The sequence below is a fragment of the Rummeliibacillus pycnus genome, from assembly GCF_044359855.1.
GTDB classification, from domain to species: Bacteria; Bacillota; Bacilli; order Bacillales_A; family Planococcaceae; genus Rummeliibacillus; species Rummeliibacillus pycnus_A.
This window is the reverse complement of record NZ_CP132291.1, coordinates 3,287,275-3,344,945: the sequence shown is the minus strand read 5'-3', so window position 1 is coordinate 3,344,945 and position 57,671 is coordinate 3,287,275. Positions and strand designations below refer to the sequence as shown.

The window sequence follows — 57,671 nt, the reverse complement described above, 5'->3', positions numbered from 1 at the left end:
TACACTTGATAAAAACTTATTCGAAATGTGCTTAAGTCAAGAGCCCGATATATTAATCGAGTGTATCAAATGGTTACAACTTCAAAATTTAAAAACACAATCCAAATTGCGTGATTTACTTTTGTATGGTAAAAAAGGTGCTCTCTATTCCACTATTATTCGATTAACAAATACTTATGGTATATTACAAGAAAACGGAGATATTGTAATCGATTATCCTTTAACGAATTCTGATTTTGCAAATCTATGCGCTACAAGCCGTGAAGTAATTAATCGAATGCTGAATGAATTAAAAAAGTCAAAGGTATTATCCTTTGAAAAGAGTATTATTACAGTCCATAATGTGAACTATTTAAAAGATGAATGCGAATGTGAAAATTGCCCAGTTAGTGTTTGTCGTATTGATTAATAGTCATCATATATATACCCAACTATAAAATAACTATACAAAAAGCTTGGTACGCTGTTTAATAATGCGCCAAGCTTTTTGTTTTTATGTGAGTAAGTCTTCGATCTATTTAACGCATCTGTTTTGTTGGCTAAATAAAACAAAAAAATCAGTGAAAGCTAGAGAGCTCCACTGATTGAATTTTTATATTATCGAATACCTAATGCCATTTTCGCATAACGAGACATCATATCTTTAGACCAAGGTGGATTCCACACAACATTTACATCGACATCTTTTACTTCTGGAATATCGAATAATGCTGTACGAATTTGATCTACAATAACTGGACCTAATGGACATCCCATTGAAGTAAGTGTCATCGTAACAATACAAGTACCTTCTTCAGATAAATCTATATCATATACTAAACCAAGATTTACAATATCTATTCCTAGTTCAGGGTCAATAACATTTTCTAAGGCACCTAGAATATTTTCTTTTAAATCTGCATCCATGGTGTTTCCCCTTTCTGTACAGTGTTAACTTCATCATAACATTACTATTTGATTATGCCAAATGGTCTGCAAGCCACTGTGTTCCGGCTAACATTGCTGGACGAGATACTTTATGTCCAGCCGTTTTATCAACGATGAAACTTATATTCTCAGGATGCTCTGCATAATCTTGTTGAATACTTTCATAAAATGCATAAGTAGGAGCAAATGGAACCATGTGATCTTTTTTACCATGCCAGAATAATACAGGTCTTCCTGCCATTGTTTCCGGATGCTTACTCATATCAAAATAACTTAATGTTGTTAGCATTTTATCTAATTCAACATCAGTTAGAGGGATTTTAAACCCTTTTTCTTGGATTTCAGCCAATTGCCCTTTTGCCAATTCAACATATGCAGGAGCACCCATCATGACAGCTGAAGTTTTAATCCAAGGATATACCTTTAAGCACCCCATTGTAGTTATAGCACCCATTGAAGTCCCTGACACCCCAATTCTATCTGTTGCAAGTAATCCTTTTTCTTTCAATTTCTCATATAAAAAGTTGACTTCTTCAATCGAAGTAAGGACAACTTCCCAAAAACGTAAACTTAGTTGAATCGAATCTAGACTTTCTTCACGATCGCCATGTAAAAGTGCATCTGGCATTAAAACCCGTACACCTTTGTTCACTAGTTGATACGCATAATGTAGGTTATGCTCTTTTGCACTTTGAAATCCATGCAAAAAGATGACTACTGGCGATTCAGCACTGACAGTTTCTTCATTATATATATGAAGTAAAGGGATATTGCCCCAAGTTTCATGATCCACTTTCATTAAATTCACTCCCTAATTTCTATATTGCAATGTTATCAAAAAATAGGAACTGTTACAAAGCTTTGACTAAAAGCTTATAGAAAGGATAAACTTTATATATATTTTCCTTTAGTCACAATATTTTCACATGTATGGCTATAATAATCATAATAATCGTAAATACACATTAAAGGAAGAAACGAAGGGAGTGTTACGAATGGTACAACCCCATTTGATTGTTTTAGATTTAGATGGTACTCTATTAACCGATGAAAAAGTGATTTCAGATAAAACAAAGCGCACACTATTAAAGGCGAAAGAAGCAGGTCATGAAGTGATGATTGCTACGGGTAGACCTTATCGTGCAAGTAAAATATATTATCATGAACTAGGCTTACATACGCCGATTGTAAATTTTAATGGTGCTTTCGTACACCATCCACTAAATCAGCATTGGCATACTATACACAGTCCTATCAATTTAAAAATTGTACAAGAAGTTGTTGAATCCTTAAATCGTGATCAGTTTGAAAACTTGATTGCAGAGGTAATGGACGATGTATATGTACAATACCATGATGAAAAATTACTCAACATTTTTAGTATGGGAGATCCAAAAGTTACAACCGGGGATCTAAAAAACTATTTAAAAGATAATCCAACTAGCTTATTAATCCAATCAAATGAAAAAAGTGTCCCTATAATCCGTAAATATTTAGCAGATACAAAAGCTGAATTGATTGATCATAGACGTTGGGGGGATCCTTTCCCAGTTATCGAAATCGTGAGACATGGTATGAACAAAGCCGTTGGAATTTCGCATGTTGCAAAGGATTTAAGTATTCCTCGTGACCGTATCATTGCATTTGGCGATGAAGATAACGATTTAGAAATGATTGATTATGCAGGTGTCGGTGTAGCAATGGGTAACGGTATCGGCCAGTTAAAAAATATTGCTAATGAAATTACCAAATCAAATAATGAGGATGGAATCGCAGAAATCCTAATAGATCGTCTTCAATTATAGAAAAAATATAGGGGGGTTCAAAAATGAGAATATACGCAGATAGCGCTTGTGATTTACCAAAATCTTTTTACGAACAAAACAATGTCAAAATAATCCCACTACGCGTTCAACTCAAAGGTCAAGAATATGATGATGTAATTGGTGTCGATTTACAAGATGTATATGGTGCCATCCGTCAAGGCGAACTATTAAAAACATCACAAGCATCACCTGAGCGCTTCTTAGAAGAATTCAGCTTACTTGGTCAATCTAAAGAAGAAGGCATTTACATTGCCTTCTCATCTCAACTTTCAGGTACCTATAGCACTGCCGTAATGATGGCAGAACAAGTGAAAGAACAATATCCTAATTTAAAACTAACAATTATTGATTCAAAATGTGCATCACTTGGTTATGGTCTACTAGTAAAAGAAGCCGTTCGACTACGCGAAGAAGGTTGTACTACTGATGAAGTTGTAGATAAAATCCGCTTCAATGCGCAACATATGGAACATCTATTTACTGTAGAAGATTTAGATTATCTTGCAAAAGGTGGTCGTTTATCTAAAGCAAGTGCCTTTATAGGTGGACTTTTAAGTATAAAACCTGTCCTTGATGTTGAAGATGGGAAACTTATTCCAATCGAAAAATACCGTGGTCGCAAGAAAGTATTTAAACGTATTATCGAATTAATGGAAGAACGTGGCGAATCTCTTTCTGATCAAGTTATTGCCATAACTCATAGTGATGACCTAGTAGCAGCTGAAGAGATGAAGGCTTTAATTATTGAAAACTTTCATCCAAAAGCAGTGGAAATCCATTTAATCGGTTCTGTTATTGCTGCACACACTGGTACAGGAACAATTGCCATTTTCTTCTTAAGCAAACTACCAAAAGATTAATTGTTTCTATTCACCACTATTTTTTAAACCTAGACTAATAGATTATTTTTTAAGAAGCCCCTGATTCCATTTGAAATCAGGGGCTTCTTACGATTATTCTTTTTTATGTTTGCGTCCTCTACGTAATAACGCAACGATAAATCCGATGAAAATCACATAGACAAGACCTAATGCAATCATATAAGGCACATTGATACCTTTATTGTCTGTAACTTGGTAAAGTTCTACAACTTCACGCTCTAAAACTAAGTTATATTTGCCATTATCATTTTGACGGACAATATCACTTTCAAACATACCATGAAGTTCTTTATTTTCCCCAATGATTGATGGATCTAATTTATATCTTTGTGTTTTATCTGTATTGTTGACCATTACAATCCATTTTTCATCATCAGAATAGCGTTCATAAACCATTAAGCCATTTTTATTTTCTAGTAATTTATATTTACCTGTTCGGAGTGTTTCTGATTTGTTTCGGATTGATTGAAGATTACCAATATAGGAAATGATGTCTTCTTTTGTACGGAAGTCCAATGCTGCATGCGTTTCAGGGGCTTTCACACCATTTTGAGCAATTTCAGTACCATAAGTAACAATTGGAACACCAGGCATTGTCATTAAAGCAGCTAGAGCTACTTTAATACGTGTTGGCGGGAACATATTTTCCTCAGCTGATGCATGAGTAAATCGAGCACTATTCAAATCATCAATCATTAAGGCAGCCGGCTTGTCTGTTTCACCATTCGCATATGCTTTATAGGGTTCTTCTACTTTAGATGAATCTTCGTCTACATTTTTGAAGATGGATTGATACGTATCAATTGTTTTAGGGTTATACTCTAAGTCAAAGTCAGCATCGCTTTCTTCATTGGAAATAACAAATAGATTTTTATTTTGTTGCTTTAATGCAGTTATTATTTTATTGATGAATGCTGTATCTGCATTACCCAAATGAGTCAATCGAATGCCATCAACTTCGTACTTCCCAACAAAATCTACAACTGCTTTAATTAATGCTTGTTGCACGTCTGGGTTTTCTGTCTTCCAGTTGATACGATCGCCATTTGCAGTTGTATACCAATCTTTGTGATCTCCTTCTAATGCCCATACATTGTCTTTGCTGACATTATTAATTGGGAAATCAACCATTGCTTTCATGTTATTTTTATGCAAGTCGTTTAATAGTGACTTAAATTCTTTGCTTGTACCAAATTGTCGTTCAATCTTGCTATAATCTACTACTGCACTTCCATCATATGTTTCGGATGAAAAGACGGAACCCATTGAAATCAATGTAAAGTCCAAATCCTGAAGATGATTGATTTTCGTAGCTATACCAGCAAAATCACCACCATGGAATGCTTTCGGATCCTTTGCATTAATATTGTAATCGTTTTCTACACTCTTATCGAAAAAACGATCAACTAATACGTCGTATATACTTTCATCTTTAATTTGATGTGTTTCTCCTTCAGCATGTGCAATCGTCGTTGTACCAATTGTTGAAGCTAGCAACGCCGAAGCTACAGCTGTACTTATCCATTTTGCAACGTTCACTTTTGAAGTCCTCCTCTGCAGAACTGTCCAAAGTAATTTTAACAAACCATTTCAAAACTCTCCATGCTTTCATCCAAAAAGCCCATAAAATAGTGAAAAATTCGACAAAAGTGTGAAAACTAAATGATTTAAGAATCTTTCTATTATTTAAATACAAAGTGAAATGAATCAATTTCATAAATCCATTTTTGTTTTTTAAATACGAACATTTCAACACATTGACTTTTCACTCTTCAGATTTGGATGTTCCGCTACAGACGGCGCTTTCCACGGGCTTGGCTTCAATCTCCTCGGGCAAACACGATGTTGGTCACGAAGCCGTTGCCACAGGACGTGGCGTTTTTAGGCTCTGTTCCTTAAAAGATGTGCTCCTGCATCGCTTCGCTAGCTTCGTCGCAAGAAATTCTTTTTAACAAAAGAATTTCTTCCTGCGGGGCTTTCAGCTCAAGCTTTTCCCTTAGGACTCTGAATAAACCTCACTGAATGAGCTTCGCACGAAGGAAATGCGAATGCATTTTCGAGGACTCGTCGTCTGCAGCGAAGCAATGAATAGAATTAGATCATTAAATGTTCGTATTCTTTTATATGAATTTTGCATTATAAAATTGATTCAAGTAAAAATGCATAAAAAAACACACCCCAACATCATTTGTCAGGATGTGCCAATTCAAAAGAATCTTATTCTACCAAAATTTTAAACCTAATGGTAAGTGGAAGCCCATATAAATAGTAAAGGCTAAGAAAATCAAAAATAGAACCCATAGAGTACCAGTAGATTTGCTTTTTTCTTTACGTACTAATACGATTTCCATCATGATGATTACTAGAAGTCCACCTAGTAATTTTAGACCATATTGCATAGCCATTGCGCCAGCCATTTGTGTACTGAAAATTATTGCACCAGAGATGAGGATTAAAATGTAAAATACTCGTAAAATCATATGTGTTACTTTTTGTCCTTTAGAACCAGCTTGCATTGTTGCTGATACAAAGAATAAAATAATTGCGATTATAATCGCAGTTAAATGCATGTGTATCATTCAAAATCCACCACTTTCTATTTAATTATCACATTTATACTATCAAATCAGTAAGAACTAAACAAATATAACAGACCGATGGAAAACTACTTCCATCGGTCTGTGTCAAATTAGTGAATAACTTAACTAATTTTTACTCGAATCGGTTTACTAATGTTCCGATACCTTCAATTGAAACTTTTACTACGTCGCCCGTCTTAAGGAATTGTGGAGGATTCATACCTTTTCCAACACCAGCTGGAGTTCCTGTTAAGATAACATCTCCTGGTTCTAAAGTTACTAATCTAGAGATTTCAACGATTAGGTCTTCTACTGAGTGCATCATATCGGTAGTTGAACCATTTTGACGAACTTCATCATTTACTTTCGTCACAACTGTTAAATTTTGTGGATTAGGTATTTCATCTTTCGTTACTAAGTATGGTCCCATTGGGCAAGCACCATCTAAGCTTTTACCTAAGAAAAACTGTTTATGTTTTGTTTGTAAATCACGTGCAGTAATATCGTTTGCAATTGTGTAACCAAAAACATAATCATAGGCTAAATTTTTCGGAATGTTCTTCCCTTTTTTAGCAATGACTATAGCCAATTCACCTTCATAATCTAATTGTGAAGTTACATCTGCATGCACGGATAGTGTTTGTTTATCTGCTGCAATTGATGTTGGTGCTTTCGTAAAGACCATGATATCTTCAGGCGCTTGATCGGAGCCCATTTCTTTTGCATGCTCATCATAGTTTTTACCGATACAAATAATATTTTTGGTTGTACGAGGAATTGGTGCTAACCACTCAATTTCACTGAAATCATGTTTGAACTGAGATGGATTCTCTGATTGTTGAGCTGCTCTTACAAGTTTACGAGTTTGCTCTACAAATTCATAACCATATGTCATACCTTCTACTATGGTTGTTGCATAAGAAGGGAGTACTTGAAGCGCTTCTTGAATTGCTAATACATCCCAAACAGCTTCTTCTTTTTTTACTTTTGGACCAAAACTTAAAACATCGTTATAACGAAAAGATAAGATTTTCATGAAAATTAGCACTCCTTCTTTTTTTACCATGATACATCATTTAGTGATTTATTTCCTCTTTTTTCAGCACAGTTTTTCCATAAGTTATTCTCTTCCAAACTGCTTCAATCGGTCCTTGCTTAAATTGCATGAACCAAATCGTTGCAAAGACGAGTTGTATCACGTAAATGCCGACAGCTAACCAAGTTGCTGTATCTACTCCAATTTTACCATAAAGTCCTAAACCATAATGGTAAAAGATGAACGTACCGATAACTGATTGCATGAGATAAATCGTCATCGACATCCTACCAGCTTTTGCAATCGGTGATAATACTTTTGTTGCGTAAGGAATACAACAAACTAAGACAATTAAGCTTGCATAACCTAGCGCCAAAATTGGACCACCAAAATAAGTTTGAATATAATCTAAAAAGACATTACGGTGCAAAGTATATGTCAATGATTTTAAAGAAATACCCAGCGGAATCATAATAATCATTAAGATGCCCCATAAAACCATTTTACTTTTTGCCTTTTCTATCAACTGCCATTTTGAAGCAGCTGCCCCAATTAACATATAGGGTAAAATTGTAAATAAGGCCATACCCCACATATACGGAGAGAATTGTACGGACAAATCTGTTAATCGTTGTGTAAATGCATCAGTCCAGGATCCTGCGCCATATGCTTTTAATGCTCCTTGTACACCTTCAATATCGATAAACTGAGATATATCACTACTTGAAGGATCAACTAGAGTGGAAAATCCTGTTAGCAATGCCATCAAACCATTAATACCCGTGTAGAAGATTAAACCAATTGCTAATAAAAAACCTGGTCTTAACCGAATTAAAGCAATTACTACAAAACCGCAAAAAGCATACGTCATCAAAATATCTCCCCACCATATGAAAAATGCATGAAAAATACCAATGACGAAAAGAACGATCAAACGCTTAATACCAATTTTATAAAATGATTCACCTAAACGAGATGCTTTTGAATATTGCATGGCAAGTCCATAACCAAATAGCATTGAAAAAAGTGGATAAAAACTCCCCTGTACAAAAATATCTAGCCATTTTTGAAATTCCTTATCCGCAGGCACTGTAAACCACGTCTTCAAATCAATATGTGGCAATGGTGTGCTAAATGCGAACATATTAACTAGTAAAATACCTAGCAAACTGACACCACGAAGTATGTCCAAAGTATCTATTCGCTGTTTACTAGTTGTTGGTGTACTATTCACTTTTAACTTTCCTCCTACAATCGAATTGACTGCTTAGCATCAAATGCATAAATTACTTTTTCATGCACGCTGATTTTTAAAATCTCCTCTAACGCTCTCTTATATAATGAAAGTTGAACTTCATATCGATCAACCATTTCTGCTTGCAATCCTTCAATTGTTTTCATCCTTGGCAGAATACGATCTGTTTTATAATCGAGTAAAATCCACTGTCCATTTGAATCCTTTAGTAAACAGTCCACTACCCCTTGTACAATTTGTGTGTCACTCTCGCTGTCCTCAAGACTAATTGTAAATGGCATTTCACGGTGTAATTCTTGCGCATTCATGAATCGATGCCCAATCTCTGTTTCAAAAAATGCTACAACTTTAGATGCTTGTACTGCAGTGCCTTCTTCTTCTGTTAAAAGTTGACGATCCACTAATATTTTCACAAATTGACGTACCGCTTCTTCATCATGCAACCCCTCTTGAGGAATATGTTGCATAACTGTATGCATAGCCGTACCAATTTCTCCGGCTGTTAATGAACGTTGTTGTAAAAATGCAGGTCTTGTTGCTACTCTTTGCTGATTTGATGAGACTTTAGTAAAGTACTCTGGTTCTTCTTGTGATTCTAGATGTTGCAAACGCTTCAACTCACTTACAGATGTTTTGGATCGTTTTGTAATAGCGTGTTCAAAGGCATACGGTGTATCAAATCGATTTTGAATTTCCTTTAAAATTGCTTCATCAACTTGTGGTTCTTCTTGTACAAGTTCTTCCTCTATAGTTATCTCATCATTTATAGATTTGAAATCATCTGTATCAATTACAGTAAGTTTCCAATGGGATAATTCCTTAACACTTTCTCCATTACCCTCAAAATCTGGATGACTTGCAAATGCTGGCCCAATCCAATCCAAATAGTTTTTCGCACTTGCCCGAATATAATCCGGAAGCATTCCATCCGGATGAAGTCGCTTTGCATCAACCCAATTTTTTTGAGTTTTTTCCCAATCTTTCACCGTACCAACTAGATATAGCTTTTCTTTTGCTCGCGTCATCGCAACATACAAAATACGCATTTCTTCCGATTTCATTTCTAGTGTCTTCTTTTCAACCATTGCCAAAAATGGGAAAGACGTATATTGAATCCTCTTTTCCGGGTCTATCATTTTAACCGCCAATCCAAATTCTTGGTCAAATAGATATGGTAAATGGAAGTCCATTTTGTTGAATTCTCTACCCATTCCTGCAACAAATACAAATGGGAATTCTAAACCTTTAGAGGAGTGAATTGTCATTAGACGCACAACATTTTCTTTTTCACTTATTGCACGAGCAGCACCCAAATCATCTCCTCTTAAACGCATCCGCTCTACAAATCTCAAAAAGCGGAATAATCCTCGGAAAGATGTTTTTTCGTAGGCATTTGCTCGATCATGTAAGGCACGTAAATTAGCTTGACGCTGCTTACCATTTATCATGGCACCGACCATTTCATAATAATTTGTGTCCATATATACTCGCCAGACTAAATCAGCCAATGAACCACGTCTAGCTAAATCGCGCCAATCTTCAAGTTGTAACAAGAATCGTTGTAATTTCTCAGCTGTTGCTGATTTTAGTCCTGTTCCTTCGTTTCGAACGAATTGTTTTAATGCATCATAAAAGGCCGCTTTTGGATCTGCTAAACGAATACTTGCTAATTCATTTTCTGTTAAACCTACAAACGGTGCTCTTAATACTGACGCAAATGGAATATCTTGATATGGATTGTCGATGATTTTCAATGTATTTAACATGATCATCACTTCAAGTGCTTCAAAATAACCTTTTGAAATTTCCGCATAAAGTGGAATACCAGCTGTTTTAAACTCTTCCACAATATCAACAGACCAAGTCATGGATCGCATCAAAATGACAAAATCTCGATATTCGACGGATCTTTCTTTTTTCTCCCATGGATCATAAACAACCATATTCGAATCCATTATGTGGCGAATCTCTTTAATAATATATCTGGCTTCTTGTTGCGATTTTTTCAAGTCTTCCTCATCTAATAGTTCAGAATCTGTTTGTTCTTCCTCTTTTTCAGCTGTATGTAATATTGCCAATTCAAGAGGCATCTCTTTTTCATCGTAAGGAGCTTTAGGCTTTAAAGCGGCTGCTTCATCATAAGCAACTTCACCGACTTCTTCTCCCATTACTTGTTGGAAAACATAATTCGTACCATGCAATACTTCCGGTCGACTACGAAAGTTCGCATTTAAGTCGATTCGTAACCCTGTATCAGTTGGATTTTCATTGTACTTTAAATACTTATGCAAAAATAACGTTGGTTCAGCTAAACGGAATCGATAAATAGATTGTTTCACATCCCCAACCATAAACATATTACCGTTTGATGCATTTCCACTTTTCACAAGTTGCAAAATGGTTTCTTGCAAGCGATTCGTATCTTGGTATTCATCGACTAAAACTTCTTTAAAATGTGCACGATAATCAAGTGCTACAGAAGATGGTACAAGCTCACCGTCTATTTCATCCGTTAAAATAGATAAGGCAAAGTGCTCTAAATCTGAAAAATCAACTACCCCTTTTGCACTCTTAGCCTTGCCATATTGCTCACTGAATTGAATAGCTAGTTCTACCAATGTTTCAACCATTGGTTTCATCAAACGAATTTCTTCTAATAGCCTCTCAGGAGTTCGTTTAAAATAAGTTTCGATGGGTTTTTCAAACAGTTCTTTCGCTTGTTTTCGTTTTGCTTTCGCAAGTTCTAGTAACTCTTCATCACAGCTACCCTTTTTCTGCGATTTTGCCCGATCTAATTTCGCAGACTGGAAAAAAGTATAGGCTTCAGCCCAACTACGTTCTGTTATGAATCCTTTTGCTTCTTGGAACAGGATTAGATCTTTCTGCGCAGTTTCTCCATAAGCAAATGGTCCATCAGCTTGTAAAGAAAGTCCACATACCTCTTCAATTAAAGCAATCGCTCCATCAATACTGTGTAAAATAGCCCTCTTAATATGTGTAGTCATTTCTAAATCGTCAATTGTAGTATTTTCATCAATTGAATAATGATCTGGTAAAGAGCGAAGCCATTTTATTGGTTCAGGATTTACTCTAGACATTTCATAAAGCTTATTGAGTAGCACTTCAATCGCTTGGTCATCACGGTCAGAAGTGAAACTATCAACTAAACGATAGATATCTTCTACATTTTCTCCATCGTAAGCTGTCTCTAATACTTCTGCTAATGTATCATCCTTTAATAAAGCAGCTTCTGTTTCATCTGCAATTCTAAAGCCTGGATCGATATCTAATAAGTAAGCAAATTGACGCACAATATTTAAGCAAAATGAATGCAATGTTGATATTTGTGCTTTATTGATCAAGCTAAGCTGTCTACGTAAATGCTTGGATTGCGGATTTTTACTAATTTCTTTTTCTAAAGCATTCGCCATCCGATGGCGCATTTCAGCGGCTGAAGCGTTTGTAAACGTTACAACTAGAAGCTGATCAACATCTATTGGGTCTGTAGTAGAAATGACTTTTTCAATCATTCTATTTATAAGAACAGCTGTTTTCCCTGAACCTGCAGCAGCAGAAACCAATATATCTTTCCCTGATGCCCAGATAGCTTTCCATTGTTCATCTGTCCAAGTCGCATCTTCTGGTTTCTTAGGAATCTGAATCATCTGTGCCAGCCTCCTTACGAATTTTATCGATGATTTCTCCTGATTTTTCTACATGTAGTTGACGATAATGTTGATTGGTATCCGTAGTATCAAATTGACAAACGCTCTTATATGAACAGAATTCACATGCTGTTCGTTGATTCATTTTAAATGGACTAATGTCTGTACATCCCTCTAATATCTCCTCTCCAGCTCTTTTATGCTTATTGCGAACAAAGTTTGTTAAGGACTGCATATCTTTCGGTGCAATAACAGATGATAGATTAGGAGATGTATTCCCGTCCTTCTTCATATAAATTGGAACTACTTGAGAGTAACCTCCACTCTCTGATAATTGGTCATCCATTGCTATAATCGAGTCATAATCATCTAACAATAATCCGCGCATTTTAAAACCTTTCAACCGCTCTTTCTCTGCTTCTTCTATAGACAAACTATTATTTGTACTTAGCATTGGATTATGGACATGGATATAGAGCACACCACCTGCTTCAGCATGAATCGGTAGCCATTCTTCAGAATTTGTTATAGCAACATCTAAATACGTCAACATTTGTAATGACAATCCATTGTAAACATCATTCAAATCTAATTTATGTGCAGATGATTTATAGTCTACTATACGAATATAGGGTTTACCATTAACCATTGTCGCATCTACTCTGTCGATTCGGCCACGCATTTGCATTTTTTTATGATCTTTTAGTTGGATTACAAGCGGCGGTAATGGATCTCCGGGTCCAAATGCAGCTTCGACAGCAATAGGCTTAAACCCTGAAACCCTCGAATGTTGACTTAGTGATTGCAGTGTACGTTGCACAATATAAGTAAGTTTGCGTTGAATATAACGGTAACGTGCTGTACTCAAAAGGATTTGATGGTATAGAAGTGGCGATATCGCTTCCACTGCTTGCTTTGCTAATAATGTACACTGTTCATTTGATAGCTGTGCCCATGTGATTTTCAAACGATCTGTCTCTTCCCCAATCCATTTTAAAGCCGCATGGAATAAATCTCCTATTGTTGGAGTTTCCAATCGATATTCTGGTCTTTCTTCTAAATGCAAACCATATGAAGAAAAATGAGCAAATGGGCAACGATAGAATTTTTCGATACGAGAAACGCTAGAAGTCATCGTAGATCCATATAATGCTTCTGTAATTTCAGGTGTTAGATTTTCTGCTTTATTATGCGTTTTCAACGGTCGCATTAAACGCTCTAAAACAGTATTCCAATATGGATCGTCTTCATAATAACGTTTTAAAGCAAGCCACTCTTCCCCTAGTTCATGGTCTTCCTGATGTAAACGAAGTTGCTTCATTAAATAAGCTAAAGAAGTTCTAGGATGAACAATGTAAGGAAGTGCACTTTGCTCATTTGTCGATTCACTAGGATCGACTAAAGCAACCGTTTTCTTAATATTTTTTAATTGATCTTCCAAACGTTTTATATATAACGAAGGTAATAGAGCTTTACTTTCTTCATCAGCAATCGCATACGACACGATTAGTCGATCAGATTGCATTGTAAAAGCATGGTATGTGATGAATTCTTCTTCTAATAATCGTGTTTTTGAAGTAGGTGCGATTTCATAACCAATTTGCGTAAACCATTCACGTTCGTTGTCTCCTAATAACCCCTCATAATCAATACGTTTCGGATAGACACCTTCATTTACGCCGATTACGAATACTGCTTTTGACTTAGTTAGACGTGCAATATCCGATGTTGCAACGGTTACTTGGTCAAGTGAAGGAGGGATTCGAGAAAATTCCAATGTATCAAAGCCCTCATCTAAAATTTCGAACGCTTCCTCTACTGTCATTTTTTGATCGCCGAATAGCATGACAAACTGATCTAATATTTCTACCCACTTGTTCCAAGCTTGCTCATGCTCACTTGCTTCTAGCAGACGACCTTTCTCAATTTCACGATCTTTCAATGCTTGTAGCTTATCAAAAACTTCCAACTTTTCTATAAAAGAATATAAAGCTGTGGCAATATCTACACCAGTTGAAGCACCTTTTAATTGATCTTCGAAAGCTTTTAAGGGTTCTCTTATTTGCGCTCGTACTGCTTCAATTTCTTTTTGGTAAGCTCTCTCTTCATCTGTTTGATTCTTTGAATATAATTCTAAACCTCGATATTTTTTATATAACCAGCGATTTTCTTCAAACCAACGTTTTCCATATATTCCTTGAGCTAATACGAAGTTTTCAAGTATATCTGCTCTTTCCCTCCAAATTTGAATATCTGAAGTTATTGGGAAGAATAAGTCAGTTTTAATTGCACGAAAAATAGGTTCATACTTCCAATCAGATTGAATTATTTCTAATGCTGAACGGCTTAACTCAATAAGTGGATGATGAAGCATTGTTTTTTTCTGACTGACGAAGAAGGGAATATCATATTGTGGGAAAGTTGTTGAAATCAGTGGATCATAAACATCTGCCTGACGATATAAAATGGCAATATCACGATAACGCAGCTGATCATTACGGGTTAATTCTTTAATTTTTCTTGCAATAGCATGAATTTCTGAACGTCGATTGGCTGCTTCAATAATTTCTACACTGCCATCACTTTCTTGTTGAATTGGCGAGAATACTTCAAACTGACTTTCAATATAGCGTAAATCAGCTGTATTAAATCGATGTTGCTGTGTGCAATGAGCTATTGGTTCGACTTCAATGCCATTCTCAAATGCTAACTCTTTTAATCTTGCGCATGTTCGTGCTGATTGATAAAACAAAGATTGTTCATCATCTGCATCCGCTTCTGCTTCCATTGGTAAAACAACGGTAACACGATTTGCTACCTTTAATAGTTCTTGAACTAACTCAAATTCCCTAGTCGTAAAAGCTGTAAATCCATCTATATAAATATCTGCTTTTCGAATTATTTTAGAATTTACTAACTGTGTAGTTAGTAGAGGATAATATCCTTCACTATCTACATATGTAGTTCCCAAGGATTCTTCGATTACTTGAACAAGGAGATGCAAGTCATGGACTTTATCTCGTAAAGTTTGAGGAGCTTCAACTTGTTCTAAATTTTCTTCTAGATTCATTAGTGCTGCACTATCTAAACTATATCTGCTGAATTCTTTTAATAATGATTCCATTTCAGCTGTGAATCCACGCTTATCCGCAGCTTTTCGAAACAAAGTAAATTCTTCTTTATGGTGATCTAGTAGCTTCCTAATAAGCATTCGATAACCAAAACCATTCACTTCTTTACGACTAATTCCACCTGTTTCTTGCAAAACACGCCACGCTAAACGCTTAAAAGTAGTGACTTGTGCTCGTATTAATCCTTTTACGTTGTAATCATGCGTCATATCATATTCCACAGAAAATGACATTTGATCTGGAACGATTAAAAAAATAGGCGAACCAATCGTTCTCTTTTGAACCTCAGCAGCGATTTCTTGCTGTATAAGTGTTGATTTCCCCGTCCCTGAACGTCCTGTTACAATACGTAGCGACATCTTTAATCCTCCTCACTTACATTTATGTGTTCTATTGAACTTTTTTATTTTTCGAAAATTCTCTCATATCTCGTTCTACTTTTTCATTCATTTTAGCTTCCACTTGCTTTCCTCCCCACCATAACAAGATCAGAATGATAATGATCAGGCATGTCCTAATTGGATTCGTAACCAAAGCTCGTAAATCAGAGCCAATCCAACTGATGATAAAAATCATCACAAATTTAGCCAACATAATCGTAATGAGGTATCTTTTTTTCTTCAAACTAGATAACCCTGCCACTATATTGACAAGTGCTGAAGGGGTAAACGGGAAACATAATAAGATGAATAATGGGGTAAACCCTTGATATTCAACCCAATGGATTAATTTTTTCACTGTATTTCTTTCTGTAACGAAACGTAAAATTCTACTTTTACCAAATTTACGTATAATTAAAAATACACAATACGAACCTAATACGGCACCGACCCATGAGAATAGGAAACCCCACCACAAACCATAAGCACTGGCATTAGCTACTACAAATGCTGCTAATGGCAAAAATGGCAAAAACGATTCCAAAATTGGTAATGCAATGGCCAATAGAGTACCAATTAAGCGGTATTGATGTGCTAGTGACTGAAAATTTTCAATGGATAACCAATCTGGCACTCCAATTGCCTCCTTTTAATCTTTCCTTTTTTAACTTTTCCGATTATATTTCTCTTCAGTTAATAGGAGCGATTCAAACACCTATAAGTTGCGCAAAAGTACAGCATTCTACATAGTTCAAAAAATAACCACTTTCTATAACATGCTAGTTCTTTCCATACATTATACAATAGTTCCATTATTCTTTAGTGTAGTATGAACTATTTTTCTTCATGATTTTTTATTGATTATTCGTGTGTGAAGAACATGTGACAGATAAAGCTAAAAGTAACATGATCTTACAAAAAAAGCCTGTCACAATTAAGGACAGGCTTCTTCTATTTCAGTTATTATGTCGATTCATCATCTTTGTTGTATACCAGAAACCAATTGTTAGCGAAATTGCATCCACTACATACAATATAGGCGGATGTGTGTAGCCTGCATAAACTGACGCCGCCATTAATGCTACTGAAAGGGCTAAACCCACATAATTTTTAAACGTAATTCGCGTAAATAATATAACCAATAAGCCAGGAAGTATAAGCGCCATTAAAAATTTTATCACCGACATACAATCATTCCCTATCGTACAACAAGTAAGCCGATTCTAAAATGGTCATGACGATAAATGACATGTTGTCTTAGACGAACTTCACCATCTTGATCAAGCACTTCTAGTCGACAATGTGCAGCATTAATTTGCAAAGCCTCATACAGTTCCTCTTCTGTTTTAACAGGAATACCATTTACTTTACGAATACATTCCCCTACTTGAATACCCATTGCTTCTGCTGGTGAATCTGGCAAGACACCTGCTACCATAACTCCTGTATCTTGTGGAGTCACAGCATACTTACCATGTCGTTCACTAATTGAGTAAATAATCGAAATCAATGCCCGTCCAACAATTGCGACACAAACTGCTGCGATCCCCATAATCGGGAAGAAATAAGCAACAATTGCTTCTGCTAATACAAGGAAGCCTAACATTTCTATCGTTTTACCTAATTGTGGATAGAAATGTACTGGAAGCATTTTACGTGAACGTTGTTGAAATCCAATCACAAATGGAACTAGAATCAATGAAAATGAATCACTACCTAGTGGAATCTGTGGCCAATATGGAATATATTCTTGAATCGCTCCAGTTGGTAACACAAAGAATATTGGCAGTAGCCATAAACGTTTTGCAAGATAGATAACAGATGGTAATCCACGCTCAGTTTTTAAAATTTTGGGAGATGCAAGTTTTGCTGCATTTTTTTTAATTAAATAACCTTCTGCAATAAGTAAAAGACCAATCATAACTGGTATCGTTACCAGCATACCTACATGCATTGAAGCACTCGTAACATCCCAATTCAAGAAATGCCATGAACCATCAGTTATATATGTATACCACAAAATGATAAAAGCGATTCCTAAAGGATATGCTGCAGATGCTAGATGATAATAGAATGTTAGTAAGCATAAGACACCTACAGCAGCACTTAAAACGAGAAATTGAATTGGAACAACCAAACCAACTGCAATACTAATAATCGAAATGACTAATCCAAGTAACCAGCCTTCTTTTATCATTAAAATTGTCTCAGACCAGCCCCAGAAAATTCGTATATTAAAAGATTTTCTCTCTCCTTTTACACGACGATAGCCGATTAAGATCGAGAAAATGATAGCAACATATAATAACGGATTTAAAAAGAAACGGCCGATGCCTTTTAAGAGTTCCATGACAATGTCTAAATACATAGTTCGCATCACCTTTCAATTTTTGCTATGAATAGTATTGTCTCTTCATTGTATCAAACAGCCGTTTGAAAACGAAGTCTTTTTCGGCCTATACGCCAAATAGATTTCGCCTATTATTTTAATTGGTGATTGATATAACCGATCGCCATTTGTAGTTGCAAATCATTTTCCTGATTCTCTCTAAACTTCACCATTTCTTCGTGTAATGCAAAAAGGAATTTTTCATCCATTTTATTTCCATTAGTGAGCATATGTTTTTTACTATATTCTTCTACTGCCTTTGCCGTTGTTCTGTCAAAATAGCCATCCACTCTACTAATTGAAAACCCTTGAGCTTTTAGAACTTCCTGAACGGATTGAATACTTTCCGAAAAATCTCCTTCTTTAAAATTCCCCGTCATTGGTGGAAATTTCATATTGAATAATGGGTTTTGTTCTACTTCTAATGTTGCTTTGATTCCCTTGCCATGAATCCATTCACGTTTTGGAGTTAACCATTTATGTGTTGAAAGTTTAAGCTCACCACCGTTAGATAGTGGCCATGTTTCTTGAACCGTTCCTTTTCCAAAGCTTTTCACACCAATAATAGAAGCACGGTTTAAATCTTTTAATGCTGCACTTAAAACTTCGCTCGCAGAAGCACTACCTTCATCTTGTAATAATACAACAGGTAGCGTCTTTAATCTTTCATCATACTTAAATGCCATTCTTTTTTTCGTTACTTGTAAAGGTTGCTGGTTTCCTACTGCATTTTCCATATAAGCATAGGTTGTATTGGGTTGTACCAAACTTCCAATCACTTGCTCCACGCTTTTCAAATAACCACCCGGATTACTACGAACGTCTATTATTAAGGCAGAAATTTGTTGTTTCAAAAGCTCTTCGGTATTCTTATACCACTCTTCTGCTGTCTTCTCTCCGAATACTGTCATCGAAATATAACCGATTTTTTTGCTGTCTGAAACCAATATTTTACTCTTAACCGACGTCTGGGTGATTGCAGCCCTCGTCATATTTAACTCCACATGACGATTTTCTGAAGGTCTATAAACTGTCATCTTTAGGTTTGTACCTGCTTCCCCTCTAATAAGGGCTAATAATTCTGTTAATGTTTTACCATCGGTACGTTCACCGTTCACTTGTACAATTTCATCATATGGTTTTAACCCTGCCTTTTCAGCTGGAGAATCTTTCACCGGTGATACGATGATAAAACGTCCTTGACTTACAGTAATCTCTGCGCCAATTCCTACCCTTTCATCTGACAATTGTTCCCTATGCAACTTTGCCTCTTCCTTCGTATAGTACGTACTATACGGATCTTTTAGTGCACCAGCCATCCCATTGATAGCTCCTTCTACAAGCTGTTTTTCTGTCGTTTCATGGACAGACTCTTTGCGAATTAGCTCGTAAGCTTCTCCTACAGATTTCAATACTCCTCGTTCTTCTTTTACTACCGCGTCTGTTTTCTGGTACTTCACAAAAGCGAATGCCCCTACACATAATACAAAAACCATACATAAATAAAGCCACCATTTTCGCATTTATCTCGTCCCTCCCATATCCATCTAATATATGAATAGGAAACGAAATTTAAAACCCGAAAATGGTGGACAGAACATTATTATTTTAAGGTAGCGATAGTTTGAGACATCATATCTTGATCCATTGGTCCAACAACCTTTTTTTGAATCCTACCATTTTTATCGATAAAGAATGTTGTAGGAATTGTGACAATTTCATATTGTTTTTGTTGCTTCCCATCTTCATCCAATAAAACTGGATATGTTATTTCATATGATTTCACAAAGTCTCGAATATAATCTTCATCTTTATCCGATTTTGTTAAATTTACAGCAAGAATTTCCACACCATCATCTTTTGCCTGTTTTTTATAATATTTTTCCATATGAGGAATTTCCGCTTTACAAGGCGGACACCAAGTTGCCCAGAAATTTAGAATAACCTTTTTTCCTCGATAATCTGAGAGTTGTACTTCTTTACCATCTAATGTTTTCAGTTTAAAATTCGGCGCTGTTTGGTTTATTGCTAAACCGCTATTTTTCTCGACTTTAGCTGAGACTTGAGTAGATGATGTATCGACTTTTTGGCCTTCTTCTACCTTTGATTTCACAAAATTCGTTAGTGCAATAGCGATTAATGCTACGATTAGTAGCAAACCAAATATTTTCTTTTTCAACTTTGTAGCCTCCTAGATTGCAATATACAGACAATGAAATTTCAAACAGAGGGTCGTCCTTCTCCCCGATGTTTGTTAGTTGAATCAATTGGACTTCTGTGAGACAGTTGTATTCCACCTAAGTTTTATCTATCTTAAATTACTTAGTTTTAGGGAATTTACTGCTTATTAAAGTGAGATTAAATAAGCCGAGCATTGTTGTCACCAGTACAGACAATTGCCAAATGCCTAATGGCTGTAATGTAGCAACAAATGCATGTGTACAAAGAAATAGAAGTAACAATTGCTTATGCCAAGTAAAATCAGCTTTTCTTTTCCATAATGCTAGCATAATCCAACATGTAAAGCTCGTGATTGTAAGTACTCTTTGCCATAGTGCAGCATCATTTAGAAAAGTCATCAATATTTGATACATACTGGAACAAAGAATACTTGTGACAAATACCGCTTGTAAATATTCGACTTTAAAACTACTTTGGCGTAATTTATACCAAAGTTTAATGCATATAAACAATATACCTAGTACAAATCCAATCATACCACCATTAAAATATAATATTGTCAGTGGATGCTTAATAACCATTGAAAAGTCTGTGACAATGACACTAAATTTCCATATTAATATGAGTTGCAAAGCTACATCAGAAAAAATAGATGCAATCTCTTTACTATATAATATCCATAATAATAGTCCCATTAGAACAAAACTTATGAATAGAGCAACCCATGAAGATGACATCGTAAGTGCTCTGATGCTATACCATTCAGTTACTTGCATTTATTTCCACCTCCATGTTCGAATTGCACATACCCTATACCGTATATTAAATTAGAAGGTCATACAAAACAAGCTTTTAGCTAGATATCTTCCTATCCTGCTGCCCACAAATGATTTTATGGTGAATTAGGTACCTTCCCTTTATAAAATATCGAGTTCGCAAATGCAATTTAAAGTCATGAATAAATACAATAAAATCACTCTAATCAACATTGCAAACAATTTGACGTTTCTCTATTTCTCATTTCATAAAAAAAAGCTACTGAAGAATAATCTTCAATAGCTCAAACTAACTACTATAAGGAAATATATCTTAATGGATTAATAGCTCCTACACTTTGGCCCTTCCATGCTGTTGTATGAATTTCAAAGTGCAGATGACTGCCATATGCCCGACCAGTTTGGCCCATATAACCAATAACTTGTCCTTTTTTCACAGATTGTCCTACAGTAGATTTATATCCACTTAAATGTGCATAGACTGTCGTAAATGTATGTCCGTTAATAGAATGTGTGATCATGATAACATTTCCATATGTAGATAATGGGCTAGCACGGAACACTACTCCATCAGCTGCTGCTACAATCGGTGTGCCCTGCTTATTGGCTAAATCAACTCCATAGTGGAATTCAGGTCCGAAGCCAATATTACGCCATCCAAAACCAGATGTTAGGGTCCCGTTTGTAGGTTTTGTCCAAGTACCACTTGCTACTTCTGGAATATCCCCTGTTTCACCTTCGTTTGATACTGTTGTTACGTTAGAGCTTTTTGCCGCAGCTTCTGCTTGCTGACGAGCAATTTTAGCTAAACGTTCTTGTTCTTTTGCAATATCTTTTTCGACTTCTTTGCTAATATTAATTGCTTCTGAGTATTCTTTTTCTAATAACTTCTTCTCTGATTTTAATTTACTTTGTTCAGCTTCTAATTTATCGATTAATTGATCTTTATCCTTTTTCTTTGCGTCTAATGATCTGCGTAATGAAGTGAGTTTATCACGATCGATTTCTTGTTTATGTAACTTTTCATCTAACGTTACCTTTTGTTCTTCTAGCTTTTTCTTGTCATTACTTTGCTCTTGGATAATCAGGCGATCTGCTTCCAATAATGTATTAACTGCTGAAATACGATCAATAAAATCAGTAAAACTATTTGCTTTCAGTAGCACATCTACATATCCTACTGAACCACCATTCTCTTGAATTGCTCTAGCACGATCTTGTAGTAGATCATCACGTTCATTAATTTTCTTTTCTAAGTCAGCAATAGATGCTTTCAAAGCATTAATTTCTGACGTTGTATGATCAATTTTCTCTAAAGCGACTGTAATTTCTTTATCTGTTTTCAGGATTTTTTTATCAAGCTTTGATATTTGCTCCATAATGCCATCCATATTTGATTGATTATTGTTAATCTTTGTTGATTTTTTCTGAATATCAGAATTTAATTCAGACGTTTTTTGATTTAATTTTTGTTGTTTATCTTTTAAATGATTGATAGATTCGGCACTAACATTTACAGACGGCATGAACAATGTAAGTGCTAGTGTTGTGGCAATTGCGCTCGTTAAACTTTTTGCTTTCTTGTTCAACTGGTGAACCCCCTTATCTCTATCGAATATTATATTTTCAAGAATTTTCGTACTGACATAAAACTTCCCCAAATACCTATAACGACACCCATCAATAATATTAATAAATCTACTTCAAAGATGAATGGTGTTACATCTAGCAATTGGAAGATTTCTCCTTTCATTTTCGGAGCAATTACACTATAAAGTTGTGAATATAAAATAGTGACAACCGCAATTGGTATAATAGCCCCTAATAATCCTAGCCACATACCTTCTAAAACAAATGGAATACGTACAAACCAGTTTGTTGCCCCTACTAATTTCATAATCTCAATTTCTTTTCTTCTTGCTGTAATCGTAATTTTAATTGTATTGGAGATTAAGAACATCGCAGTAAGAAGCAATGCGATAATTAATACAATCCCAACATTTCTACTAATATTTAAAAAATTAAATAGCTTTTCAATTTTACCTTTTCCATACAACACTTCATAAGTATTATCTAAAGCATCAATTTTTTTAGCTACTGTCGCTGTTTGTTGAGGATTTTCTGCTTTTACATAAAGAACATTTCTTAATGGATTACTTTGTTTGAATAAGCTTAAATCTTCACCAAAATCTTTGACTAAACCGTTTAATTCTTGTTCTTTCGATGAATATTTCATCGACTCTACACCTGGCATGTCCTTAATTTGCTGTTGCAAGGTTGTTTCAGCTTTTGAGTCAGCTTGTAAATCAATGAGAACTTTGATTTCTACATCATTCTCTACATCAGTAGCAACCTTGTTTAAATTCATCATGATTACCATAAATACGCCAACTAATAATAATGTAACGGTTACTGCACTTACAGATGCGAAAGTCATCCAACCATTTCGCCCAATCGATTTGAAACTTTCTCTTACGTGACGACTTATGGTGCTAGATTTCATAACCGTAGTCACCTCCATGTTCATCACGAACAATTAGACCGCCTTCAATTGCCACAACGCGGCGTCTCATGTTATTTACAATTTCTCTATTATGCGTTGCCATAATAATTGTTGTTCCACGGGCATTTATTTCTTCAAATAAATTCATAATATCCCAAGAAGTATCTGGATCTAAATTCCCTGTCGGTTCATCAGCAATAACCACTTTTGGTACATTAACAATGGAGCGTGCAATTGATACACGTTGTTGTTCGCCCCCTGATAATTCATCAGGAAACATTCTTGCTTTCTTTTTTAAACCAACTAAATCCAACACGTCCAGAACGCGCTTACGAATTTTTGTCGGATTCTCTTCAATCACTTCAAGTGCAAATGCGACATTTTCATACACATTTAATCTCGGTAAAAGTTTGAAATCTTGGAAAACAACACCTATCTGTCTTCTTAAGTAAGGTACTTCCTTATTCTTTAATGACGACAAATTCATTCCATTGACAATAATTTCTCCTGATGTTGCTTTTTCTTCACGATACATCATTTTAATAAATGTCGATTTACCTGCACCACTAGGACCCACGATATAGACAAATTCTCCCTGGTTAATTTTTATATTAAGTCCATTAATCGCAACAATTCCATTTGGGTACTTTTTATAGACATTCTTCATCTCTATCATTTTTTTACCACCTATTTTATAGTAAAACTTAACCAATTTTAGTTAAGACCATTATAACATTGTACTAGTTTTCTATCATTACAGTTTTATTTCAAATCATTAAATATATTTAAATGTGTTTATTTGATGAAAAATAATTGTTTTGCATGAAATTTGTCTGTAATCTATCTAGCTACTCGCACGCCTCTCAATGATTCACATGATAAAAATTCGATAACCGTTGGCACAAGTGGAAGCGGAAATAGGCAATCTTCTACTATTCATCCCAAATTTCGAAAGCTAAAAAAAAAACCGGAGAGAAAATCTCCCCGGTTTTTGTCTAAACTCTTTGATTATAAATTATATCTAACAATAACTGAACCTGTCTTTGTTTCTCCATCAATGACTAAAGTTGATGCATCCTCAATCTTTTTAGAGAACTGAACAGATTTTTGTAAAAATTGACTTTGTTCATTTAAGCGCTGTATATCTGGTAATCGAACATCCATCTTTCCTAGATTAGATGAAACTTCCCCTTGTAAAGAGACTGTACTTGGTATATAGATTTCTACAGTACCCGCTACTGTTTGTGCTTTAATGCTCTTTGCTTCTTGAGAACGAGTTGTAACTACCACATGTCCATTAGCAGATTCTGCTTCGATTTCACTAATAGCACCATCAACATAAATACGACCATTAACTGTTTCTGCTTCTAGTTCATCGCCGGCTACATCACGAACTTCAATCGCACCATTCGCTGTTTCCAAATCCACCCTTCTAAAATTAAAGGATTTACAGTCTATTCTGCCATTCATCGTTTTCACTTTCAATTTTTCAATATTAATATTTCCTGTACTGAACCCACCATTAAATTGATGGATTGTTACCGTATTATAATTTGTTTGAGGAATATATAAAGTAACGTCAACACGGATTTTCTTTGTTGTACTAATCACTCGTAACGTCCCATTGTCATTCTTACAAACAAAATGATCTCGGAATTCTTTTTCTAGATCATCACTTATCTTGACAAACGAAGGTCTCGCTTTATATACAGCTCTTGCCGTACCATCTATTGACGGTTTCACTTCAACATTGCCATTTGGAATGTCTATACTTATATTTGAAAAATCCGTTGTTTCAATTATTTCTTCTTTTTCGAAGACATTAGGATCAATAAATGACTTATCAAAGTCAAATTCTTTTACCTTCGTGACAGCAGTATTCATTAAATCAACAAATTTTGAACTGAATTGTGTAAAATCCCTTTTCAAATCTTCAAAGAATGTTTCATCGATTCCCTTTGAAGATTGATATTGTTTAGATGATTGCCCTTGTTCTTGCCAAGAATATTGTTCATCATTTGTTTGCGAATACGATTGGGATTGTTGATTTGTTTCTTTTGTATTTGATTGGGTTTGTTCATATTTTGATTGCGTATTTGTATTGTCTAAGCTATCTTGATGCTGATTTTCCATTGATTGTGTAGATGATTGTTCCAGTTTTTCTAATAATACTATCGCTTCTTGAGCTGTAATGGTGCCTTTTTCAACTAAATCTAAAATGCGTTTGCGTTCATCTTGCATTTAAATGGCCTCCTTGTTCGTATTACTAATAGTTACGAATTGCCCGAAAAAAAGTTTCATTTTATTCTATTTGAATCAAATCCATTTTTGGTGTTTAACTACGAACTTTTTAACACATTGGCTTCCCACTACTCATGATGTGGAATTAGCTTCGCTTTCCGTGGGCGAGCGTTGAGGCAACTGAAAAAGTGGTGTAACACAAATATTTATAGTATATATCCGCTATTGAATGAAGTGGAATTAGCTCCGCTTTCCGTGGGCGAACTGACGAGCCTCCTCGCTGCGCTGTGGGGTCTCGTCTAGCTCGTTTTCCCACAGGAGTCTCCGCTAATTCCACTTCAACAAAGATAGCTATACTAGATTTTCAATATAAATTTTCATCTATTTTTACTTTTCCGGTGCCTTCACTAAATTCCTGCGGGGCTTTCAGCTCAAGCTTTTCCTGTAGGACTATGAATGTACATCGCACGAAGGAAATGCGAATGCATTTTCGAAGACTCGCCGTCGAAAGCTTTGAATGAACAAAATTGGATATCATTAAATGTAATATGGATTTTGCATTATGAAATTGATCCTATTCCACTTGATTTACTAATTGCTTAAGAGTAACTTCAGTCAATGGAGATGTATTATCAAAGACGATGACAATATTTTGTTCAAATAAATCTGCATCTGTATAAACCGGTAAGCGTTTTGCTACATAACTTTCCCAGTCTTTTTCATATTGGAGATAGGCTTCTGGATGATGAAACATAAATCTTCTTTTTTCTTCTTCTACATTTGGAATCGAAATTTCGACATGATGAATATTGGTGACATTTGGTTCACCAACTTCTACAAAATGTGCATCACTATAATAAGTAGACACTTCAAGAACGACATCTAATCCCAATTCAAGTTGATCTCTTATTAATTGACGTAGTGCTTGAACTTGTAATTCCGTCATTTGACGTACCTTCATCACAGTCGCAAAATCGGTTCCTGAAATATCATATGCATTAATAATTTCTTCCATAAGTACATCTGTTGTTTTGGGACTATCAATAAAGACAGCTCCTAATTCTTTAGCAAGTGCCTTTCCGACAGTTGTTTTCCCGACACTATTGTATCCTGAAACAATAATTAGCTTTGCCACTTGGCATTACATCCCTTTTATATTTCATACTTATACTTACTATCCTGAATTGCTTCAAATGCATTTCGCAGAAATATCAATACATTTGCTCCTGCGCTGCTTTGCTTGCTCGTCGCAGAAATATCAATACTTTGCTCCTGCGCCGCTTTGCTTGCTCGTTGCAGAAAAAATAGTTGCCTTGGCAACTATTTTTTGGCACCTGCAACTGCTTCTTCCATACGATCACGGTCTCGTTGTAATATTCTTTTCAGGTAAAAGCCCGTATAAGAGCAATCTGTTTCAGCTACTTCTTCCGGTGTACCTTTGGCAATGACTGTACCACCTTTGTCGCCACCTTCTGGTCCCATATCAATGATGTAATCTACTGTTTTAATAACATCTAAATTATGTTCAATCACTAATACGGTATCACCATTGTCAACTAAACGTTGTAAAACCTTCAGTAAACGCGAAATGTCTTCTGCATGCAGACCTGTTGTTGGTTCATCTAAAATATAAATAGATTTACCGTTGGAACGTTTATGCAATTCAGATGCTAATTTTACACGTTGTGCTTCCCCACCAGATAAAGTAGTAGCAGGTTGTCCTAATTTTATATACCCCAAACCTACATCGACAATCGTTTGCAATTTCCGTGCAATTTTCGGGATATTTTTGAAAAATTCCAATGCATTCTCAACGGTCATTTCTAATACATCTGAAATGCTCTTTTCTTTATATTTTACTTCTAATGTCTCGCGATTATAACGTTTTCCATGACACACTTCACATGGTACGTAAACGTCAGGTAAAAAATGCATCTCAATTTTAATAATACCGTCACCACGACAAGCTTCGCAGCGACCACCTTTGACATTAAAACTAAACCGTCCTTTTTTATAACCACGTATTTTTGCTTCGTTGGTTACAGCAAAGACATCCCGAATGTCATCAAAAACACCTGTATAAGTGGCTGGATTTGAGCGTGGTGTTCTACCAATCGGCGATTGATCGATATCGATTATCTTTTCTAATTGTTCAATTCCTTCAATTTCTTTCACTTCACCAGGTTTTACTTTTGAACGATTTAACTTTTGCGCTAATGATTTGTAAAGTACTTCGTTTACTAAAGTACTTTTTCCAGATCCTGAAACACCAGTAACTGCAGTGAAGACTCCTAACGGAATATCAACTTTTACATTTTTTAAATTATTTTCTTTCGCACCTTTAATTTTGAGGAAACGGCCATCTGGTTTTCTTCGCTCTATTGGAAGTGGGATAAATTTACGTCCACTTAAATATTGACCTGTCAGCGAATTTTTATTTTTCATTACTTGCTGTGGCGTACCAGCTGCGACAATTTCACCGCCATGTACACCCGCACCAGGACCAACATCAATTAAGTAATCAGCCGCAAGCATCGTGTCTTCATCATGTTCTACGACGATTAGTGTGTTTCCAAGGTCGCGCATACTTTGTAATGTCGCAATCAATCTGTCATTATCACGTTGATGTAGTCCAATTGATGGTTCATCTAAAATATAGAGAACTCCAGTTAAACGCGATCCAATTTGAGTCGCTAAACGAATACGTTGTGCTTCCCCACCTGATAAAGTACCAGCTGCTCGATTTAATGTTAAATAATCGAGGCCAACATTTATTAAAAAGCTAAGTCGCTCTTGTATTTCTCTTAATATAAGACGCGCAATTTGCATATCTTTTTCTGATAGTTTGAGCTCTTGGAAAAATGTGTAGGCTTCTTTAATAGAGAATTTTGTCACTTCGCCAATATGCTTCCCATCAATTTTCACAGCCAATGTTTCTGGCTTTAAACGATGACCATGACAAGATGGACAAGGTTGTTGTGCCATATACTTTTCCATTTGCTCGCGAATATAGTCGGAAGAAGTCTCACGAAAACGGCGTTCTACATTGCTTAATACACCTTCAAATTGAATATCTTGATCGCGAATATTTCCAAAATCATTTTCATAATGGAAATGAATCACTTCATCTCCTGATCCATGTAGAATTTTGTCCATTTGGTCTTTTGGAATATTTTTTACAGATATATTCATATCAATTCCGTAATGGTCACATATAGACTTTAATAATTGTGGATAGAATTGAGAACTAACTGGATTCCATGGTACGATCGCGCCATCATTTAGCGTTACATCCCAATCTGGAATGACCATTGTTTCATCTACTTCAAGTTTTGTACCAAGTCCATCACACTGCGGACAAGCGCCAAAAGGACTGTTGAAAGAAAACATGCGAGGTTCTAATTCTTCAATCGAAAATCCACAAATAGGACAAGCATGATGTTCACTGAATAACAATTCTTCATGTCCCATCACATCAACCATCACACGGCCTTCTGCTAATCTTAAAGCTGTTTCTAATGAGTCACTTAAACGTGACTCTACTCCTTCTTTTAAAACAACACGGTCAATGACCACTTCAATATTATGTTTTTTATTTTTTTCTAATTCGATATTATCATCTAAATCACGCAGCTCTCCATCAATTCGTGCACGGACATAGCCTTGTTTCTTCAAGTCTTCTAACAATTTTACATGAGTACCTTTTCGTCCCGATACCATCGGCGCTAACAACTGTAGCTTTGTACGTTCAGGATATTGCACAATTCGGTCGACCATTTGTTCAACAGTTTGAGACGTAATTTCAATGCCATGATTAGGGCAAATTGGTTTTCCAATACGCGCATAAAGTAAACGTAAATAATCATAGATTTCTGTCACAGTACCAACTGTTGAACGAGGGTTACGACTTGTTGTTTTTTGGTCAATTGAAATTGCTGGTGATAGTCCTTCAATGGCATCTACATCTGGTTTATCCATCTGTCCTAAAAATTGTCTTGCATAGGCAGAAAGTGATTCCACATAGCGTCTTTGCCCTTCCGCATAAATCGTATCAAATGCAAGTGACGATTTACCAGAACCTGAAAGCCCAGTCATGACAACTAATTGATCTCGCGGAATTTTTACATTAATATTTTTTAAATTATTAGCACGTGCTCCTTGTACAACGATTTCTTGATTTTTCAAACTGCTCATCCTTCCGCTTTCAATTCCAAAATAGTATCTCGAAGTTCAGCCGCACGTTCGAAATCAAGCGCTTTTGCTGCATCCTTCATTTCTTTCTCTAGTGATTCTAGTAATGTTGTCTTTTCTACCTTCGTTAATTTCTTACCATTCGTCACTTTTGTTAGATAAGATTCTGGTTCTTCTGCTGCTTGTGTTGCACGTATAACGTCACGAATTTCTTTTTGAATCGTTTTTGGTGTAATACCATGTTCTTTATTGTAAGCCATTTGTATTTCTCGACGACGGTTTGTTTCCTCAATTGCCTTCGTCATGGAATCCGTCATACGATCTGCGTACATAATGACATGTCCATTGGCATTACGAGCCGCACGTCCAATTGTTTGGATTAGTGAACGTTCAGATCGTAAAAAGCCTTCCTTATCTGCATCTAAAATTGTCACTAGCGAAACCTCCGGAATATCTAATCCCTCACGCAATAAATTGATACCGATTAAGACATCATACGTACCTATTCGTAATTCCCGAATGATTTCGATACGTTCTAACGTTTTAACTTCAGAGTGTAAATACTGAACTTTAATGCCTATTTCTTTTAAGTAATCGGTTAAATCCTCTGACATTTTCTTCGTTAAAGTCGTTACTAGTACACGTTCATTACGTTCTACGCGTAATTGAATTTCATCAATTAAGTTATCAATTTGACCTTCAATTGGACGCACTTCAATTTTAGGATCCAATAAACCTGTTGGACGAATGATTTGTTCAACCATTTCAGGAGTATGTTCCAATTCATAAGGTCCTGGTGTTGCCGAGACATAAATGGCGTTATGAATATGTTTCTCAAATTCTTCAAATTTTAACGGTCTATTATCAAGTGCAGATGGTAAACGGAAACCATGTTCTACTAAGACATTTTTTCGCGCTTGGTCCCCATTATACATACCTCGGATTTGTGGTAATGTAACATGACTTTCATCGACTATTAATAAAAAATCTTCCGGGAAATAGTCTAGTAATGTGTATGGTGTTACCCCTGCTGGTCTTAACGTTAAGGGACGTGAATAGTTTTCGATTCCTGAGCAGAAGCCCATTTCACGCATCATTTCTAAATCATAATTCGTTCTTTGTTCTAATCGTTGTGCTTCTAACAATTTATCTTCTGAGCGAAATTTTTTTAGTTGATCTTGTAATTCATCTTCTATATTATCGATCGCTTTCAACATTTTTTCTTCGCGTGTTACGAAGTGGGAAGCTGGGAAAATTGCTATATGCTCACGGTCACCCAATACCTCACCTGTAATTGCATCTACTTCACGAATGCGATCCACTTCATCACCAAAGAACTCAATACGAATACAGCGTTCATCACGAGATGCTGGGAAGATTTCAACCACATCTCCACGCACTCTAAACTTACCACGAGTAAAATTAATGTCGTTTCGTTCATATTGGATATCTACTAATTTTCGCAATAGCTGATTACGTTCAATTTCCATACCTGCTCGAATGGATACAACCATTTCTCGATATTCCTCTGGATTACCTAAACCATAAATACAAGAAACAGATGCGATGATAATTACATCATCTCGTTCAAACAAAGCAGATGTTGCAGAGTGTCGTAGCTTATCAATCTCGTCATTAATGCTGGAGTCTTTTTCAATATAGGTATCTGTTTGTGGCACATATGCTTCCGGCTGATAATAATCATAGTAACTTACAAAATACTCAACTGCATTATTTGGGAAAAATTCTTTGAATTCACTGTATAGTTGTCCTGCAAGCGTCTTATTATGAGCAATTACAAGTGTTGGCTTTTTTACTTCTTTAATCACATTAGAAACGGTAAATGTTTTTCCTGTTCCTGTTGCCCCAAGTAATGTTTGATGTTGCTTACCTTGTTTTACACCTTCAACAAGTTCTTGAATAGCGGTTGGTTGGTCTCCGCTGGGCTTGTAGGGTGAATGCAAATCAAATTCCTGCTCCATTATTTTGTCCTCCTCGTTCGTCGCAATCTAGTAGCTATATTTTAACATAGCTGTTAGAAAATATCGAGAAAAACGCGAACGTACGTTTTAGATAGTTATATAAAAAAAACCGCTCTGATTGAACGGTATTTAATCTTCCGAATGAGTATAGTCCTCTACAATTTCTGTTAGCAATTTCTTGACTTGTACTCTTTTCAATATAAGTCATTTTAGTTGCTAGTCCTTGGGAGATTTTGCGAAAAAGATAAATTAAAAAAACAGTTGATTAAAAATTTTTTGGTCCAACCAAACTGCTCGTTTAGTCCAAGCAAACGATTAATTTTGCCAACGAAATGATCATTTTTGTCATTTTTCTATTCTAAATACTTTTTGATAGTATAGAAAAAACATCATGAATATGCAAATTTTTTACTTTCTCATAACATTTCAGGAAAGAAAGCGGGTGTTGTTATACACAATTTACACATTAATTTTCCACTATTGTTATCGTCATTCAAAACAATGCTTTAATCACAAAGGAGGAACTAAAATGAACTACAGAATGGTTAGTCTTTATGATTTTTGTTTAACACCCAATATTTGTATGTTGAAACCTGTGATAATCGATGGACATAATTACTCGTTAGTCTTGGAATTAGAAAAAAAATATGTAGTGCCATGCACAGTAACACGTTTAATGAATCGCATTTGCGCATCATTAGGAACTACATTAGACGCTACTTTAAATTATTCCAATAGTATTTTTAGAGAGGTAAATGTAAATTCAAGTAAGGAAGAAAATATGATTAAACTTCCCATTGTTTTGTCTGTTATTAATAAGCCATATATTTTCTTTCCAACTGCAGCTCCTAAAAAGAATCATAATACGTGGATTCTTTGGCAAAACTTTAGGGGGCATTCATTAATTGGTAAACAAGGTATAGGACTACATTTTAAAAAAGATGTGTATACAGAAGAACAGATTAGTTTCACAACCCTTTCAAGGCAGCAATACTATGCATCCATTTTATACTTCCGTCATATGGATGATATGCTACAGCAACAATATGCTGAAAGTGTACTCGCTACTGTTCGCAATGAGTTATTTCTTGTGCCTTAGCTAAATAATAAGACAATAAATCTTCTACATGGTTCCGTAGCCGAATATTAGAGTATCGCCGACAATCTTGTGCACGTTGACGTACGAAAATGTATTCCGAAAATAAATCGTCTCGTTCACCACGAAATACCTGTAACTGATTTTTACGTAAATAGCGTTTAGCCCCTGCTAACTCTTTTTGAACAAATGATATAGTCTGTTCGACTAATTTAATATACGGTTGTTTTAGTTTAAAAGTGCCTTGTTCAAACGCCTGACAGTCTCTTTGTAGAATTTGTAAAACCATTGGTAAGTAAATGACCTGTTCTAGCATTTGGATCGCTTCCTTTGATAAATTTAACATCATTCCACCTCCAAATTAAGAACAAATGTTCTATTTTCATTTTACAATGGGTATAAGATTTTGACAAGTAAATGGACGATGTAAAATTTGGCAAGTAAACTTTCGTTTTGCTTTCTTTATCGCCTACTTATAAAATGTTAAATATTGTAAATGCAGTTTGTGTCTGTGCATTTTCTAACTAAGAATCTGTTTAGTTAGTTTTGCAATTGTGCCAGCATGCTAAACCTGCGAGAAAACGAGCCATATGAGACCACATAGTGAACGAAGTAATCGAGAAGGCTCATCGGTTCGTCTGCGGAAAGCGAAGCTGATTCCAATTCAAATCATAGCCAATTTGAAATAAAAAAACTGCGGAAGAACATTTTCATTCTTCCACAGTTTTTGGTTGATTATAATTGTGAACGCAAGTAAGCATTGATAAATTGATCAATATCACCATCAATAACAGCTTGTACATTCCCTGTCTCTGTATTTGTACGATGGTCTTTTACCATTGAATACGGATGGAATACATAAGAGCGAATTTGGCTACTCCAACCAATTTCCTTTTGCTCGCCTCGGATATCATCTAATTGAGATTGTTGTTCTTCTACTTTAAGTTGATACAATTTCGCTTGTAACATACTCATTGCTTTTTCACGGTTTTTAATTTGTGAACGTTCAGCTTGGCATGCTACAACAACGCCTGTTGGTAAATGGGTAATACGGACAGCAGATTCTGTTTTGTTAATATGCTGACCACCTGCACCTGATGCACGATACGTATCTACTTTTAAATCTTCTGAACGAATTTCAACGGCGATTTCGTCATCGAATTCTGGCATAACATCACAAGAAACAAAGGATGTATGACGACGACCAGCTGAATCAAATGGAGAAATACGAACTAAGCGGTGAACGCCTTTTTCAGCTTTTAAATAGCCGTATGCATTATGACCTCTAATTGCAAGTGTAACGGATTTTAGCCCTGCTTCGTCACCTGGTAAATAATCCAATGTCTCAACCTTAAAATCATGTTTCTCAGCCCAGCGTGTATACATACGTAAAAGCATAGAGCCCCAGTCTTGTGATTCAGTACCACCTGCACCTGGATGCAATTCTATAATTGCATTATTTTGATCGTATTCGCCGCTTAAAAGCAATTGTAATTCGAACTCTGAAGTACGATTTGAGAATTCCTTCATTTCGTCGCCAAGCTCTTGTTGCAATTCTTCATCAGGTTCTTCTTTTAATAATTCTAAAGTCATTTCAAGATTTTCCTGTGTTTCGACTAGTACATAAAATTCATTGACAATATCTTTTAAGCCTTTTGATTCATTGATGATTTTTTGAGCATTGTTTTGATCATCCCAAAAGGAAGGTTCAAGCATCATCTCATCTAATTCTTGAATACGAGCCTCTTTGTTTTCTAAGTCAAAGAGACCCCCTAAAGTCCGCTAATTTCTTAGCGGTATTATCTAACTCATTTCGAACATCTGATAATTCGATCATTTCCATTCCTCCAAAGTTGTTACTATCTAAAAATACAGGTTCTGTGTCAAATATTATCGAAAGAATTCAAAGTATCTAACTAACCCGTTCCGGTGCCTGCCTCTCCCTTTCCGCCGACTGACTGCCGAGCCTCCTCATTCGCTAACGCTTGCTCCTGCGATTACTCGTCGCAAAAATCCTTTCACTGCGGGGTCTCAGCTGCCAGTTTTTCGGCAGGAGTGTCGAAGCATTCACCTCCACTTTTCTATTACATTTACCATAGTATAGAACCATGTTTTAATATTTCCGCTACAAAGACGCTTTCCCGCAGGAGTCTTCATCTTCGCTTAAGTCACCAAATTTCTTAAAACAGAGCCTTCTAAAAAGGCATAAAGGAGTTGTCCAAAAGCTACTTTTGGACAGCCCCTTTGCCAATATCACTCTGTGGTTACAAGAACTCAAGAAGAGTGTACTATATGAATCTGAAAGGGCTAGATTAAACAGCACCATGACAGTTTTTATATTTTTTACCGCTACCACAAGGACATAGATCGTTACGACCAACCTCTTGTTGTTTGCGAACTGGTTTACGTTTAGCAGGTCCGTTTTCTTCTGTTTTCGGATTAACCGCTTCACCTTTAGCCACTTCTTCACGTTCTAGGTTACTACGTATTTCAGCTTTCATCGCATATTTTGCGACATCTGAACGAATTGCATCAACCATTGTTTCGAACATCGCAAAACCTTCTGATTGATATTCACGAAGTGGATCTGTTTGAGCGTACGCACGTAGGTGGATACCTTGACGTAATTGATCCATTGCATCAATATGATCAATCCACTTAGAGTCAATTCCACGAAGTAAGATAACTTTTTCAAACTCACGCATACGTTCTGGTGAAAGTTCTTCTTCTTTGCGATCGTATTCTTCTTTTACTTCCGCACGAAGGAATTCGATGATTTCTTCTGAAGATTTGCCATGCAGATTTTCTTCTGTTGCAACACCCTCAGGAAGTAAATTAGCACCTACAAAGCTTGCTAATCCTGATAAATTCCAGTCATTTGCATTTTCTTCAGCTGTATAAGAATGTACTACATTGACTAGTTCTTCATCCACCATCGATTCAACTAATCCACGCATATTTTCAGTTTCTAATACTTCATAACGTTCTTTGTAGATAATTTCACGTTGTTGACGTAATACGTCATCATATTGTAATAAACGCTTACGAGCATCAAAGTTGTTACCTTCAACACGTTTTTGTGCTGATTCAACAGCTTTTGATACCATTTTAGATTGGATAGGTTGAGAATCATCCATACCTAATTTAGTCATCATGGCTTTCATACTTTCAGAACCGAAACGCTTCATCAATTCATCTTCAAGTGAAAGATAGAATTGAGTAACACCAGCGTCCCCTTGACGACCCGCACGACCACGTAATTGGTTATCAATACGACGTGATTCGTGACGTTCTGTACCAACTACCGCTAAGCCACCTACTTCAAGGACACCTTCACCAAGTTTAATATCGGTACCACGTCCAGCCATGTTTGTAGCAATTGTAACAGCGCCTTTGTGACCTGCTTCTGCTACGATTTCAGCTTCACGTTCATGGTTTTTCGCGTTCAATACGTTATGTGGAATACCACGTTTAGATAATAAATGTGAAATCAGTTCGGAAGTTTCAATAGCAACAGTACCAACAAGAACTGGTTGACCATTCTTATGGCGTTCAGCGATATCATTGGCAACTGCTTCGAATTTACCTTGCATTGATGCATAGATTAAATCAGGACGGTCATCACGAGCAATCGGCTTGTTAGTAGGAATAACAACTACATACATATTATAAATGTTGCGGAATTCTTCTTCTTCTGTTTTTGCAGTACCTGTCATACCAGATAGTTTTTCATACATACGGAAGTAGTTTTGGAATGTAATAGTTGCCATAGTCATGGATTCGTTTTGAATTTCCACGCCTTCTTTTGCTTCAATTGCTTGGTGAAGTCCATCTGAATAACGACGACCTTGCATGATACGACCAGTAAATGAGTCAACGATTAAAATTTCGCCATCTTGCACTACATAATCCACATCTAAATTCATACTTACATGTGCTTTTAAAGATTGGTTAATCGCATGGTTTAATCCAACATGAGTTAAATCGAATAGGTTATCAATATTGAATGCTTTTTCAGCTTTTTCAATCCCTTGTTCAGTTAAAGTAACGCCCTTCGTTTCAACCTCGTAGTTAAAATCTTCATCTTTTTTCAACATGCGTACAAATGCATTTGATTGTTTATATAGTGCAGCAGATTTATTGGCTTGTCCGGAAATAATCAATGGCGTACGCGCTTCATCGATTAAGATGGAGTCAACTTCATCGATTACTGCATAGTAAAGAGGACGTTGAACACGTTCTTCTTTGTAAAGAACCATATTATCACGTAAATAGTCGAAACCTAATTCGTTGTTTGTGCTATATGTGATATCACATGCATATGCTTCACGTTTTTCGTCTTTTGACATGTTATTTAAATTCAAACCAACTGTTAAGCCTAAAAATTCATATAAAGGACGCATTGTTTCAGCATCACGGCCCGCTAAGTATTCGTTGACAGTAACAACGTGAACACCCTTATGAGTAAGTGCGTTTAAGTAAACAGGTAAAGTAGATGTTAATGTTTTACCTTCACCAGTTTTCATTTCTGCGATGTTACCTTCATGAAGAGTAGCACCACCCATGATTTGTACAGGGTATGGGTACATGCCTAATACGCGTTTTGATGCTTCACGAACAACAGCAAAAGCTTCCGGGCGAATGCTATCTAAACTTTCACCTTCAGAAAAGCGTTTGTAAAATTCATCCGTTTTTGCTTGTAGTTGTTCATCAGAAAGTTGTTCCATATCTTTAGCAAATGCTTCAACGGCACTTGCAACTTTTTCTAAGTGTTTAATTTCTTTTTTATTTGGATCAAAAATTTTATTCAATATGCTGGGCATTCATTTTCACATCCTATATAGTCTCAACCTTTATTTTAACACTGTATAAGTAATTAGTGCAAATGTACGATAAGTCTTATCCTATTAATTTTTCTAATTATTAAACAGTTAAAAAAGCTATTAAATGCATAATATAAAACAGGAGATTATGAATAAATAAACGAATATATTGGACATCATCGTAATAATACAATTTAGAAGATATTAAATCACGAGATTCCCTATCCATTCAGAAAAATACTCTATTTGGAGGTTATACAATTGAAAATAAGTAGATTAATGAAATGGTGTTTGGGCATCATAATCCTTGTTATCATTAGTATAGGCGGTTTCGCCTATACTGTTTATTATAATGCTACTTCAACATTTGAGAAAATTTATACACCTATTGAACATACTCCAACTGAGCAGCGCACTCAACCAGTAACATTACAAGAAAAGCAACCATTTTCAATGTTACTCCTCGGTGTAGATGAACGAGAACATGATAAAGGGCGCTCGGATACGATCATTGTCCTATCAGTTAATCCACAAACGAAAAACACATTAATGGTAAGTATCCCGCGTGATACTTATACAACCATTGTTGGTAAAAACACGAAAGACAAAATCAATCACGCATATGCATTTGGCGGTATCGAAATGTCAATGAACTCCGTAGAAAAACTTTTGGACATCCCAATAGACTATGTGGCTAAAGTCAATATGAAAGGATTTGAACAAGTCATTAATACAATTGGTAATATACAAGTCCAGAATGAGATAGCTTTCCAACAAGGAAGCCATCATTTTAAAAAAGGTATGGTCACTTTAGATGGAGAGGCTGCATTAGATTATGTTCGAATGCGTAAAGAAGATCCACAAGGTGACTTTGGAAGACAAAATCGTCAAAAGCAAGTCATTCAATCTATTATAGAAAAGGGTACATCATTAAAAACACTAATGAAATATCAAGATATTTTCAATATTCTTGGCAAGAACGTCTCAACGAACTTAACATTTAACCAAATAAAAGAATTACAACAAAATTATCGACAATCGTTAAGCGATATCAAACAAATTCACTTTGAAAAAGGGCAAGGTAAGATTATTAATGGCATTTGGTATTACATCATGGATAAAAAAGAGTTATCTCAAGCTTCTAGTACTTTACAAAAGCATTTAGAAGTTTCTTCAACGAAAAAAGTAAAATAATATGTAATGTAATCCTACTGACTAATGCTAAGTAAAGCAGAATGATTGTAGTTAAATTTCTAGTAAAATCTGTATGAATAGTTGCCAGAAGAAAACCCAGCTGATTGTCAGCTGGGTTTATTATAAGTAACCTATATAGGTTACACATAAGCTTAGTTTGTTTCGATTAAACCATACTTACCATCTCTACGTTTATACACGATATTCGTAGCATCAGATTCAGAATCTGTGAAAATGTAGAAATCATGTCCAAGAAGGTTCATTTGTAAAATGGCTTCCTCTTGATCCATTGGTTTTAAAGCAAATTGTTTTGTACGAACAACCGATAAATCTTCTTCAGCATCCGCTACAGCAGTCGCAGAGTTTTCAGCCTGAACATTTGCGAAATATAAACCGACACCTTCACGATCACGGAATTTTCGATTCACTTTTGTTTTATGTTTACGAATTTGACGTTCTAATTTAGCAGTGATTAAGTCAACTGCTGCATACATATCTCCATTACGTTCTTCTGCACGTAATGTTAAGCTTTTCATAGGAATAGTTACTTCCACTTTCGTATTCTTGTCATTGTACACCTTTAAATTCACGTTAGCAGTTGCATTTAGATCATTGTTGAAATAACGTTCTAATTTTTGAATTTTTGACTCAACATACTCGCGAATTGCTGGAGTTACCTCAATGTTTTCACCACGAATGTTAAATGTTAGCATGTAAACTCCTCCTTTTTTCAACCATACTTACTTATTCTACATTTCCCCAAAAACTCCTTCTTAAAACCGAAAAAAAAATTTATTTTTTACGCTTTTTTGAACAAATAAAATCACGAATTTTGTCTTTTATCCTCAAAAACTTCTTTCCTTCGTCGTAGTTTCAACTCAGAAATGATTAATTCTTGATGTTCATCCACTGTATTCAAATAAACGCCATATTGATAACCACCACCAATGGCCTTCTTCCAACGAACATCGCCTCTTACATTAATTGATTTCGAATATAACTTAAATGACAAGTCCAATTCGATTTCTTCTTTTTCACAAGGCAAGCTTTCCTCAGTAAAAAGCTTTAAACCACTTGGACTAATCTCAACAATGTTACCTTTCAGATACGGCTTCATTCTATCCCCTTGGCTATTGTAGGTTACTGGTACTTCATGAACCAAAACATGCCGAAATGCTTCCTGACGTCGATATTCCATCTATTCCACCTTCTTACTTTATATGTATGTTACAACCTCTTACTCTAATATCGAATACAAAAAGTAAATTTTTAGAAAATTTATAAAAAAGTGAATCGATTATAGGATTTTAGGGAATAAGTGGATTTATAGTTTGAAGAATATCCACATTAATAAAATTGAACCTTATATAAATTTTGTATTATGAAGTTAATTCACTTATTAAAACTATATTCAATAAAAAAAACTTCCCTCTCTGGATTAAAGTGAGGGAAGTAAGAATTATCATGCTATTGATTTTTGAATGCTTTTTATAATTGTTCGATGACATCATATATTGCACGGAAATATTGATAACGTGCTAATATTGTTCGATCAATTAATGTCGCTAATTTAATTTCTGCACCATCAACGATTCTTGGTGTATTTAGTTGATCGAATAGATTTTTTAAATACACCATTTTATTAGTAATTAAAGTGCTACAAGCACCAGTCGAAGAAGGACTCGTAGTCGTATCCGTACATGTACCAATGATATTTCCACTTCCATCTTTTTGGATTTCAGAAGTCCATTGATCAACTTGTTGAACACCTTTTTCAAAGTCAGATAAATCTTTAATAGCCTTTGCTGTTTGAGATTTTGTTTCATAACCATCAAGTGTTGCAGCATTAAGTAGGTACACTCTTTGCTCTTTTGGCATTACTTCTAATGTTTTTTGCGCATCGACAATTCCTTTTACATAGTTTGAAGATTTAGGTTTAATCGCTGCAATTTTTTTGTCTAATGCTTGGGCAGCCTTGATATTATTTGTTTCATCTAAGAAATTTTGTTTCCCTAACACAGTCAACTTATTTTTAGCAATATCTTTTTGATCTGAACCAAGTTTGTTAAATAGTTGGATTGCATTTAAGACGTCGGAACCTACATCTTTTTTCGAATTTTTGTTCTTGTAATACCCGATAGATTCTGAATCAGTAAGCGTAGTACTATCAACAAAACCAGGTATAATACCTGATAAAGTCTCAACAATCGTTACAATGGGTGCGTATTTGTTGTAAATTTTCATTACATCGCTATCCACTAATGATTTTGCTTTAGTACTTAATAGTTTATACGTACTAACAGCTGTTTCAATTTCACTATAAGGAACTGTATCTCGATTAAGCCAAGCGTTCGGATCATTTTCGTTATTTTTATCCCCTACAATTAACTTTTCAAAAGCTTCCGCTGCTTGTTTTGGTGTTTTATAAACAGCCGCATCAACTGCTTTGGAAATATCGGAAGTTACATATTTTTGAGCAGTTTCACCTGAAAGTCCTTTTAACTTTAACCTTTTCAAATTTTCAAAGTCAGTATTAACTTTTTTTAAATTCGATACATATTTGTCATCCGTTTTATCTAAAGCTTTGAATGCTTTGTCAACTTTTTGAGCTGCCTTAATTTCTGTTTCATGTAATAGATATTTATACTTTGGATCGTTGTCTATAAGCTTTGTAACAACAATTGCTTTTGGATCTTTTGTTAGCTTTTTGTAAATCGCAATCGCCTTTAGCATGGCATCAATGTCAGCGTCACTGTATTTGCTTCCACTAACTGGTGTTAATTTTTGAATATCCGCAATAGGTGCATACGCATTGTATTTTGTTAAAACACCTTGCTCAAGGACTAATAATTGTGCTTCGTTGAAGTTATTATATTGATCAACAACACCATCAACACCGTTTACAATGTCAGTAATCTTACTATCATTTGATAATAATTTTACATCTGCCACAAACTTATCTACAGCTTTAATTAATTTGTCTAATTTATTTTCCGTTCCTTGTCCAAATCCGTCTCTGAAATTATTCAAATCCTTCTCATGAATAACATACAACTGAACAGGTCTTCCAGCTTTTTTAAACTTATAATACAAAGCAATTGCATCTTGAATATACGTTTTACTTGATGGTTTTAGTGCTTCGTATTCTTTATCAATTTCTTGTGCCTTTAGGAAGTTTTTAATTTCCCCATCACTCATTGGGATAGATGGGTGAACATCTCCTTCTTCCGTATTAGGTTCACTGTTACCACCATATCGATCTTTATAATATGTGTCTGTTAGTGACGATGGTGCTTTCTTCAAAATGGAAATTTGTGGCGTATCTAATTGTTTAAAATAATCGATTGCTTTATAAATCAGTTTAATATCATTCGGATTTGAGATTTTAATAGGATTTCCATCTTTTTTCCCAGAATCAGTAAATCCTTTTTTAGCATTTTCATAATAGTCACTAGGATGACAACGACTTGGATCCTTAGTCGGAGCATCATTACAATAAAAATTATCTTTTACTTTGTCAAATTCCACATTTTCATCATTGAATAATTTTCCATATGAAACATATATATTTTTTGCAATATCTTGAATTTTTAAAACTAATGAATATTTACGATACTCTTCCAATATTCCTGGATCAATCAATGTTGATAATGGAATATTATATTTTGCATTTATTATATTATACTTCACATTATCATCATAATATTTTTCAAGACTTCGAACCGTTTTGATGGTTGGTGTATAACCAGACTCACTAATATGCGACATTTGTCTTACTTTTGTTTCAAATTCTCTCGCAATTGTTAATTGAGGTTCATAGCGTTTACCGATTTTATCGAGCTCTGCTTTATTTGCCACATATTTTTGTACAATTGCAGGCGCACGATCATACATTTTGTAATAGACATCTAATATTTCTAATTCATATTTAGCATCTGTCGGTTTCACCTTTTCGTACGCCTTATCAATTGCTGCAGCTTCTGTTATATATTTCCCATCATATAAGAATGGGAATTTGGAGCGATCTGCATCATCTATAATCATTTTCGGCTCTGGCTTCAATGCATTATAAGCTATTGTTGCTTGTTGAATATACTTCACATCAGTAGGCGTAACAGATGGCGAGTTGACATTCGATTCTTTAATAAGGCTTAGTAGTTTAACAACTTTAGAAACTGGTGCATAGTCATTGTATTTTTTCATAACCGCTTTATCAACTAAATCACTGGCATTAGGATTTGAATCAATAGAATCATTATAATACTTTACTGCTTTTTCTACGTCTGCAATTGTACTATTTCTATTTAATGGATTGACCAATTCCGCAAAGCGATTTGCAATATCTTGTGGCTTCTCAAACGCTGTTTTGAGTTTACCAATATTTTGTCCATTCACTACATACTTTTTAACGTTATCTGAAGCGTCATCATATGAATAATATACTGCTTTAGCATCTTTAGGGTATGACTTACTTGATTTCTTTAATTTTAAATATGCACTATCGATTTTCTGTGCCGCTGAGATGTTTGATTCATCTGATACAATATCTGCAAAAGTAGGATACTTTGAATCCACAATTTGTTTTTGGGGGGTTCCTAATTTTTTGTATGCTTTAATAGCTGACGTAATATTGGTAATTTGGTTTGCTGTATAAGGATTAGGAACAGAAGATGGAACTTTAGCAACTAATTTTAAAACATCTGGTACTTGTGCATAGTCGTTATACGTTTTTAATACGTTTTTGTCGACAAGCCCTAACCATGATGGTTTAGATGAAATTTTATTATACTCAGTAGTTGCTGAACTAATTTTACTGATAGCATCGTCAGCTGTCGTAGCAGCTGGTATTGCATTTACTGCAGTAGTAAATGCTTTTACCCCATCTTGAGCATCTTTATATTCTTGAAGATATGGTATATCACTAATCTTCACTGCATTCACCACGAAGCGTTTTATCTCTGGCGTAGCAGTATCATATGTGCTATTTACTTTCAGTAAATCTGCAAAATAACTTGGCTTCGCTTTATTTTTTAAAGCTGCTGCATAGCTTTTATCAATCGCTTGTGCACTAGTAAGATTTTTTCCTTCTGATAGATAGTCTTTAGCATTATTTGATGCAAGAACATTTTGCACAATTGTTTTTTGATTTGAACCTAGTTTATTGTATTGCGGTAGTAATTCAGCTAATTTGGCAATTTGAGCAGATGGTAGTAAAGACTTAGGTGATGCTTCTCCAGATCCTGCCCAAGTTACTTGACTCAATAGTGGCAGACTAGCATTCGTAAATCCATCAGCAATATCTGGTACTGGTTCATATTTTTTATAAGTTGTAACAGCTTTCTTGTCAGCTAAATCAATTGGTGCTACTTTTGGATAATTCAAAGTTGCTTTTGTAATAGAAGGTGCTTTATATGCAGGAAGCTTATTCTTAATAGTGTCATAAGCATTCGTTAGCATCCCAGCCTCAAACTGATTGATAAAATCATTAAATTCTTTTGCCTTACTAATTTCATTGGCATAGGCATCTCCAATTCCACTAATTTCAGCAGCATGAGGTACAAAACTACTTGTAATATAGTTTGTTCCATTGTAATTCGTTGAATTATCTTTTACAGCAATGTAGTTATTGTACAAGTTTACTAAATCTTGAGCGTAGGTTTTACTTGTTGATTTTAGTGCTGCATATTTCTTTTCAACGTCAGCAGCGTCTTTAACAATATCTTCAAGGGCTAAATATTTATCGAGGTTTGCTTTTGCTTCAGGATCATTACTAATCAGATCTTTTAATAATGATTGTTGTGCACCAGATAATTTTTTGTAAGAATTAATGATATTTAAAATAGATGTTCCATCATGCTGAGTACCTACAGACATTAACATCAATTTTTGTGTGCCGACGACGTCTGAATAATAGCTTAGTTTTTTTAGGGTTGTGCTTGGGACAGCTGCTTTGGTGATGCTGTCTAAGCTATTATATTGTTTTTCTAGATCTACTGATTTCGTTGTGAAATTTTTGTTGTTTAATGTAGAAACACTCTTGTTTAATGCAGCAACTTTTTTTAGGTACGGCTGAATTTTAGTCCAATGTTTTTTGAGTGTTGAATAGTTTGTGACTTTCTTTTTATCTGTTTTAGATAATTTGCTATAGGCACTCATCGCTGATTTCGTTTTTGCAATGTAATCCGAATTTTTCGGATTGATTGCTTTAATCTGTGCAATTACTGACTTCGCCTTTAAATTAGCATAATAGTTTAACTTTGTAACAATTGTTTTTGGGACAGCTGCTTTCTCAATTCTGTTTAGACTGTCGTATTGTTTTTTTAATGTTGCAATTTTTGTTGCATAGTTTTTGCTATTTAAGGTAGCTACCTTTTTGTTCAGATAATTAATCTTCTTTAAGGATGGTTGAATTTTACTCCAATGCTTTTTGAGTGCTGCGTAGTTAGAGACCATGCTTTTATCTTTACTAGATAACTTTTTATAAGCACTAACGGCCGATTTAGTTTTTGCAATATAGTTGGACTTTTTTGGGTTAATCTCATTTATTTTTGCAATTACTGACTTTGCTTTTGAACTAATTTTTTTAGATGAAGTTGTTTTTGCATGTGCCAGCTCTGGATTCGCTGCTGTTATAAGTGTCGGTACGATTAACATAGCGGCTACTCCCATTGAAACGAATGATTTAATACGCACTAGAATCCTCCCTTTTCCAGATCTATTATTTTAGCAATCTCTTTCTTACCTATTGCTAATATGAATTGGTATTTTTGAATCTATTTAATATATATAAACTTATAACCTTCATATCGGCTTTAGCTAAAAAATTTAAAGAGCATTAGTAAATTCACGATATTGCAATGAAAACTTATCATTATTAATAACCTTTAAATCTAAAGATAGCAGATTTAAAGAATCCTTTTAATACGATTAAACTTCACAAAATCGCATAAAAAATTCTCGTACAGATGCATTCACCTTATACGAGAATTTTTTTAAGTTATAGATTTAGCTTTTTTTCATTTACTTCTTGGCGGCGACGCAATTTCAACTCAGAAATAATGAGCGCTTCCATGACCTCGTCTGTATCTAGATCAATACCATATAGAAACTCACCGTTTTTTGGTCGCTTCCATTTTACTTCTCCCTGCACAGAAATTGGTTTAGCATAAAGCACAAAATTCAATTCCATTCTAATCAACTGAGTCTCTGTTGGTAAGCTTTGAGACATTTCTATTTTTGTACCACTAGGACTTAAATCAATTAAATGACAAAAAGCATCTTGCGTAAATGTTTCTTTCCCTGCTTCTCCCATCACCAATTTATATTGAGCATCTACTCTTCTTTCAAACTCATGACGAAATGACTCTTTACGATTATATTTCATAAAACACGTCACTTTCTCTATTAGATAGTTTAGTTTTTATTATATAGAATTTGTTAATAGGAGGAAAGGGGGTGAGGAGAAAGACTTAACAGATAGAACAAAGAGGGAGTTATTGAAAATAGCAGGTAAGGAAAGAAAAAATTCTGGTAGAAACAGAGTAGTTTTACCAGAATTTTTGGGTTAAAAACAGAGAATAATTCTCTTATTATTTTCGTCCATCAAAATAAGTACCATCCATCACACGAACACTTGAATAAGGATCAACGTATCGGCGCTCAGATGTTTTTGATTTTTGTAGATTTTTTATATCTTCTGCAATCTCTTTTTTTGCTTTTTGCAAGCGGTCACGTATACCTTTATCAAGCTCACGAAGTTGCTTTTCAAAAGGATGCCCAGGTAATGGATTCACTTCGAGTTGTTGTAATTGCTCAATAATTGTCCCACGCTTGTCCAAATAGTCATCGATTTTCTTGATATAGTCATCACGTTCTTTATCTGAAGGGAGCATTGTTAAGTGCTTGAATAGTTGAGCGGATACTTGTAATAACTCTTGGAGTAGCTCCATTAGAATTGATCTCCGACATACTGTTTTTGGCGATTAATCTTAATAACTTCTTTCCAAGTATCTCGGAATTCAGTTACAAGCCCTTCTACTTCATCCAAAATAGCAGAATCATTTTTTATATTGGCTTGTGTTAAACAGTGATACATATATTCATATAAATTGAACATTTCTTTTGAAATTGGTATATCCATATTCAACGTAACCATTAATTCCGAAATAATCGCTTGTGCTTTTTGAATATTTTTGTTTCGATTTTGAATATCTTTGGCCTCTATCGCTTTCTTCCCTTGATGGATAAATTTGATACAGCCATTGTAAAGCATTAATGTCAGTTCACCTGGGGACGCGGTTGTAACACTGTTTTGTTTGTAAGCATTGTATGCATTTTGTACTGACACATTTAGCAACTCCTTTAAAACTACTAATAATTATTGACCAAAAATTGATGATTGTTTATTTGCTTTTTGGATTGCATTCTCCATTGCAGAGAATTGGTTCCAGTAACGTTCTTCAATGGTTTTTAAACGAGCTTTCCAATCTGATATCTTATCTCCTAATGAATTAATTGTTTTTCCAAGAGAATATTGATTAGAAGCTTGGCTATCTTTTCCTGCTGTTTTTTCAATATTTTTTATTGTATTTTTAGCAGCCGTACGTAATTGACCAACCATTCCTGGATCATCTGTTGTACCAACAAAAATGCGAGATAATACATCCGGGTCTTTATCAAGAGCTTCTCTTAATTTATTTTCATCTACTACTAACTTACCATTATCCGACCAAGTAGATGATGTAGTAATGCCAATGTTGTAAAGTGTTTCTGAGCCTTTACCACCGTTTAAAATGGTACGCATTTGAGAAAGTACCGAATTTATATTACTATCACCTTTAATAATACCGGCTTTGGCCATTTCTTCCCATTTAGTAATTTGATCTGTTGTCATTTCTGCTTTTTGTGCATCTGTTAACGGATCATAATTCACATTTCTCTTTTCCGATGTTTTTGAATTCAATGATTTAATCAAATCATTATACATATTAACAAATTCTTTAACTTTACCAATTGTACTATCAACATCTGTTGTTGATGAGATAGATACTTTATCTGATTCTAAAATATCTTCTTTTAATTGAACAGTATACCCTGCAATACTGAATGTATTGGAAGCTCCTTTATACTCAACACCATTCACTTTAAGGGTTGCAGAAGAACCACCTTCCGCTAATGTAATTTCACCGTCACTATTAGCAGTTTGTTTAACACCTAATTTAGTAAATAAATCTACAGCTTTATCATTATCCTTTTTGCTACCATCTACAATATTGTAATTTAACAAGCTCACTTCTGCTTTGCCAACTGCTTCAGCACCTGTATCATCTGCTACAGCACCTGTATTATTAGCAGAAATACTCATTTGACCATTGTTAAAAATAGCTGTAGCACCAGCTCCAGAATTATTGATCTTAGACATTAACGCATTAATAGTATCTGTACTATTGTATTTAATTTCGGTATCCTTCATTTTACCATCTGCCTGAATTGCGCGAATAGTAAATGTTCCCGAATCGCCAAATCCTAATTCTTTTAAAAATGTTGTCCCTTGAATTGTATTAGGAGATGTAGTATCCGTTGTTTTTTCAAATAAGCGAGAACTTGTTTGCACTTTATTCGTAAATCCAAGTTGATTTTTAATATCTGATTCGTCTAATGAAACAGTTCCTGCTGTTGAAGTAATAGAAATTTGACCAGAAGAATTAATACTTGCCTTTAATTGTGGATCATCTTCTCCTGTACTGGTAGCATTGATTTTAGCAAATAATTTTTCAACAGTATCGTCTTCTGCTGAATATGAAACTGTTTTTGTTTTATCGCCAATTTTAAAAGATAATGTACCCGATGGAGCTAAACCTAAATCTGATAACTTTGTATTTTTATTAGCAGCAACCTTATTTCCATCTACATCAGTTATTTTTAGTTCATTTCCTAATGCAGTTGTATTATTACGCATTCCTAATGCATCTAAATTTTTCAATGTATCACTATCTGTTGTAGTAATTGTACCTAATGAAGATGAAATAGATAGTTTTCCATCTTGTAATGAGGCCTTAAATACATTTTTCTCAACCCCATCAATTGTTAGCTTAGTGTTATTTAATTTATTTACTAAATCACCTAACGTATCAGTTGATGCTACAGAAACAGTTGCCTTCTGACCAGCAACGTCAAAAACTAATGAATTTCCACTTAAATCTAATCCTTCAATATTAGATAGTTTTGTATCAGCATTTACTCGTTGCTGAACAATTGCATCTGTCTTAGCAGCACCAATTGTTTCTGAAGTCGAAGCTGCTGCTTTTGCCGCAGTTGCACTTTGAATATTCAAAGTACCATTTGCTGCACCTCCGGCTGTAACAGAAACCTTTGAAGAGTTTGAATTATTTACAGTTTTACTAATCCAAGAATTAGAAAGACCATACTTATCAAATAAATCTTGTTGGAATGTATTTAATGATGTATTTACTCCTCGATATGCATCACGTTTCCATTCATACTTTTGTTTTTGTTGCTGAAGCTTTTCCATTTGTGAGCTTTCAGCTTTCATAAGTTTTTCCATGATAGAATCGATATCCATTCCAGATACGAGACCACCAACTTTATTTTTATATTGTAAGTAAGAATACGCTACTTGTGTGTTATTATTTACTGAAGCCATATTTTTCCTCCTCGCTAAGCTTTTTTATCAAACAATTTCCCTACTAATTTTTGCATTTCAAAATATGCATCAAGTAATTCTTTTGGCGGGATTTCCTTTATTACTTCCTCTGTTTGTGCATCGACAACTTGAACATAATAACGATTTAAATCTTGATGAAATACAAACTTAGAGTTTTTTTGATGGTACTCCATAAATTCATTTAACTTATTTACTGCTGTTTGAAATGCTTGATCTGTAGGATGACCACTTTCATCTGTCATCTCTGAAATAAGAGAGGATGGAATGTTATATTCTCCTGAATATTGTTTGCTAAGAACTTTATTAGTTGGTATTTCAAGAGTCTTTATATCTGCAGAATTATCTAAAGAGACTTTCATTAATATCCCTCCTTTTAATTTAGTATCGGTTTAAAAGAAAAAAAATCAATAAAGAAAGAAGAAGATTCCTCTCTTTATTGATTCATGTTAAATTTTCAAAAATTTCTTCAATATTTGCCTTCGTCATCTAGGATATAATGCCAATGATAATGCATTCTCATACCTACATAGGTTTTCAAAGCATATAATAAAAAAACCAACCATTACTGGTTGGTTTTTTAATAATTTCACAATTATCGTAATAATTGTAGAACGCCTTGTGGTTGTTGGTTAGCTTGAGCTAACATTGATTGTGCAGCTTGAGTTAAGATGTTGTTTTTAGTGAAGTTCATCATTTCTTTCGCCATATCTGTATCACGGATACGAGATTCAGCAGCTGTTAAGTTTTCAGAAGTTGCACCAAGGTTGTTAATAGTGTGTTCTAGACGGTTTTGAACAGCACCAAGAGTTGCACGATTAGTAGAAACTGTTTGAATTGCATCATCAAATGATTTAATAGCCGCTTCTGCATCAGTTTGTGTATCAACTTTTGAAGCATTAGTTGCTAAAGTAGTTGTATCAGCTTTAGTAATTTTTAAAGAAGTTACTTGGTCTTTATTTGCTCCAATGTGGAATTTACCATCAAAAGTACCATCTAATAATTTTTTAGTGTTGAATTCAGTATCTCCTGAAATACGATCGATTTCTGAATTAAGCTGAGTGATTTCAGCTTGTAATTGTTTACGATCATCATCGGTATTTGTATCATTTGATGCTTGTACTGCTAACTCACGTTGGCGTTGTAGAATTGAGTGAGTTTCATTTAAAGCACCTTCAGCAGTTTGGATTAAAGAGATACCATCTTGCGCATTTTTAGATGCCATGTTTAAACCAGAAATTTGACCACGCATTTTTTCAGAAATTGCAAGACCTGCAGCGTCATCACCAGCACGGTTAATTTTATAACCAGATGATAATTTTTCTAAGTTTTTAGAAGACGCTTCAGTGTTTGCTGCTAAGTTACGGTGTGTGTTTAATGCTGCGATATTGTGTTGAATTCTCATTGTGAGATTCCTCCTTGAAATGTTTTTATTTCCACGTCCCTGTGGAGTTGTTTGGCTTATTTGCCTTACATTATATATATCGTAGGCTATTATTTTTTGTTTAGTATTTTTGAAAAAAATTTTTTAATTTTTTTACCAATTATAAAACTCATGGAATTTAACACTTAAATAAGTTAAAGTGTTGAGATAAAAAAGACCATCCATCCTGGATAGTCTCTTAATCCTTATTCCAATCCGCCAACAAATCTATAGAAGAATTCAATGCTGCTTTATTCTCATCTTGAATCGCTTTATAGATTTCTGAACGATACACTTTTACTGAACGAGGTGCATCAACCCCTATTTTTACTTGGTCTCCGTCTACAGAAATGATTTTCAATTCGATATTATCGCCAATCATGATTGATTCCCCAGTTTTACGTGTTAGGACAAGCATTATTTTACACCTTCTTTGACTGGATGTAAGGGATAATGCAGTAATTCTTGGTTGTTTGCATTTAATACGATTTGTCGTCCTTGGTTTGTTTTCGTATTGATAACTATTGGAGCTAGTAAATTGATCGTTGATTTTGGTAATGTGTCTTTTAAAGTGACGATAGCGTATGTAAGTATATCTTCTTGTTTTTCGATTTTAAGTGCTTCTACGTCTTGTTTTGATAGGTCAAATGTATAGTCCACTTTAAATGTGTATGGGAACGCTAGGACAAAGCTAACTTGTGTGACTTTCGTTGATTGTAAAATCATAAATGGCGTGTCTTTACCAAATGGGATGAGTGCAAAATGTTTCTCTTCTGGGAAGCCCGGTATGCCTTCTTCAAAAGAATATAGTTGTTCTGGTGTTACTACTACTTGTCCTAAGAATTTCGTATCAATTTTCATGGGTTTCATCCCTCTTTCCACTTCTTTTCTACCGTTATTTTAGCATACTAGAATTTATTTTTTTGCTAGATTCAATCTTTTATAAGGAAAGATAAATCCATACATTTATTCACTTGCGTGCGTTTACTTAAAGCTTTAAGGAGCTTATTTCGTGTTATTGTGAAACAAAAAAGAAGTGTACGCTAGACTAGCATACACTTTATTCATTTGCTTTTAAAACTGTAATTTCTACTGATGGATATTGTTCCATTACTCCTTCAACACGGCCAGGTGTATAATCATGAACAACTTTTCCAACTTGGACATCGATTTTCGGCTTATTTTGTTGAATATTTATATCAAGACTACCTGCTTCATAATTAATTTTTACAGCCCCTACTGATGGTTTCCATGTAATCGCCATTTGAGGTGGGGGCGAAAGTGCTGTACTTTCTGCAATATTTTGAATAGCATTTTCAGAGCTTATTGATATATCCATCATTTGATCGCCTTCACTTACACGTCGAGCGATTCCCTCCATCACATCTTCTTTTCCTTTTTGCGCACTATATTCTACTGCTTCCTTTGCTGTAAGTAATCCTAAATCACGATATGCTTGAGAGGAATCTATCAATAATTTAGAAGGTGTTGAATGCATCTCAAGTGTTGCAGCTGGTTGTTCGATAGATTGTTGTGCTCGTGGTTGTTCAATTTGCTGAACAGGTTTGCTTATGTTCAATGCTAATTTTGCATTGGTTGTATGAATCTGAATTTGATCTATCCTCATTATTGTCACATCCTCGAAGCAAAGTTCACCTTAATTTTTGATAAAAGATTACAATAAGCATTATCTAATGAAATCTACTAATGTTGGTTGAATGATTTTACCACCTACTGATAGTGCTGCACGATGGATGGAATCTTCAGTAATTAGATTTGTGATAGATTCCTCATAATCTACATCTTCGTTATTAGACATTTGTTTTGTAACACTGATTTTTTGAGAGCTTAAACGATCTGTCATCATATCTACACGATTTTGTTTTGCACCAACTGTAGCACGAACTGTTAAAACATCCTCTTGTCCTTTTGAAATATCACCAAGTAAATTCCCAATGACAGTACCTGATGTAGTTCCTGCATTTAATGCATCTGTATCTTGTAAAGCTGATTGCACTTTTTCCATTAAATTATCGATCTTGGAGAAAAGTGTTTTTCCATCCACATTTACGTCAAGAGTGACTCCATCATAAACTTCTACTGATACACTTTTTGAATTTCCATTTAACGTGATATTTGTATCTCCTGCGGAACTATTAGCAGATGAACTTGTAAATAACGGATCCAACGTCTTTGTTCCACTAAATATATACTTATCACCAATTTGGGTATTTGCCACATCACGTAATTGTTGACGTATTTGGTCGATTTCTGCTTTTATTTTTTCTCGATCTTCATCCGTATTCGTATCATTAGCAGCTTGCGTTACAATTTCTTGTACACGTTTTAATGCGCCCCCTACTTGTCCCATAGCGTCATCAGATGCATCTAACCAACTATTCACTTCATTCATATTACGAGTGAATTGGCTATTTTTGTCTAAAGTTGTTCGATAACCCATGCCCTTAACTGTAGCAACCGGATCATCTGAAGGGCGAGTTAGTTTGGAGCCGGATGAAAGCTGTTCTTGTAATTTGCCCATTTTGCTATTACTTGTGTTTAAGTTACGAAGCAGGTTGTTTGAAAGCATTGATTGAGTTACACGCATTATTAGTTACCTCCTATAAACCTACACGGCCCATGCCGTTGATGATTTTGTCTAGTGTTTCGTCTACTACTGTGATCATACGAGCAGAAGCATTGTATGCTTGCTGGAATGTAATCATATTCGTCATTTCTTCATCTAACGATACAGAGCTGACTGATGCACGTCTATTGCTAATATTTAACTGAGTCGTTGTTGAAGAGTATGTCATAGTTGATGCTTCTTCGCCTAAGACCCCTAAGTTACCGATGACCCCTTGATAATAAGTTTGTGCTGATGCATTATTTAAACCTTTAATTGTTGTTGTTTTTAAATTAGATAAAGCAATGGCGTTTTTACCGTTTCCTTCTTCACCTGGCTCTGTGGAAGCTGCAATTTTATTTAAATCTTTTAAAATATCAGCATTCACTTTAATATTGGCTGCAGTAATGGTTGCATCATTCTTACTGCCATTACCATCCGTAAAGAAATTTTCCCCACTTTCAGATGGTGTGCCATCTTTTGCCAATGTAAAGCCTGCCTTATGAATATTGTTAAATTCCTTCGCAAACTCTCTTGCCAATAGATTCAATTCTTCCAATTTATCTGGGTATACTCCATCCGATAACACATTTCCCCCTGCAGTAACATCAACAGTATCTTTCCATGCTTTTGCACCAGAATCCCATGTGTCAGTTGTTTGAGTTGCATAACCGTAAGAATTAATCACAGAAGCCATTTTACCTGAGCCAATGTTATCAAATTGATCATAAGTAATGGTAGAAGTAGTACCTCCCATTTCAATAGTAAAATCCGTAAAGGCAGTATAGGTATCCGATTTGTCAAAAGAGCCATGAGTATATGAAGTAATTTCTTTCGTTGTAGGATCTACTACTGGGTTATATCCATTCGCAGTAAGTGTAGCTCCTTGGTTTTTGTTTACTATTTGTACTTTAGAGCCATCATCTAGTTTGATGTAGACATTCATAGAGCCTTCTGCAATATCAAGTGCATTACCACCTGAAGGTGTGTAATCAACAGTAACATTGAAATATTCAGAAAGCTGATCTAGAAGATTACCACGTGCATCATACAAGTCGTTTGGTAGATAACCGTTTGGCTCGACGTTACCTATTTGTTGGTTTAATGCAGCGATTTGTTGAATAATTGAGTTTACTTTATTGGACTCTACACTTATTTCATTTTTGAGATTCCCTTGGATTTGTGTTAGTTGTTTACTAAGGTAGTTAAACGAATCTGCTAAGTGTTCACCACGTTGTGCTACTACTGCTCGAGATGCTGGATTCTTTGGGTCTGGACTTAAGTCTTGTAATGATTTATAGAAATTATCGAATGCAGTGTTCAAACCGTATGCGGAAGGTTCTGATAAAATATCTTCCATTTGAGATACGGCATCTGATTTTGCTGACCAGTAACCTAGTTTTGTTGTTTCTTGACGGTATTGATTATCGACAAATTGATCACGGATACGCTGAACCGATCCTGCTTGAACACCCGTACCTAAAAAACCTGGAATTTTAGGTGCGTTCATTCCAACACCTGGAAATCCCATAGTTGCTTCCATGTTGACACGTTGTCTTGAATAACCTAGTGTGTTTGCATTTGCAATATTATGCCCTACAGTATAAAGAGCGCTTTGCTGAGTAGTAAGGCCACGCTTACTTGTTTCCAGTCCCATAAATGTGGAGCCCATTCTTTTACCTCCTATGTATAGCTGCGATGTGCAGTTGTCTATTAAATTCGTTTTATATATATTTTAATCGGATGTTATTGGTAATTTTGAAGAAGGAATCTACAATTAATCAACAATCCTATATTTATTCAGAAAAAAAGCACCATTAATAAGGTGCTTCAGATTGTCGACAATAGGCATTCAGAATGGTCTCATTCTGAATACCTTTTGGACCTTTTATAGATTTTTAGGTGTTCTATCGACTAATTGATAGATAGAACACTCTTTTAGTTCTTTTACGCATTTGACCAAGCGAAAAAAAGAAATTTCGTTAATTTTTTGGATATGCGAAATTTTTTTGAGAGGAAGGGGAACCCTTCCTCTCAAAAATAATAATTTCTTCAATCAAATATTTCTCAAAACCTCTTGACTGGAGCCAAAACGGAAATCAACTTACTCTATACCAAAGATATTAATAATATTTTAATAAAAAAAGACCGTAGACAAACTCGAAATTTCGAGTTTGTCTACGGTCAGGTATAAGGATGTACTTAATACCTTTTTTGATTTGTTTTTAGATATGAATAAAACTTGTAATTTGCGAAAGAATAGAAGATGTATCTTTTTGTAAAATTGTGCTTATTTGAGTTTTATATTCAGAATTGTGGACTAATTTTTTTGAAAAACTTTGAATACAATATAATACTAAATCTAGATTAAATTCACCTTGCGATTTACCATACCCCAGAATAAATAGTCTAATTAAAGTGAAGTTTACGCAAATAGAAGTAAACTTATCTAAAAGATATTTATTGTCCGGCATTTTAATTTGCTCATATATAGAATTTACTAAGTAGTTTTCTAGAATATAACCATATGTATCGGAGAAATTTTTATAATGTTTGTTGAGTGTTTCTTTGTAAATATTAACCGATTCTTCAGATAAGGAATTGTCTTTTATTTCAAAAGATTCTTTGATAGCTTGGACTAAATTGTTGTATCTACTAGATGTTGTTTCATAATTAAGTAATGGTAATGCGAATAGTAATTGAGTAGAATGTAGGACTTTAATATTCGAGAAAGCTTTCTCGAGTGAATTATCTTTTAAATAATTACTATATCTAGAGATTAATGTGTCCACATTTGATGTATTGATCTGTTCCAATTCTGAGTATTTTTGAATAAACATCGAAATAAGTAATAATCTGGTTTCTAAAGAATAATTACGATTTTGCAAAGTATCAATCATAAAAATTCGTATTTTCCAAAATATTTCATTTTCTTCAGGGGTATGCATAATCTTTTGATTCGGTTTAATTGATTCAATTGCTTCTTCTTCAACAAAATCTATCCCATTGGGGCGATTCAACATTACCCGTGCTGCCTCTGGACAAGAAAGTGTTAAAGATTTTTCAACTACGCTATTAACTTCATGGATTAATCTTGGATAAATTTTGCAAGTATTACATAAAGCTTGTTCGCCTAGTTCTTTTTGTACCCCACATAGTCCTTCTTCAGTTAACATTGAACATTTATTTTCTTCATCAAGTTTAAAGTAACCGTAGTTAGCTTCAATAGCATCCTGTTTTTTATTTCGAAGAATACTTTTTTGTAAGTCATTTTTTATAGCTGAGCTTCTTTCGTTTTTATATGACTTAAATGATTTTTTATCAATATCAATTCTCCAACCACCACAACATGTATCTTCACATGAACCACCGATACATTTAAATTCATTATAATAAGTAGGAATTAAATGATGTTTTAATTTTTGTGTCATTTAAAAAGACTCCTTTCATTAAGAATATTGTATCATATAATCTATTATTAATTACGGTACAAAAACACTATTATGTATAGTGTTTTATTACAAAAGGTACAGTCAATAATTACAATTGGGTGAATTATGATATTCTTAAAAATTAATATTTGAAATAATATTTGTTTAATTACAGTTGACTTTTAAAATTTGATGCCTATCTATTCGGTAGAATTTTTTTCTAAAATAATAGACAAAGTCGAAAAAATTGACTTTGTCTACAGTCTGAAACACCTTTAAATAGAAGGTACTTTTAAGCTTGTGAGTCAAAATGCGTTTGCTGCATTTTACTGCCACGCGCTTCTGTTTTGGAGTAATTAATCTGATCAGGTTGTGGTCTTAGTAAATCTAATGTCATATTCACGAATTGTAGTGATTGGAAAATCATTTTTTGATTTAAATCGTTTTGTTTTTT

Annotated in this window: 45 protein-coding genes (2 of these 45 only partly in view); 5 read left to right on the top strand and 40 right to left on the bottom strand. The window is 34.8% G+C overall.

Annotation, left to right across the window (positions count from 1 at the left end):
• Positions 1-409, top strand: partial view of a Crp/Fnr family transcriptional regulator gene (locus tag Q8X41_RS16245; protein ID WP_397537283.1) — the 3' portion only. Its footprint begins 314 nt before the window's first position; only the last 409 of its 723 coding nucleotides appear in the window; the start codon falls outside the window, past its left edge; the stop codon is at positions 407-409.
• 188 nt (positions 410-597) lie between these two features.
• On the opposite strand, the gene Q8X41_RS16240 is transcribed toward Q8X41_RS16245, so the two are convergent.
• Positions 598-906: a metal-sulfur cluster assembly factor gene (locus Q8X41_RS16240; RefSeq protein ID WP_397537282.1), complete on the bottom strand. Its 309-nt coding sequence runs from the start codon at positions 904-906 to the stop codon at positions 598-600.
• Between the two features lie 52 nt (positions 907-958).
• Entirely contained in the window at positions 959-1,726 is a 768-nt protein-coding gene (locus Q8X41_RS16235; protein WP_397537281.1) for a prolyl oligopeptidase family serine peptidase, read from the bottom strand.
• A 196-nt stretch (positions 1,727-1,922) separates the two neighbouring features.
• Here Q8X41_RS16235 and Q8X41_RS16230 point away from each other — a divergent pair, with 196 nt between their 5' ends.
• Positions 1,923-2,732: a Cof-type HAD-IIB family hydrolase gene (locus Q8X41_RS16230; RefSeq protein WP_397537280.1), complete on the top strand. Its 810-nt coding sequence runs from the start codon at positions 1,923-1,925 to the stop codon at positions 2,730-2,732.
• 23 nt (positions 2,733-2,755) lie between these two features.
• Positions 2,756-3,613, top strand: coding sequence for a DegV family protein (locus tag Q8X41_RS16225; protein WP_397537279.1), 858 nt, complete (start codon positions 2,756-2,758; stop codon positions 3,611-3,613).
• Between the two features lie 93 nt (positions 3,614-3,706).
• Here the strand turns inward: Q8X41_RS16225 and Q8X41_RS16220 are convergent, their stop codons facing one another.
• The 19 genes from Q8X41_RS16220 to uvrB form a co-directional block, all read right to left on the bottom strand.
• Positions 3,707-5,173: an alpha-amylase family glycosyl hydrolase gene (locus Q8X41_RS16220; RefSeq protein ID WP_397537278.1), complete on the bottom strand. Its 1,467-nt coding sequence runs from the start codon at positions 5,171-5,173 to the stop codon at positions 3,707-3,709.
• Positions 5,174-5,856: 683 nt separating this feature from the next.
• Complete coding sequence (locus Q8X41_RS16215) at positions 5,857-6,213, bottom strand: DUF1516 family protein (RefSeq protein WP_397537277.1); 357 nt, start codon at positions 6,211-6,213, stop codon at positions 5,857-5,859.
• 133 nt (positions 6,214-6,346) lie between these two features.
• The gene (locus tag Q8X41_RS16210; protein WP_397537276.1) at positions 6,347-7,249 is read right to left on the bottom strand and encodes a fumarylacetoacetate hydrolase family protein; all 903 of its coding nucleotides are present in this window, start codon (positions 7,247-7,249) and stop codon (positions 6,347-6,349) included.
• Between the two features lie 40 nt (positions 7,250-7,289).
• Positions 7,290-8,483, bottom strand: coding sequence for a DUF418 domain-containing protein (locus Q8X41_RS16205; RefSeq protein ID WP_397537275.1), 1,194 nt, complete (start codon positions 8,481-8,483; stop codon positions 7,290-7,292).
• A 14-nt stretch (positions 8,484-8,497) separates the two neighbouring features.
• Complete coding sequence (gene addA / locus Q8X41_RS16200; protein ID WP_397537274.1) at positions 8,498-12,169, bottom strand: helicase-exonuclease AddAB subunit AddA; 3,672 nt, start codon at positions 12,167-12,169, stop codon at positions 8,498-8,500.
• Positions 12,153-15,659 (bottom strand): helicase-exonuclease AddAB subunit AddB, encoded by a 3,507-nt coding sequence (gene addB / locus Q8X41_RS16195; protein ID WP_397537273.1) that lies wholly within the window; start codon positions 15,657-15,659, stop codon positions 12,153-12,155. Before addB ends, addA begins: the two co-directional genes overlap by 17 nt.
• Before the next feature lie 31 nt (positions 15,660-15,690).
• Positions 15,691-16,314: a TVP38/TMEM64 family protein gene (locus tag Q8X41_RS16190; protein WP_397537272.1), complete on the bottom strand. Its 624-nt coding sequence runs from the start codon at positions 16,312-16,314 to the stop codon at positions 15,691-15,693.
• A 322-nt stretch (positions 16,315-16,636) separates the two neighbouring features.
• Positions 16,637-16,867 carry a CsbA family protein gene (locus Q8X41_RS16185; RefSeq protein WP_397537271.1) on the bottom strand — a complete coding sequence of 77 codons (231 nt, stop codon included), beginning with the start codon at positions 16,865-16,867 and terminating at the stop codon, positions 16,637-16,639.
• An 11-nt stretch (positions 16,868-16,878) separates the two neighbouring features.
• The gene (locus Q8X41_RS16180; RefSeq protein ID WP_397537270.1) at positions 16,879-18,048 is read right to left on the bottom strand and encodes a PDZ domain-containing protein; all 1,170 of its coding nucleotides are present in this window, start codon (positions 18,046-18,048) and stop codon (positions 16,879-16,881) included.
• A gap of 113 nt (positions 18,049-18,161) precedes the next feature.
• The gene (locus Q8X41_RS16175) at positions 18,162-19,592 is read right to left on the bottom strand and encodes a S41 family peptidase (RefSeq protein ID WP_397537269.1); all 1,431 of its coding nucleotides are present in this window, start codon (positions 19,590-19,592) and stop codon (positions 18,162-18,164) included.
• A gap of 80 nt (positions 19,593-19,672) precedes the next feature.
• The gene (locus Q8X41_RS16170) at positions 19,673-20,248 is read right to left on the bottom strand and encodes a TlpA disulfide reductase family protein (RefSeq protein WP_397537268.1); all 576 of its coding nucleotides are present in this window, start codon (positions 20,246-20,248) and stop codon (positions 19,673-19,675) included.
• Positions 20,249-20,387: 139 nt separating this feature from the next.
• Positions 20,388-21,026, bottom strand: coding sequence for a hypothetical protein (locus Q8X41_RS16165; protein WP_397537267.1), 639 nt, complete (start codon positions 21,024-21,026; stop codon positions 20,388-20,390).
• 296 nt (positions 21,027-21,322) lie between these two features.
• Positions 21,323-22,615, bottom strand: a complete 1,293-nt coding sequence (locus tag Q8X41_RS16160; RefSeq protein ID WP_397537266.1) for a murein hydrolase activator EnvC family protein — start codon at positions 22,613-22,615, stop codon at positions 21,323-21,325.
• Positions 22,616-22,644: 29 nt separating this feature from the next.
• The gene (gene ftsX, locus Q8X41_RS16155; protein WP_397537265.1) at positions 22,645-23,529 is read right to left on the bottom strand and encodes a permease-like cell division protein FtsX; all 885 of its coding nucleotides are present in this window, start codon (positions 23,527-23,529) and stop codon (positions 22,645-22,647) included.
• Positions 23,519-24,205, bottom strand: coding sequence for a cell division ATP-binding protein FtsE (gene ftsE / locus Q8X41_RS16150; protein ID WP_397537264.1), 687 nt, complete (start codon positions 24,203-24,205; stop codon positions 23,519-23,521). Before ftsE ends, ftsX begins: the two co-directional genes overlap by 11 nt.
• Positions 24,206-24,537: 332 nt before the next feature.
• Complete coding sequence (locus Q8X41_RS16145; protein ID WP_397537263.1) at positions 24,538-25,770, bottom strand: DUF4097 family beta strand repeat-containing protein; 1,233 nt, start codon at positions 25,768-25,770, stop codon at positions 24,538-24,540.
• A gap of 574 nt (positions 25,771-26,344) precedes the next feature.
• Positions 26,345-26,905, bottom strand: a complete 561-nt coding sequence (locus tag Q8X41_RS16140; RefSeq protein WP_397537262.1) for an AAA family ATPase — start codon at positions 26,903-26,905, stop codon at positions 26,345-26,347.
• A 185-nt stretch (positions 26,906-27,090) separates the two neighbouring features.
• Positions 27,091-29,964 (bottom strand): excinuclease ABC subunit UvrA, encoded by a 2,874-nt coding sequence (gene uvrA / locus Q8X41_RS16135; protein ID WP_397537261.1) that lies wholly within the window; start codon positions 29,962-29,964, stop codon positions 27,091-27,093.
• Positions 29,961-31,943 carry an excinuclease ABC subunit UvrB gene (gene uvrB / locus Q8X41_RS16130; protein ID WP_397537260.1) on the bottom strand — a complete coding sequence of 661 codons (1,983 nt, stop codon included), beginning with the start codon at positions 31,941-31,943 and terminating at the stop codon, positions 29,961-29,963. Before uvrB ends, uvrA begins: the two co-directional genes overlap by 4 nt.
• Before the next feature lie 529 nt (positions 31,944-32,472).
• On the opposite strand from uvrB, the gene Q8X41_RS16125 reads away from it, so the two are divergent.
• Complete coding sequence (locus Q8X41_RS16125; protein ID WP_397537259.1) at positions 32,473-33,042, top strand: competence protein ComK; 570 nt, start codon at positions 32,473-32,475, stop codon at positions 33,040-33,042.
• Here the strand turns inward: Q8X41_RS16125 and Q8X41_RS16120 are convergent.
• The 3 genes from Q8X41_RS16120 to secA form a co-directional block, all read right to left on the bottom strand.
• Positions 33,008-33,355 carry a hypothetical protein gene (locus Q8X41_RS16120; RefSeq protein ID WP_397537258.1) on the bottom strand — a complete coding sequence of 116 codons (348 nt, stop codon included), beginning with the start codon at positions 33,353-33,355 and terminating at the stop codon, positions 33,008-33,010. The two genes, Q8X41_RS16125 and Q8X41_RS16120, sit on opposite strands and share 35 nt — an antisense overlap.
• Before the next feature lie 419 nt (positions 33,356-33,774).
• Positions 33,775-34,873, bottom strand: a protein-coding gene (prfB, locus tag Q8X41_RS16115; protein ID WP_397540290.1) for a peptide chain release factor 2 whose coding sequence is annotated in 2 segments (ribosomal slippage) — positions 33,775-34,800 and positions 34,802-34,873 — 1,098 coding nt in all. Because the reading frame shifts where the segments join, the coding sequence is not laid out codon by codon here.
• A gap of 478 nt (positions 34,874-35,351) precedes the next feature.
• Entirely contained in the window at positions 35,352-37,862 is a 2,511-nt protein-coding gene (gene secA, locus Q8X41_RS16110; RefSeq protein ID WP_397537257.1) for a preprotein translocase subunit SecA, read from the bottom strand.
• A 261-nt stretch (positions 37,863-38,123) separates the two neighbouring features.
• Between secA and Q8X41_RS16105 the strand changes: the two genes are divergently transcribed.
• The gene (locus Q8X41_RS16105; RefSeq protein WP_397537256.1) at positions 38,124-39,056 is read left to right on the top strand and encodes an LCP family protein; all 933 of its coding nucleotides are present in this window, start codon (positions 38,124-38,126) and stop codon (positions 39,054-39,056) included.
• A gap of 152 nt (positions 39,057-39,208) precedes the next feature.
• Here Q8X41_RS16105 and hpf read toward each other — a convergent pair whose 3' ends face one another.
• The 16 genes from hpf to Q8X41_RS16025 all read right to left on the bottom strand — a co-directional run.
• Positions 39,209-39,769, bottom strand: a complete 561-nt coding sequence (hpf, locus tag Q8X41_RS16100) for a ribosome hibernation-promoting factor, HPF/YfiA family (RefSeq protein ID WP_397537255.1) — start codon at positions 39,767-39,769, stop codon at positions 39,209-39,211.
• A 110-nt stretch (positions 39,770-39,879) separates the two neighbouring features.
• Entirely contained in the window at positions 39,880-40,254 is a 375-nt protein-coding gene (locus Q8X41_RS16095) for a PilZ domain-containing protein (RefSeq protein WP_397537254.1), read from the bottom strand.
• Positions 40,255-40,544: 290 nt separating this feature from the next.
• Positions 40,545-45,749 (bottom strand): hypothetical protein, encoded by a 5,205-nt coding sequence (locus Q8X41_RS16090; protein ID WP_397537253.1) that lies wholly within the window; start codon positions 45,747-45,749, stop codon positions 40,545-40,547.
• 304 nt (positions 45,750-46,053) lie between these two features.
• The gene (locus Q8X41_RS16085; RefSeq protein ID WP_397537252.1) at positions 46,054-46,440 is read right to left on the bottom strand and encodes a PilZ domain-containing protein; all 387 of its coding nucleotides are present in this window, start codon (positions 46,438-46,440) and stop codon (positions 46,054-46,056) included.
• 205 nt (positions 46,441-46,645) lie between these two features.
• The gene (locus Q8X41_RS16080) at positions 46,646-47,005 is read right to left on the bottom strand and encodes a flagellar protein FliT (protein WP_397537251.1); all 360 of its coding nucleotides are present in this window, start codon (positions 47,003-47,005) and stop codon (positions 46,646-46,648) included.
• A complete protein-coding gene (gene fliS, locus Q8X41_RS16075; RefSeq protein ID WP_397537250.1) occupies positions 47,005-47,403 on the bottom strand; it encodes a flagellar export chaperone FliS in 399 nt (132 codons plus the stop codon). Before fliS ends, Q8X41_RS16080 begins: the two co-directional genes overlap by 1 nt.
• Before the next feature lie 30 nt (positions 47,404-47,433).
• Entirely contained in the window at positions 47,434-49,719 is a 2,286-nt protein-coding gene (fliD, locus tag Q8X41_RS16070) for a flagellar filament capping protein FliD (protein ID WP_397537249.1), read from the bottom strand.
• Positions 49,720-49,733: 14 nt separating this feature from the next.
• On the bottom strand, positions 49,734-50,099 hold the full coding sequence (locus Q8X41_RS16065) for a flagellar protein FlaG (protein WP_397537248.1): 366 nt from the start codon (positions 50,097-50,099) through the stop codon (positions 49,734-49,736).
• 233 nt (positions 50,100-50,332) lie between these two features.
• Positions 50,333-51,142, bottom strand: coding sequence for a flagellin Hag (gene hag, locus Q8X41_RS16060; RefSeq protein WP_397537247.1), 810 nt, complete (start codon positions 51,140-51,142; stop codon positions 50,333-50,335).
• Between the two features lie 217 nt (positions 51,143-51,359).
• Positions 51,360-51,578, bottom strand: coding sequence for a carbon storage regulator CsrA (gene csrA / locus Q8X41_RS16055; protein ID WP_397537246.1), 219 nt, complete (start codon positions 51,576-51,578; stop codon positions 51,360-51,362).
• Entirely contained in the window at positions 51,578-52,030 is a 453-nt protein-coding gene (gene fliW / locus Q8X41_RS16050; protein ID WP_397537245.1) for a flagellar assembly protein FliW, read from the bottom strand. The genes csrA and fliW overlap by 1 nt, the downstream gene beginning before the upstream one ends.
• Positions 52,031-52,220: 190 nt before the next feature.
• Positions 52,221-52,787 (bottom strand): DUF6470 family protein, encoded by a 567-nt coding sequence (locus Q8X41_RS16045; protein ID WP_397537244.1) that lies wholly within the window; start codon positions 52,785-52,787, stop codon positions 52,221-52,223.
• A 60-nt stretch (positions 52,788-52,847) separates the two neighbouring features.
• Positions 52,848-53,768: a flagellar hook-associated protein FlgL gene (flgL, locus tag Q8X41_RS16040; protein ID WP_397537243.1), complete on the bottom strand. Its 921-nt coding sequence runs from the start codon at positions 53,766-53,768 to the stop codon at positions 52,848-52,850.
• A 13-nt stretch (positions 53,769-53,781) separates the two neighbouring features.
• Positions 53,782-55,458, bottom strand: a complete 1,677-nt coding sequence (flgK, locus tag Q8X41_RS16035; RefSeq protein WP_397537242.1) for a flagellar hook-associated protein FlgK — start codon at positions 55,456-55,458, stop codon at positions 53,782-53,784.
• Between the two features lie 553 nt (positions 55,459-56,011).
• Positions 56,012-57,217, bottom strand: coding sequence for a flagellin lysine-N-methylase (fliB, locus tag Q8X41_RS16030; protein WP_397537241.1), 1,206 nt, complete (start codon positions 57,215-57,217; stop codon positions 56,012-56,014).
• Positions 57,218-57,509: 292 nt separating this feature from the next.
• Positions 57,510-57,671 carry the end of a flagellar protein FlgN gene (locus Q8X41_RS16025; RefSeq protein ID WP_397537240.1) on the bottom strand. The gene runs 333 nt beyond the window's last position, so only the last 162 of its 495 coding nucleotides appear in the window; its start codon lies off the right edge, out of view; the stop codon is at positions 57,510-57,512.

Coding starts and splice junctions, on each gene's coding strand:
- Q8X41_RS16240 (WP_397537282.1), bottom strand. CDS start 906: ATGGATGCAGATTTAAAAGAAAATATTCTAGGTGCCTTAGAAAATGTT.
- Q8X41_RS16235 (WP_397537281.1), bottom strand. CDS start 1,726: ATGAAAGTGGATCATGAAACTTGGGGCAATATCCCTTTACTTCATATA.
- Q8X41_RS16230 (WP_397537280.1), top strand. CDS start 1,923: ATGGTACAACCCCATTTGATTGTTTTAGATTTAGATGGTACTCTATTA.
- Q8X41_RS16225 (WP_397537279.1), top strand. CDS start 2,756: ATGAGAATATACGCAGATAGCGCTTGTGATTTACCAAAATCTTTTTAC.
- Q8X41_RS16215 (WP_397537277.1), bottom strand. CDS start 6,213: ATGATACACATGCATTTAACTGCGATTATAATCGCAATTATTTTATTC.
- Q8X41_RS16210 (WP_397537276.1), bottom strand. CDS start 7,249: ATGAAAATCTTATCTTTTCGTTATAACGATGTTTTAAGTTTTGGTCCA.
- addA (WP_397537274.1), bottom strand. CDS start 12,169: ATGATTCAGATTCCTAAGAAACCAGAAGATGCGACTTGGACAGATGAA.
- addB (WP_397537273.1), bottom strand. CDS start 15,659: ATGTCGCTACGTATTGTAACAGGACGTTCAGGGACGGGGAAATCAACA.
- Q8X41_RS16185 (WP_397537271.1), bottom strand. CDS start 16,867: ATGTCGGTGATAAAATTTTTAATGGCGCTTATACTTCCTGGCTTATTG.
- Q8X41_RS16180 (WP_397537270.1), bottom strand. CDS start 18,048: ATGTATTTAGACATTGTCATGGAACTCTTAAAAGGCATCGGCCGTTTC.
- Q8X41_RS16175 (WP_397537269.1), bottom strand. CDS start 19,592: ATGCGAAAATGGTGGCTTTATTTATGTATGGTTTTTGTATTATGTGTA.
- Q8X41_RS16165 (WP_397537267.1), bottom strand. CDS start 21,026: ATGCAAGTAACTGAATGGTATAGCATCAGAGCACTTACGATGTCATCT.
- ftsX (WP_397537265.1), bottom strand. CDS start 23,529: ATGAAATCTAGCACCATAAGTCGTCACGTAAGAGAAAGTTTCAAATCG.
- ftsE (WP_397537264.1), bottom strand. CDS start 24,205: ATGATAGAGATGAAGAATGTCTATAAAAAGTACCCAAATGGAATTGTT.
- Q8X41_RS16145 (WP_397537263.1), bottom strand. CDS start 25,770: ATGCAAGATGAACGCAAACGCATTTTAGATTTAGTTGAAAAAGGCACC.
- uvrA (WP_397537261.1), bottom strand. CDS start 29,964: ATGAGCAGTTTGAAAAATCAAGAAATCGTTGTACAAGGAGCACGTGCT.
- uvrB (WP_397537260.1), bottom strand. CDS start 31,943: ATGGAGCAGGAATTTGATTTGCATTCACCCTACAAGCCCAGCGGAGAC.
- Q8X41_RS16125 (WP_397537259.1), top strand. CDS start 32,473: ATGAACTACAGAATGGTTAGTCTTTATGATTTTTGTTTAACACCCAAT.
- Q8X41_RS16120 (WP_397537258.1), bottom strand. CDS start 33,355: ATGCTAGAACAGGTCATTTACTTACCAATGGTTTTACAAATTCTACAA.
- secA (WP_397537257.1), bottom strand. CDS start 37,862: ATGCCCAGCATATTGAATAAAATTTTTGATCCAAATAAAAAAGAAATT.
- hpf (WP_397537255.1), bottom strand. CDS start 39,769: ATGCTAACATTTAACATTCGTGGTGAAAACATTGAGGTAACTCCAGCA.
- Q8X41_RS16095 (WP_397537254.1), bottom strand. CDS start 40,254: ATGGAATATCGACGTCAGGAAGCATTTCGGCATGTTTTGGTTCATGAA.
- Q8X41_RS16085 (WP_397537252.1), bottom strand. CDS start 46,440: ATGAAATATAATCGTAAAGAGTCATTTCGTCATGAGTTTGAAAGAAGA.
- Q8X41_RS16080 (WP_397537251.1), bottom strand. CDS start 47,005: ATGGAGCTACTCCAAGAGTTATTACAAGTATCCGCTCAACTATTCAAG.
- fliD (WP_397537249.1), bottom strand. CDS start 49,719: ATGGCTTCAGTAAATAATAACACACAAGTAGCGTATTCTTACTTACAA.
- Q8X41_RS16065 (WP_397537248.1), bottom strand. CDS start 50,099: ATGAAAGTCTCTTTAGATAATTCTGCAGATATAAAGACTCTTGAAATA.
- hag (WP_397537247.1), bottom strand. CDS start 51,142: ATGAGAATTCAACACAATATCGCAGCATTAAACACACACCGTAACTTA.
- csrA (WP_397537246.1), bottom strand. CDS start 51,578: ATGCTTGTCCTAACACGTAAAACTGGGGAATCAATCATGATTGGCGAT.
- fliW (WP_397537245.1), bottom strand. CDS start 52,030: ATGAAACCCATGAAAATTGATACGAAATTCTTAGGACAAGTAGTAGTA.
- Q8X41_RS16045 (WP_397537244.1), bottom strand. CDS start 52,787: ATGAGGATAGATCAAATTCAGATTCATACAACCAATGCAAAATTAGCA.
- flgL (WP_397537243.1), bottom strand. CDS start 53,768: ATGCGTGTAACTCAATCAATGCTTTCAAACAACCTGCTTCGTAACTTA.
- flgK (WP_397537242.1), bottom strand. CDS start 55,458: ATGGGCTCCACATTTATGGGACTGGAAACAAGTAAGCGTGGCCTTACT.
- fliB (WP_397537241.1), bottom strand. CDS start 57,217: ATGACACAAAAATTAAAACATCATTTAATTCCTACTTATTATAATGAA.